This is a genomic window from Pseudomonas sp. AF32 (assembly GCF_022342325.2).
In the GTDB taxonomy this organism is placed as follows: Bacteria; Pseudomonadota; Gammaproteobacteria; order Pseudomonadales; family Pseudomonadaceae; genus Aquipseudomonas; species Aquipseudomonas uvaldensis.
In genome coordinates this window covers 1-57,337 of sequence record NZ_RQJK02000003.1, presented here as the reverse complement: position 1 = coordinate 57,337, position 57,337 = coordinate 1, and the positions used below count along the sequence as shown (strand labels likewise).

53 protein-coding genes (1 of these 53 cut by a window edge) are annotated in these 57,337 nt (G+C 60.7%); 25 read left to right on the top strand and 28 right to left on the bottom strand.

The features are described from left to right. Both EGM97_RS03925 and EGM97_RS03920 read right to left on the bottom strand, forming a co-directional pair. Positions 1-2,340, bottom strand: partial view of a TcfC E-set like domain-containing protein gene (locus tag EGM97_RS03925; protein ID WP_238961001.1) — the 5' portion only. 183 nt of this gene lie to the left of the window's left edge; only the first 2,340 of its 2,523 coding nucleotides appear in the window; the start codon lies at positions 2,338-2,340; its stop codon lies beyond the left edge, outside the window. A gap of 113 nt (positions 2,341-2,453) precedes the next feature. Then, positions 2,454-2,942: a CS1 type fimbrial major subunit gene (locus tag EGM97_RS03920; RefSeq protein ID WP_238961000.1), complete on the bottom strand. Its 489-nt coding sequence runs from the start codon at positions 2,940-2,942 to the stop codon at positions 2,454-2,456. A gap of 434 nt (positions 2,943-3,376) precedes the next feature. Here EGM97_RS03920 and EGM97_RS03915 point away from each other — a divergent pair, with 434 nt between their 5' ends. The 4 genes from EGM97_RS03915 (at position 3,377) to purT (ending at position 6,484) form a co-directional block, all read left to right on the top strand. Continuing rightward, positions 3,377-3,946 (top strand): PadR family transcriptional regulator, encoded by a 570-nt coding sequence (locus EGM97_RS03915; protein WP_238960999.1) that lies wholly within the window; start codon positions 3,377-3,379, stop codon positions 3,944-3,946. Beyond that, complete coding sequence (locus EGM97_RS03910; protein WP_238960998.1) at positions 3,943-4,728, top strand: siderophore-interacting protein; 786 nt, start codon at positions 3,943-3,945, stop codon at positions 4,726-4,728. The genes EGM97_RS03915 and EGM97_RS03910 overlap by 4 nt, the downstream gene beginning before the upstream one ends. Before the next feature lie 4 nt (positions 4,729-4,732). Then, complete coding sequence (locus EGM97_RS03905; RefSeq protein ID WP_238960997.1) at positions 4,733-5,200, top strand: preQ0 transporter; 468 nt, start codon at positions 4,733-4,735, stop codon at positions 5,198-5,200. A gap of 102 nt (positions 5,201-5,302) precedes the next feature. After that, positions 5,303-6,484, top strand: a complete 1,182-nt coding sequence (gene purT / locus EGM97_RS03900; protein WP_238960996.1) for a formate-dependent phosphoribosylglycinamide formyltransferase — start codon at positions 5,303-5,305, stop codon at positions 6,482-6,484. 231 nt (positions 6,485-6,715) lie between these two features. On the opposite strand, the gene EGM97_RS03895 is transcribed toward purT, so the two are convergent. Further along, positions 6,716-9,130, bottom strand: coding sequence for a glucose/quinate/shikimate family membrane-bound PQQ-dependent dehydrogenase (locus tag EGM97_RS03895; RefSeq protein ID WP_238960995.1), 2,415 nt, complete (start codon positions 9,128-9,130; stop codon positions 6,716-6,718). Between the two features lie 508 nt (positions 9,131-9,638). Here EGM97_RS03895 and EGM97_RS03890 point away from each other — a divergent pair. Both EGM97_RS03890 and EGM97_RS03885 read left to right on the top strand, forming a co-directional pair. After that, the gene (locus tag EGM97_RS03890) at positions 9,639-9,869 is read left to right on the top strand and encodes a VF530 family protein (RefSeq protein WP_238960994.1); all 231 of its coding nucleotides are present in this window, start codon (positions 9,639-9,641) and stop codon (positions 9,867-9,869) included. 3 nt (positions 9,870-9,872) lie between these two features. Then, positions 9,873-10,526, top strand: coding sequence for a Pr6Pr family membrane protein (locus tag EGM97_RS03885; protein ID WP_238960993.1), 654 nt, complete (start codon positions 9,873-9,875; stop codon positions 10,524-10,526). Positions 10,527-10,582: 56 nt separating this feature from the next. Here the strand turns inward: EGM97_RS03885 and EGM97_RS03880 are convergent, their stop codons facing one another. From EGM97_RS03880 to EGM97_RS03870, 3 genes are read right to left on the bottom strand one after another with little or no spacing between them, the layout of a single operon-like run. Further along, positions 10,583-10,792, bottom strand: a complete 210-nt coding sequence (locus tag EGM97_RS03880; RefSeq protein ID WP_238960992.1) for a DUF1289 domain-containing protein — start codon at positions 10,790-10,792, stop codon at positions 10,583-10,585. Continuing rightward, complete coding sequence (locus EGM97_RS03875) at positions 10,789-11,313, bottom strand: gamma carbonic anhydrase family protein (protein ID WP_238960991.1); 525 nt, start codon at positions 11,311-11,313, stop codon at positions 10,789-10,791. Before EGM97_RS03875 ends, EGM97_RS03880 begins: the two co-directional genes overlap by 4 nt. Positions 11,314-11,328: 15 nt before the next feature. Beyond that, positions 11,329-11,928 (bottom strand): CoA pyrophosphatase, encoded by a 600-nt coding sequence (locus EGM97_RS03870; protein WP_238960990.1) that lies wholly within the window; start codon positions 11,926-11,928, stop codon positions 11,329-11,331. Positions 11,929-12,073: 145 nt separating this feature from the next. On the opposite strand from EGM97_RS03870, the gene EGM97_RS03865 reads away from it, so the two are divergent. After that, positions 12,074-12,625, top strand: a complete 552-nt coding sequence (locus tag EGM97_RS03865) for an NUDIX hydrolase (protein WP_092205380.1) — start codon at positions 12,074-12,076, stop codon at positions 12,623-12,625. A 39-nt stretch (positions 12,626-12,664) separates the two neighbouring features. Beyond that, the gene (locus EGM97_RS03860) at positions 12,665-13,171 is read left to right on the top strand and encodes a L,D-transpeptidase family protein (protein WP_238960989.1); all 507 of its coding nucleotides are present in this window, start codon (positions 12,665-12,667) and stop codon (positions 13,169-13,171) included. Positions 13,172-13,203: 32 nt separating this feature from the next. On the opposite strand, the gene EGM97_RS03855 is transcribed toward EGM97_RS03860, so the two are convergent. Beyond that, the gene (locus EGM97_RS03855; protein ID WP_238960988.1) at positions 13,204-13,527 is read right to left on the bottom strand and encodes a hypothetical protein; all 324 of its coding nucleotides are present in this window, start codon (positions 13,525-13,527) and stop codon (positions 13,204-13,206) included. A gap of 449 nt (positions 13,528-13,976) precedes the next feature. On the opposite strand from EGM97_RS03855, the gene EGM97_RS03850 reads away from it, so the two are divergent. Next, entirely contained in the window at positions 13,977-15,062 is a 1,086-nt protein-coding gene (locus tag EGM97_RS03850; RefSeq protein WP_238960987.1) for a scabin-related ADP-ribosyltransferase, read from the top strand. A gap of 292 nt (positions 15,063-15,354) precedes the next feature. After that, complete coding sequence (locus tag EGM97_RS03845; protein WP_477788775.1) at positions 15,355-16,440, top strand: scabin-related ADP-ribosyltransferase; 1,086 nt, start codon at positions 15,355-15,357, stop codon at positions 16,438-16,440. Between the two features lie 107 nt (positions 16,441-16,547). On the opposite strand, the gene EGM97_RS03840 is transcribed toward EGM97_RS03845, so the two are convergent. The 3 genes from EGM97_RS03840 to purL form a co-directional block, all read right to left on the bottom strand. Further along, entirely contained in the window at positions 16,548-16,907 is a 360-nt protein-coding gene (locus EGM97_RS03840) for a DUF6124 family protein (protein ID WP_238960985.1), read from the bottom strand. A 1,018-nt stretch (positions 16,908-17,925) separates the two neighbouring features. Continuing rightward, on the bottom strand, positions 17,926-18,237 hold the full coding sequence (cutA, locus tag EGM97_RS03835; RefSeq protein WP_238960984.1) for a divalent cation tolerance protein CutA: 312 nt from the start codon (positions 18,235-18,237) through the stop codon (positions 17,926-17,928). 4 nt (positions 18,238-18,241) lie between these two features. After that, the gene (gene purL, locus EGM97_RS03830) at positions 18,242-22,138 is read right to left on the bottom strand and encodes a phosphoribosylformylglycinamidine synthase (protein WP_238960983.1); all 3,897 of its coding nucleotides are present in this window, start codon (positions 22,136-22,138) and stop codon (positions 18,242-18,244) included. A gap of 277 nt (positions 22,139-22,415) precedes the next feature. On the opposite strand from purL, the gene mltF reads away from it, so the two are divergent. After that, a complete protein-coding gene (gene mltF / locus EGM97_RS03825) occupies positions 22,416-23,876 on the top strand; it encodes a membrane-bound lytic murein transglycosylase MltF (protein WP_238960982.1) in 1,461 nt (486 codons plus the stop codon). 200 nt (positions 23,877-24,076) lie between these two features. On the opposite strand, the gene pdxJ is transcribed toward mltF, so the two are convergent. The 8 genes from pdxJ to lptF all read right to left on the bottom strand — a co-directional run bounded on the left by pdxJ (position 24,077) and on the right by lptF (position 32,541). Further along, positions 24,077-24,862: a pyridoxine 5'-phosphate synthase gene (pdxJ, locus tag EGM97_RS03820; protein ID WP_275300505.1), complete on the bottom strand. Its 786-nt coding sequence runs from the start codon at positions 24,860-24,862 to the stop codon at positions 24,077-24,079. A 9-nt stretch (positions 24,863-24,871) separates the two neighbouring features. Next, on the bottom strand, positions 24,872-25,561 hold the full coding sequence (recO, locus tag EGM97_RS03815; RefSeq protein ID WP_238960981.1) for a DNA repair protein RecO: 690 nt from the start codon (positions 25,559-25,561) through the stop codon (positions 24,872-24,874). Between the two features lie 166 nt (positions 25,562-25,727). Beyond that, entirely contained in the window at positions 25,728-26,630 is a 903-nt protein-coding gene (era, locus tag EGM97_RS03810; protein WP_238960980.1) for a GTPase Era, read from the bottom strand. Further along, positions 26,623-27,312 carry a ribonuclease III gene (gene rnc, locus EGM97_RS03805; RefSeq protein ID WP_053146749.1) on the bottom strand — a complete coding sequence of 230 codons (690 nt, stop codon included), beginning with the start codon at positions 27,310-27,312 and terminating at the stop codon, positions 26,623-26,625. Before rnc ends, era begins: the two co-directional genes overlap by 8 nt. 168 nt (positions 27,313-27,480) lie before the next feature. Then, complete coding sequence (gene lepB / locus EGM97_RS03800; protein ID WP_232776450.1) at positions 27,481-28,335, bottom strand: signal peptidase I; 855 nt, start codon at positions 28,333-28,335, stop codon at positions 27,481-27,483. Positions 28,336-28,340: 5 nt separating this feature from the next. Then, a complete protein-coding gene (gene lepA, locus EGM97_RS03795) occupies positions 28,341-30,140 on the bottom strand; it encodes a translation elongation factor 4 (RefSeq protein ID WP_053146744.1) in 1,800 nt (599 codons plus the stop codon). Positions 30,141-30,365: 225 nt separating this feature from the next. After that, positions 30,366-31,427 carry an LPS export ABC transporter permease LptG gene (lptG, locus tag EGM97_RS03790; RefSeq protein ID WP_238960979.1) on the bottom strand — a complete coding sequence of 354 codons (1,062 nt, stop codon included), beginning with the start codon at positions 31,425-31,427 and terminating at the stop codon, positions 30,366-30,368. Then, the gene (lptF, locus tag EGM97_RS03785) at positions 31,420-32,541 is read right to left on the bottom strand and encodes an LPS export ABC transporter permease LptF (RefSeq protein ID WP_238960978.1); all 1,122 of its coding nucleotides are present in this window, start codon (positions 32,539-32,541) and stop codon (positions 31,420-31,422) included. The genes lptG and lptF overlap by 8 nt, the downstream gene beginning before the upstream one ends. Positions 32,542-32,837: 296 nt before the next feature. Here lptF and EGM97_RS03780 point away from each other — a divergent pair, with 296 nt between their 5' ends. From EGM97_RS03780 to rlmF, 5 genes are all read left to right on the top strand, one after another. Continuing rightward, positions 32,838-34,328 carry a leucyl aminopeptidase gene (locus tag EGM97_RS03780; RefSeq protein ID WP_238960977.1) on the top strand — a complete coding sequence of 497 codons (1,491 nt, stop codon included), beginning with the start codon at positions 32,838-32,840 and terminating at the stop codon, positions 34,326-34,328. Between the two features lie 57 nt (positions 34,329-34,385). Next, positions 34,386-34,814, top strand: coding sequence for a DNA polymerase III subunit chi (locus EGM97_RS03775; RefSeq protein WP_238960976.1), 429 nt, complete (start codon positions 34,386-34,388; stop codon positions 34,812-34,814). A gap of 7 nt (positions 34,815-34,821) precedes the next feature. Continuing rightward, positions 34,822-35,199 (top strand): DNA polymerase III subunit chi, encoded by a 378-nt coding sequence (locus EGM97_RS03770; RefSeq protein ID WP_238960975.1) that lies wholly within the window; start codon positions 34,822-34,824, stop codon positions 35,197-35,199. A 142-nt stretch (positions 35,200-35,341) separates the two neighbouring features. Continuing rightward, positions 35,342-38,188 carry a valine--tRNA ligase gene (locus EGM97_RS03765; RefSeq protein ID WP_238960974.1) on the top strand — a complete coding sequence of 949 codons (2,847 nt, stop codon included), beginning with the start codon at positions 35,342-35,344 and terminating at the stop codon, positions 38,186-38,188. 254 nt (positions 38,189-38,442) lie between these two features. Next, a complete protein-coding gene (gene rlmF, locus EGM97_RS03760; RefSeq protein ID WP_238960973.1) occupies positions 38,443-39,456 on the top strand; it encodes a 23S rRNA (adenine(1618)-N(6))-methyltransferase RlmF in 1,014 nt (337 codons plus the stop codon). Between the two features lie 179 nt (positions 39,457-39,635). Here rlmF and EGM97_RS03755 read toward each other — a convergent pair whose 3' ends face one another. After that, entirely contained in the window at positions 39,636-39,917 is a 282-nt protein-coding gene (locus EGM97_RS03755; protein WP_053146727.1) for an HU family DNA-binding protein, read from the bottom strand. 395 nt (positions 39,918-40,312) lie between these two features. Between EGM97_RS03755 and yejK the strand changes: the two genes are divergently transcribed. Both yejK and EGM97_RS03745 read left to right on the top strand, forming a co-directional pair. Further along, positions 40,313-41,317, top strand: coding sequence for a nucleoid-associated protein YejK (gene yejK, locus EGM97_RS03750; protein WP_238960972.1), 1,005 nt, complete (start codon positions 40,313-40,315; stop codon positions 41,315-41,317). Between the two features lie 206 nt (positions 41,318-41,523). Beyond that, positions 41,524-41,790, top strand: a complete 267-nt coding sequence (locus EGM97_RS03745) for a hypothetical protein (RefSeq protein ID WP_238960971.1) — start codon at positions 41,524-41,526, stop codon at positions 41,788-41,790. Between the two features lie 94 nt (positions 41,791-41,884). On the opposite strand, the gene EGM97_RS03740 is transcribed toward EGM97_RS03745, so the two are convergent. The 4 genes from EGM97_RS03740 to EGM97_RS03725 form a co-directional block, all read right to left on the bottom strand. Then, the gene (locus EGM97_RS03740; RefSeq protein WP_238960970.1) at positions 41,885-42,820 is read right to left on the bottom strand and encodes a glutathione S-transferase family protein; all 936 of its coding nucleotides are present in this window, start codon (positions 42,818-42,820) and stop codon (positions 41,885-41,887) included. A gap of 80 nt (positions 42,821-42,900) precedes the next feature. Beyond that, complete coding sequence (locus tag EGM97_RS03735) at positions 42,901-43,182, bottom strand: GIY-YIG nuclease family protein (protein WP_238961170.1); 282 nt, start codon at positions 43,180-43,182, stop codon at positions 42,901-42,903. 83 nt (positions 43,183-43,265) lie between these two features. Next, positions 43,266-43,736, bottom strand: coding sequence for a nuclear transport factor 2 family protein (locus EGM97_RS03730; RefSeq protein WP_238960969.1), 471 nt, complete (start codon positions 43,734-43,736; stop codon positions 43,266-43,268). A gap of 87 nt (positions 43,737-43,823) precedes the next feature. Then, positions 43,824-45,125, bottom strand: coding sequence for a CynX/NimT family MFS transporter (locus EGM97_RS03725; protein ID WP_238960968.1), 1,302 nt, complete (start codon positions 45,123-45,125; stop codon positions 43,824-43,826). Between the two features lie 289 nt (positions 45,126-45,414). Between EGM97_RS03725 and EGM97_RS03720 the strand changes: the two genes are divergently transcribed. Then, a complete protein-coding gene (locus EGM97_RS03720) occupies positions 45,415-45,726 on the top strand; it encodes a type II toxin-antitoxin system MqsR family toxin (protein WP_238960967.1) in 312 nt (103 codons plus the stop codon). Next, complete coding sequence (locus EGM97_RS03715) at positions 45,723-46,211, top strand: type II toxin-antitoxin system MqsA family antitoxin (RefSeq protein ID WP_238960966.1); 489 nt, start codon at positions 45,723-45,725, stop codon at positions 46,209-46,211. Before EGM97_RS03720 ends, EGM97_RS03715 begins: the two co-directional genes overlap by 4 nt. A gap of 57 nt (positions 46,212-46,268) precedes the next feature. Here the strand turns inward: EGM97_RS03715 and EGM97_RS03710 are convergent, their stop codons facing one another. The 4 genes from EGM97_RS03710 to EGM97_RS03695 form a co-directional block, all read right to left on the bottom strand. Further along, complete coding sequence (locus EGM97_RS03710; protein ID WP_053146708.1) at positions 46,269-47,033, bottom strand: amino acid ABC transporter ATP-binding protein; 765 nt, start codon at positions 47,031-47,033, stop codon at positions 46,269-46,271. Positions 47,034-47,043: 10 nt separating this feature from the next. Beyond that, complete coding sequence (locus tag EGM97_RS03705) at positions 47,044-48,141, bottom strand: amino acid ABC transporter permease (RefSeq protein ID WP_238960965.1); 1,098 nt, start codon at positions 48,139-48,141, stop codon at positions 47,044-47,046. Between the two features lie 10 nt (positions 48,142-48,151). After that, entirely contained in the window at positions 48,152-49,333 is a 1,182-nt protein-coding gene (locus EGM97_RS03700) for an amino acid ABC transporter permease (RefSeq protein ID WP_238960964.1), read from the bottom strand. 65 nt (positions 49,334-49,398) lie between these two features. After that, positions 49,399-50,430 (bottom strand): amino acid ABC transporter substrate-binding protein, encoded by a 1,032-nt coding sequence (locus tag EGM97_RS03695; protein ID WP_238960963.1) that lies wholly within the window; start codon positions 50,428-50,430, stop codon positions 49,399-49,401. 472 nt (positions 50,431-50,902) lie between these two features. On the opposite strand from EGM97_RS03695, the gene EGM97_RS03690 reads away from it, so the two are divergent. The 5 genes from EGM97_RS03690 to EGM97_RS03670 all read left to right on the top strand — a co-directional run bounded on the left by EGM97_RS03690 (position 50,903) and on the right by EGM97_RS03670 (position 56,181). After that, on the top strand, positions 50,903-51,559 hold the full coding sequence (locus tag EGM97_RS03690; protein ID WP_238960962.1) for an alpha/beta hydrolase: 657 nt from the start codon (positions 50,903-50,905) through the stop codon (positions 51,557-51,559). A gap of 97 nt (positions 51,560-51,656) precedes the next feature. After that, entirely contained in the window at positions 51,657-53,114 is a 1,458-nt protein-coding gene (gene rhlB, locus EGM97_RS03685) for an ATP-dependent RNA helicase RhlB (RefSeq protein ID WP_238960961.1), read from the top strand. 126 nt (positions 53,115-53,240) lie between these two features. Then, positions 53,241-54,188, top strand: a complete 948-nt coding sequence (locus tag EGM97_RS03680) for an ornithine cyclodeaminase family protein (protein WP_238960960.1) — start codon at positions 53,241-53,243, stop codon at positions 54,186-54,188. Between the two features lie 150 nt (positions 54,189-54,338). After that, positions 54,339-55,466, top strand: a complete 1,128-nt coding sequence (locus EGM97_RS03675; protein WP_238960959.1) for an NAD(P)/FAD-dependent oxidoreductase — start codon at positions 54,339-54,341, stop codon at positions 55,464-55,466. 88 nt (positions 55,467-55,554) lie between these two features. Next, positions 55,555-56,181 (top strand): helix-turn-helix transcriptional regulator, encoded by a 627-nt coding sequence (locus tag EGM97_RS03670; protein ID WP_238960958.1) that lies wholly within the window; start codon positions 55,555-55,557, stop codon positions 56,179-56,181. Between the two features lie 127 nt (positions 56,182-56,308). Here EGM97_RS03670 and EGM97_RS03665 read toward each other — a convergent pair whose 3' ends face one another. Further along, positions 56,309-57,085, bottom strand: a complete 777-nt coding sequence (locus EGM97_RS03665) for an ABC transporter substrate-binding protein (protein ID WP_238960957.1) — start codon at positions 57,083-57,085, stop codon at positions 56,309-56,311. Positions 57,086-57,337 lie beyond the last annotated feature (252 nt).

Here is a 57,337-nt window from a genome sequence, read left to right as displayed (position 1 = left end):
GAAAAACCCGTCCACTTCGCTGACCCCGCGGCTGGCGTGATTGATGACGTGATGGCCCTTGAGCGGCTTCCCCTGTTCGTCCAACAGGCGCCCCAGGACAGTGACCGTTCTCATCACGCTCACCTTGCGGTAGTCCACACCGCCCTTGTTCAAGTGATAGCGAACGCGCGCCGGGGAGATACTGGCCGCCGGCGGATGGATACCGTCGAAGTCGAAGGTCACCATGCTGTTCTGGTAGGCGGTGGTGGCCACGAAGTTACGGCCAGGACGCAGGGTCGTGGTGCCGCCGGTCAAGTCATCGGCAAGCAAGACGATATCGTCCAGATCCGTCTCCACATCGACGATCATGCCCGCGCCGCCATTCTGGGGCAGGCCGGTGAAAGCGACTTTACGGCTGCCCACGGCCACCGTGCTGCTCAGGTTCAAGCCGCCGGTGAGGTTGTCGTTGTAGGAAGAACGCTGGATAAAGCCGTCGCCATACAACGAATCGGTTTCGAAACTGGCAAGGCCCGACAGGCCCATGCCGTAGGTATCGGCCAGGGCCGTGGCGGAAACGCTTTGCAGGACGTGATCCTCAAGGTCCCGGCGATAGGTCAGCGAGGCATTGTTATCCCTGTCGCCGTCGCGGGAGGTTCGTGTGCCGATGCTGCCGGTCCAATACTCGCCCGGCCCGCCCAACGCCACGTTGACGCTCAGGTCCAGGCCACGATTGCGTCGCTCGGCGGTACTGGACGTGCCCGGGCGGTCGAACACCGACAAGCGCCAGTTGGCATCGCTGCCGCCCAGCTTGCCACGCTGGTTCCATCCCAGGTCCAGGCCGGTGCCCTGGACATTGCCCTCGCTGTAGAACAGCCGCCCGTTGACGGATGTCTTGTTGCTCAACCGGTGGTTGACCGACAGCGAGGAATTGCTGGTATGGCCGACGAACACGTTGCGTTGGCGCACACGCGTGCCGTCGGGCAGGATTTCGTAAGTGTTGCGGGTATCCAGCCAACTGCGGTTATGACTGACGACCACACTCCCCAGGCCATAGCTGTAGAGGCCCTGCAGGTCCATGCCGGTGCCGTATTTTTCGGTCTGGTAGATGTTGGCGAACAGGCTGGCCCTGCTGGCCAATGTCCAGTCCACCGAGGTGCCATATTGGAGTTTGTCCTGCACCTGGCGTGTGGACAGTCCCAGCACCACCCGAGGGTGTGCCAGGTAATTGAGGCCGACCCCGGCAGTGGCGAAGCCGCTCGGTTGGTCGTCCCAGTTGCTCAGCAGTTTGCTTTCACGGCCGGCAAACACGTTATAGCGCCAGCGATCGTCGGCGCTGCGCCAATTGTTGGGTTTGTAGACCAGCTCCTGAGTGGTGGCCGTGGTCTGCCCGTCCTCGATCAGCCGTACCTCCACTTCATAGATGCCGCCGGGCAGCGGGCGGGTGTCCAGGCTCTGCAAACCGGCGGCAACGGCCTGGGTGTTGATCAACAGGCCGTTGCGGTAGATCTCCACCGCGGCCTGGCGGCTGGCGGTGACATAGATCGGGTACACGCTGGGCTTGGGATTGTTGATGACCAGGCTGTCGGAGCTGCCGTACATGACCCCCAGCGCGGTGTCCGGGTTGGCGCCGAACGAACGGATCTGCCGGTTCAAGCCATCGGAGCCCGGCATGAAGTAGCCCAGGCGAAAGAACGTATCTTCCATTTCCCGCTGGGTGAAGAGTTCATGGACGGCGTGATAAAGCTTGTCATCCGGCCCGCCCAGTCGGGAGAGTTGCAAGTCGAACGACTGGCTCCAGTTACCCAGGCTGGAACTGGCGTTGAGACCATAACGCCCACCCGTGTCCTGTTCCTGGCCACCGTTGAGGTTGAGTTGGTTGTTGAAGATAAGACCAAGACTGCCGTCTTGCGGCTGGTCGTAGTAACGCTTCTCTGCGCTACCACGTTCGACATTCCGGGTAAGAATGGACACCAGCGAATGTTCGAGACTGTAGTGCACCGCCAAAAGCCCCGAGGTACATTGGGTTTCACAAGCCCCCAAGGGACGCCCCGCCTTGAGCAGGTGTTCCCATTGCCCGCGGTCCGCGGCCGAGATCGGGCTGTCCTGGGTGTCAGTGAATTCGAGCAAAGTAATGCGATCGTCCCGGGTCAACACCACCATGGCTTCGCCGAGGTACTGTTGATCGAGTTCTATACGAACCGCCAGAGGCACATCGAAAAAGTGGGATTCAAACTCCTCCGGCAGCCCCTTGGCCTGGGACAACAGACTTCTCGGTGTCGTACCGGGGGCAGTCGGCGCAGCCAATGCACTCGCGCACAGCATCAGCGCGAGGGCACCCGCGATGGGTGTCTTCGGAAACATCAACGGATTCTCATATCGGCAAACTAACGGACGTTCCAGGTACAGGCCGGCCGGGTGGCCGACCTGCGTCTATGCCCGCGGGAAGAGAAGAGGCTCATCGGGCATCGAAGGGTTTACGGACGCGGCACCGCGTCGAAGATCACGGTGAAGTCGGCGGTGTATTGGCCTACCTGACTTTCCAGAGGCACGGTCGAGGCCAGGATAAGCATGTCGGCCTGGGTACCCGGAGTGGATGCGGCGTCGGTCACCACCTCTTGCGGAAACTCGGTCAGGGTGACGTTGTTGAACCGGGTCAGCAGAGGAATGGAATCGGTACCGTTGGTCAGCGAAGGCTGGCCACCGAGGATGTAGGCATGGACCGAACCATCGGTGTTCTTCACGTCGAAGGTCTGGCGCACGGAGCTCAGGGTGTTGGTCACAGGGTTGTAGTTCATGACCTCATCCTTACCGAAGTCCGGGTCGCGCGGCAGCACATGGAACTGCTTGGTAGGAATGGTCGCGCTGATATGGATGGATGAACGAGCATCGTCAAGGGCGAATGCTGGCGAAGCACCCAGGGCAGCGGCGACCAGAGCAGTACCGGATACGAATTGTTTGAGCATGTTGTTAACACCTGTTCTTGGCATAAAGAGAAAGGTTGAAGTTGCAGCCCGATAACAGCACGAGTGGCCTCTTCAACGCCGGGGCATGATCGACTCTCTTTAACTAAAAAAAAGCAGGCAAATTCGCACAATCGTGTAGTAAAACCAGCACACGAAAGAGCGAAAAATACTCGGGTTTATATAAAAAAGAAGTTTAGATGTCAGAAACAACCCACATTTACAGTCGCGCCGCGCCATTGCCAAATGTCAAGCAAAACCGACGCAAAATAGCGTTATCCGCCTATTTCAACTATTGGGGTAAGGTCGTGCCCAGGACAACTATCGCACGACGCCATTAGATATATCTTAGTTTCAAGACCTCGCCAAGCTCAAAGATATATCTCAGGAAAAAGATATATCTGACTTCTATCTTATGCAGCACGGAGAACAGGCATATGACAGACTCTTATTTTCAAGCCGAACGTGGACAAGACCGATTCGAACAACTTGCACCCGTTCGTGAGCGTGGCAACCGGGGGCCCCGGGTCTTTGCTTCCGGTGAGCTTAAGCTGCTGGTTCTGGCACTGATCGCCGAACAGCCCTGCCACGGCTATGACTTGATCCGCCGCGTCGAAAACATGTTCGATGGCGCCTACAGTCCCAGCCCCGGCGTGATCTACCCGACCCTGACGTTCCTTGAAGGGCGCGCGATGATCCACGGCGACACCGAGGGCGGAAAAAAAAGCTACAGCGTCACTGACGCCGGACGTCTATTGCTTGAAGAGCAGGCGAGCGCACTGGAAGCCGTGCGGGAGCGTATCGAGGTGAATAAGCGCACGTTGCGCGGCCATGACCGGCCCCCGGAGATTCACGAAGCGGTGTATAACTTGCGTCATGCGCTGCGCAAGCACCATGGCCGCTGGAGCCCGGAAGAAATCATGCGGGTGCGTGACCTGCTCAACGACACCGCCAAAGCCATCATCGACGGCCACGACCGTCTACCCCTTGCGGAACCTAGCCAATGACAGACATCGATCCAAACACCATTCACCGTGTCAGCCACGAAATCAAGCGTCGGCGCCTGCAAGTAGTGCGGGTGGTGGATCTGACCCCACGCATGCGCCGTATCACGGTCGGCGGGCCGGAACTGGCCGGGTTCGTCAGCCTGGGCACGGATGATCATGTAAAGGTGTTCTTCCCACAGAACGCCGAGGAACGAGCAGCCCTGGCCATCTACGACCCCAGCGCCGGAAAGGCCCAGGGCCCGCTGCCGCCCATGCGCGACTACACCCCGCGCCGTTACGATCCGGACACCCTGGAGCTGGACCTCGACTTCGTGCTCCACGGCGACGGCCCGGCCGCGACCTGGGCGGCCCAGGCGACACCCGGCCAATACCTGGATATCGGCGGGCCACGGGGCTCGATGATCGTGCCGGATATTTTCGAGAGCTACCTGCTCATCGGCGATGAAACCGCCCTGCCCGCCATCGCCCGGCGGCTCGAAGGCCTGTCGCCCAACCGGCGTGCGCTGGTGGTGGTGGAAGTGGAAAACGGCGCCGAACAGCAATTACTCCACAGCCAGGCACAGGTGCATGTGATCTGGGTGCTGCGCGAGGGCCGCCATGACAGCCTGCTGACCACCGTGCAACACCTGGACATGCCCGACGGCAAGCTATACGCCTGGGTCGCCACCGAAAGCAAAGTGTCGCGGCAGATCCGCCGGGTGCTGCTGGATGAAAAACGGCTGGACCCGGACTTCGTCAAGGCCGTGGGTTATTGGAAGGCGGATGACAGCGACGAGGACTGATTCCATGCTTTTCCTGCTCGCCTACATCAGCAGCGTCGTGCTGATCAACTACGCCTTTTCCGCCGCGCCACACCTGGACATCATCTGGTCGGCCTGGGGTGGGTTGGTGTTTATCCTGCGGGACATGGTCCAGACCCGCTTTGGCCATGGCGCTATTGTCGCAATGCTGGCGGCACTGGTGTTGTCCTATGTGACTTCGGACCCGACCATCGCCCTGGCCAGCGCCACGGCGTTCGCGGTGTCCGAGTGCATCGATTGGCTGGTCTTCACCATCACCAGGCGCCCGCTGCATGACCGGCTCTGGATCAGCTCGGCCCTGAGCATTCCCCTGGACACTTTTATATTCTTCGGCCTGATCGACGCCCTGACGCCTGCCGTGGTGATCACCGCCCTGGCCTCGAAATTCGCCGGGGTTACGGCTGTCTGGCTGATCATGGCCTGGCGCTTGCGTCGGCAAGTCATGGCCAATTGAAGCCAAACCCCGCGGTTCATGTAAAATGCCGCGTTTTCTCCCCACGGGAAGCTCGCCCGGCGCGCAACCCTCGATGATCCGCTCCTGTTTGAGGACCTTCAGATGACCCGTATCGGAACTCCATTGTCGCCCACCGCGACCCGCGTATTGCTGTGTGGCAGCGGTGAGCTGGGCAAGGAAGTGGTAATCGAACTGCAGCGCTTGGGCGTCGAGGTGATTGCCGTGGACCGCTACGCCAACGCGCCGGCCATGCAAGTGGCCCACCGCAGCCATGTGATCAACATGCTCGACGGCGCGGCACTGCGTGCCGTGATCGAAGCCGAGAAGCCGCACTTCATCGTGCCGGAAATCGAAGCCATCGCCACCGCGACATTGGTGGAATTGGAGGCCGAAGGCTTCACCGTGATCCCCACCGCCCGTGCCGCGCAACTGACCATGAACCGTGAAGGCATCCGTCGCCTGGCCGCCGAAGAACTGGGCCTGCCGACCTCGCCGTACTTCTTCGCCGATACTGTGGAAGATTACCGCAAGGCTGTGGAAACCCTGGGTTTCCCGTGTGTGGTCAAACCGGTCATGAGTTCGTCGGGCAAGGGCCAGAGCCTGCTGCGCAGCACCGACGACGTGCAGAAAGCCTGGGACTACGCCCAGGAAGGCGGTCGTGCCGGCAAGGGTCGGGTCATCATTGAAGGCTTCATCGACTTCGATTACGAAATCACCTTGCTCACCGTGCGCCATGTCGGCGGCACTACCTTCTGCGCACCGGTCGGCCATCGCCAGGAAAAAGGCGACTACCAGGAATCCTGGCAGCCACAGGCCATGAGCCCGGTGGCCCTGGCCGAGTCCGAGCGCGTCGCCAAGGCCGTGACCGAGGCCCTGGGCGGCCGCGGTCTGTTTGGTGTCGAGCTGTTCATCAAGGGCGATCAGGTGTGGTTCAGCGAAGTCTCGCCACGCCCGCATGACACTGGCCTGGTGACGCTGATCTCCCAGGACCTGTCGCAGTTCGCGTTGCACGCCCGCGCCATCCTCGGCCTGCCGATTCCGCTGATCCGTCAGTTCGGCCCGTCGGCTTCGGCGGTGCTGCTGGTGGAAGGCCAGTCGACCCAGACCGCGTTCGCCAACCTCGGCGCCGCCCTGAGCGAACCGGACACCGCCCTGCGCCTATTCGGCAAGCCGGAAGTCAACGGCCAGCGCCGCCTGGGCGTGGCCCTGGCTCGCGACGAATCCATCGAAGCCGCCCGCGCCAAGGCGACCCGCGCCTCCCAGGCGATCATGGTCGAGTTGTAAGGCTGCACACAAACCCTGTGGTGAGGGGATTTATCCCCGCTGGGCTGCGAAGCAGCCCCATCGCTATGGACTCAATCCCTCTGACACACCGTGTTGTCTGGCTTTAGGGCTGCTCTGCAGCCCAGCGGGGATAAATCCCCTCGCCACAGTGGATTTCTTGCCACAAGAGACACACTCAAAAAAAGGCGACACCCGCAAAGGTGTCGCCTTTTTCATGAGCGCCGGTCTGGCTTAATCCGGCAGTTTGTACGCAATCACGTAGTCACCCTGTTTCGTACCCAACGAACCATGCCCCCCTGCAACGACCAGCACGTATTGCTTGCCGTCCTTGCCGGTGTAGGTCATCGGTGTGGTCTGGGCGCCAGCGGGCAGGCGGCCTTCCCATAGCTGCTTGCCGTTTTTCACATCATAGGCACGCAGGTACTGGTCGAGGGTGCCGCTCAGGAACGCCACGCCACCGGCGGTGGTGAACGTGCCGCCCAGGCTCGGTACGCCCATGCTCAGCGGGATCGGTACCGGCGAGCTGTCACGCACGGTGCCGTTCTTGTGTTTCCACAGGGTCTTGTTGTTGGTCAGGTCCACCGCCGCCACGTAACCCCAGGCCGGTGCCTGGCACGGCAGGCCCATGGGCGACAGCAGAGCTTCGAGGATCACGCCGTACGGCGCGCCCTTGTTCGGCTGCACACCTTCGGTTTCGCTCTTGCGCCCCGGACCGCCAGCCACTTCCGCCGCCGGTACCAGTTTGGACTTGAACGCCATGTAGCTGGGGTTGACGAACGCGATCTGGCGCACCGGATCGACCGAGATACCGCCCCAGTCAAACACGCCGAAGTTACCTGGGTAAACGATCGAGCCTTGCAGCGACGGCGGCGTGAACATGCCTTCGTATCGCAGCGACTTGAACTCGATCCGGCAGAGCATCTGGTCGAACGGGGTCACGCCCCACATGTCGCGTTCCTTGAGAACCGGCGGCACGAAGTTCAGGTCCGACATCGGTTGGGTCGGCGAAGTGTGGTCGCCTTCCACCGCGCCTTGCGGCACCGGGATTTCCTTGATCGGAACGATCGGCTGGCCGTTGCTGCGGTCCAGCACGTAGATGCTGCCCTGCTTGGTCGACGCCAGTACGGCCGGCTTCACGCCGTCGGCGGTCTTCAGGTCCATCAGGGTCGGTTGGCCGCCGACATCCATGTCCCACAGGTCGTGGTGGGTGAACTGGAAGTACCAGCGCACCTTGCCGGTGGCGATGTCCAGCGCGGTCAGGCCGGCGGCGTATTTTTCCGACTCCGGCGTACGCATGCCACCGAACTGGTCGGGAGTCTGGTTGCCCATCGGCAGGTAGAGCATGCCAAGTTTTTCGTCGACGCTGAACATCGACCACATGTTCGGCGAGTTGCGGGTGTAGGTCTGGCCTTCGGCAATCGGCGTGGTTTCGTCCGGGTTGCCGCTGTCCCAGTTCCACACCAGCTTGCCGGTGTGCACGTCGTAAGCGCGGATCACGCCGCTGGGCTCGTCGGTGGAGACGTTATCGGTGACGTGGCCGCCAATGACCACCAGGTTCTGGGTAACTGCCGGTGGCGAAGTGGAGTAATAACCGCCGGCCGTGAAGCCACCAATGTTGGCGGTCAGATCGACCTGGCCCTTGTCACCGAAGTCTTCGCACATCTTGCCGGTGTCGGCGTTCAGAGCGATCAAGCGGGTGTCGGCGGTCGGCAGGAAAATCCGCCGAGGGCAAACGGTGCTGGCCGGTGTGTTGCTGGCAGTACCGGTCGGGCTTTGCTCGGCCGAGGCGTACACCGCGTCGTCGTGGTAGGTCACGCCACGGCAGGTCATGTGGGCCCAACCCTTGAAGTTTTCTGCCTTCTGGGTGGAAAGCTTCGGATCGAAACGCCAGATTTCCTTGCCGGTTTCCGGTTCCAGCGCAATCACCTGACTGTGGGGCGTGCACACGTAGAGCATGCCGTTGACCTTCAGCGGGGTGTTTTCCGCGGTGGTCTCGCCCGGGTCACCCGGCCCTGGCAGGTCGCCGGTGCGATAGCTCCAGGCCTGCTCCAGCTTGCTGACATTCTGCGGGGTGATCTGTGCCAGCGGCGAATAACGATCGCCATGGGCGCTGCGGCCGTAGGAATTCCAGTCGCCGTCGGGCATGGCCGGTGCGGTGTTGGTCATGCCCGGCACGCTGTCGCGGTCCAGTTGGCCCTTGATTTCACCGGGGTTGGTGAACTGGCTGGCCAGTGCGACAACACCGGCGATAACCACGGCGGCGCCCAATGCGCGGGTGCCCATCGGCGAGGCGTCGGTCGTCAGCAATGGGCGACGAAACCATGGCAGCAGCAGGACAATGCCCAAGGCAAACAACATCGCCAGGCGCGGCACCAGTTGCCACCAGTCCAGGCCCACTTCCCACAACGCCCACACGGTGCTGGCGAACAGCACCAGTGCGTACAAGCCCAGGGCAGCACGACGGGCCATGATCAGCAGTACGCCGGTCAAGACCAGGCCGATACCCGCCAGCAGGTAATACCACGAGCCGCCAAGCGTGCTCAGCTTGACCCCGCCAGCCAACAGGGCCAGGCCCATCAATAGAAGCAGAATGCCGAGCAGGCTCGGTAGCAGACGGCTTCGACTCAAAGCACCCTCAGTGCTCATAGTGTGATCTCCGTGAGGTTTTAAGGAGTCCCGCGCAAAGTGTCACTGTAGATGACGATCCTTTGGGGGCATGGTTCAGTTAAAAGCTGTTGAGTGACTGCAATTCCCTGTGGGAGCGAGCCTGCTCGCGATTGCGGTGGAACATTCAGACGCGATGTTGGCTGTTGCACTGCAATCGCGAGCAGGCTCGCTCCCACAAATCATCCCCATTCAGACAGCGCTATCTTGCGAGGGCTGAACCAGGGAATGGTCGGAAGTATTTCTTCGGTCATTAATCAGGATGAGCTGATCACCAAGGCTCTGGCACGCGACAAGAACCGTTTCAGCAAGCCGCGCAAGGATAATGTCCTGTTACACATAGAGAAAGCGCTTTTGTTGACATGGATCATTTCGCTTTCGGTAACAGTGGGCACGAGGCAAGCGCGTCGAGACGCAACTATGCTTCCACCTTGAGGGCACCTCGGCTAAGGTGCGCCGCTTTACCGTCTCATTCGCGCAAAGGCCCTCCATGAACGAACAAAACAACAACCCGCTGCACGGCGTGACGCTGGAGCAGATCCTCAATGCACTGGTTCAGCACTACGAATGGTCGGGCCTGGCCGAGCGCATCGACATCCGCTGCTTCAAGAGTGACCCGAGCATCAAGTCGAGCCTGACGTTCCTGCGCAAGACGCCGTGGGCGCGGGAGAAGGTCGAGCGGTTGTACGTCAAGTTGATGCGTACCAAACGGCCGGTCTGAGTCGTGGGCCTCGATCCGGGTTGCCAGCTCACGCTGCGCCAGCGCTTCGTGTCGGTGATCGCGCTGCTGGGCTGGGTGGGGTTGAGCATCCAGTTGTATCTGATCCTGCTGGGCCGATGGGAATTGGGCGCAAGCCTGCTGGGCGGGCTGGTGAACACCTTCAGCTTCTTCACGGTACTGACCAACATCCTGGTAGCGGTGGTGCTGACCTGGGAACTGACCGAGCGCCCCTCCGTCGTGCGGCGCTGGTTCCTGCTGCCGAGCGTGCGCAGCGGTATCGCCGCCAGCATCGCCCTGGTCGGCCTGGCCTACAACCTGCTGCTGCGCCATCTCTGGCAGCCCGACGGCTGGCAGTTCGTGGCCGACGAGTTGCTGCACGACGTGGTGCCACTGTTGTATGTCGTTTATTGGTGGTTGTGCGTGCCCAAGGGCACCCTGCGCCTGAGACATATCGGGTTATGGGTGGTTTATCCCGTGGTGTATTTCGCTTATCTGCTGCTGCGCGGTGATTGGCTTGCGACCTACCCCTACCCGTTCATCGACGTGGCGAGCCTGGGTTATCGACAGGTGTTCATCAATGCCGGGGGGATATTGGCGGGGTTTGTGGTGATTGCGCTGGGGGTGGTGGGGTTGGATCGGTGGATGGGGCGTCGCTGAACAGACCTTTCGGGACAAGGGGATTTATCCCCGTGCCACAGGAAGTTGTTTCAACCTCAAGACCGTGCAGGCAGTGTCCACACCATCCCACTGGCCTTCGCCCGCTCATGGCACAACGCGAGGACGCTGCGCCGCTCGTCATTGTTCATCCGACTCCAGCGGGTGATCTCCGCCACGGTCCGTTGGCAGCCGATACAGATATCATCATCGTCCAGCGAGCAGATGCTCACGCAGGGCGAAGGCACCGGGCGTTCGGGGGTGGTCATTCTTCCTGCTCCGCCAAGTCGCGGGCGTAGCGCTGGGCGTTGTGCACGTAATGGGCCGCGCTGGCTTCGAGCATTTTCTTCTGGGCATCGGTCAGTTCCCGCACGACCTTGCCGGGCGAGCCCATGACCAGCGAACCGTCAGGAATTTCCTTGTTTTCGCCGATCAGCGAATTGGCGCCGATGATGCAATTCTTGCCGATTTTCGCGCCATTGAGGATCACCGCATTGATGCCGATGAGGCTGTAATCCCCCACCGTGCAGCCGTGAAGCATGGCGTTGTGGCCGATGGTCACGCCGGTGCCGATGGTCAGCGGAAAACCCATGTCAGTGTGCATCACCGTGCCGTCCTGCACGTTGCTGTTCTTGCCGATCAGGATCAATTCGTTGTCGCCGCGCAGCACGGCGTTGAACCAGACATTGGCGCCCTCTTCGAGACGAACCTTGCCCACCAGTGTCGCGTTGGGCGCGATCCAGCTTTGTGGATGGGCTTCGACACGGGCATCGCCCAGACGGTATTTCATGACGATCCTCGGGCTTCAGGTATTGATGAAGGTTCTGGGCGGTTTGTGCAGGTCGATGCCCGCGTCGAACAGCAGGTTCACCAGTTCGACGATCATGATCGCCGTCAGGCCCCAGATCTTGTATTCGCCAAAACGATAACTGGGGACATACCAACTGCAGCCCTGGTAATCGATGCGATGGGTGTGCTCACGGGGGTCCTTGCGGAAAAAATCCAGCGGCACACTGAACACCGCAGCGATCTCGGCATCGTTGGCCTGGTACTCGACGTAATCCGGAATCACCCCGACATAAGGCGTGACCTTGATGCCATGGAGCGAAATCAACGGACTGAGGGGACCGATCACTTCTACCAGGCCGGGGGGCAGGCCGACTTCCTCTTCGGCTTCGCGCAAGGCCGTAAAGACCAGGTCCGGGTCCTCCGGATCACGTCGACCGCCGGGAAACGCCACCTCGCCGCCATGGGTCGAGAGCCCGCTGGCGCGCAGGGTCAGCAACAGCTCCGGTTCATCACTGCGGGTGATCGGTACCAGCACCGCAGCCTCAGGGAAACGTCGGTCCACCTCCAGTTGACGCGGGGTATGGTTGCTTACTCGATGCAGTAGCTCGTCCAGCATGAGACTTCTCGATTTGTTCGCTACCTTGCATGATGCACCAATCATTCAAGCGGCCCAACCCCCGCACCGCATCGTGTCGCGAAACGACAACTTGCCGCACCGGCCCGTGCAAGCCAAGATAGGCGCAGCATTCAGGAATCCAAGCATGAAATTCTGCAGCCAGTGCGGTAACCCGGTGACCCAGCGCATACCCGAAGGCGACTCGCGCCTGCGCTTCGTTTGCGACACCTGTCATACCATTCACTACCAGAACCCCAACATCGTGGCCGGCTGCGTACCGACCTGGGGCAGCAAGGTCCTGCTGTGCCGGCGTGCCATCGAGCCGCGACGCGGGTACTGGACGCTGCCGGCGGGCTTCATGGAGAACGGCGAAACCGTCGAACAGGCCGCCGTACGCGAAACCGCCGAGGAAGCCTGCGCCCGGGTACGCAATTTGAGCATCTATACGCTGATTGACGTACCGCACATCAGTCAGGTGCATGTATTCTTCCGCGCCGAACTGGTGGATGAAGATTTTGCTGCCGGGCCGGAAAGCCTTGAGGTGAAACTGTTCGAAGAAGCGGATATTCCCTGGGACGAACTGGCCTTCCGCACAGTGGGCCGCACCCTGGAATACTTCTATGCTGACCGGCGAGCCGAGGATTACCCGGTGCGATCCGAATCGATCCCGCCGCTGGCCCAACCTGCCAATACCTGAAAATAATTTAGCCGCGACACTTCTAGGGATATCGTTTCAATGCGTTGGTTGCTTGTGCTGTTCTGCTTGTCCTTCACCGCTGTGTCCCAGGCTTCTGCAGTGGGTACCTACGACGGCAAGGTCATCGAAAAAGTATTGGTGCTCAAGTCCGCTCATCAATTGCAATTGATCCACGACGGCAAGCCGCTCAAGACCTACCGTATTTCCCTCGGCAAGGGCGCCAAGAAAGGCCCCAAGCTGATCGAAGGCGATAAGCGCACCCCCGAAGGCTTCTACTGGATCGACTGGCGCAAGACCAGTGAACGCTACTACCTGTCGATGCACATCTCCTACCCCAACATCAGCGACGCCGCCCGCGCCCGGCGCGAAGGTGTGGAGCCTGGCGGCATGATCATGATCCATGGCACGCCGGATTCCGAGGAGAACCCTGAGCAGTTGTTTCACACCCTGGACTGGACCGACGGTTGCATTGCCATGCGCAACGTCGACATGCGCGAAGTCTGGAACCTGGTGCCCGACGGGACGATGATCGAGATTCGGCCGTAATCCAGTGGCCAGGGGTAGGGTACGATCAATGATCAGCGCTTTTGAGCAGCATCAGGAGCAAGCACTGTAAAAGACCATGGCCTCGAACTCTCACCATTGGCCACTGCTTTGAGCTTGTATTGCTTGATGGACGTTGCCATGTCCTCAAACTTCCATATCCCATGAACGTCCGTGAACGTTTTGGCAAATTCTTTGGGACCGTCCCCATCAAACAGCAAAACCTGGCTATCGTTGGGGGCATAACCTTGCACGAATACCTTTCGAGCAGTGGTTGTTCCGCCGTCAGGAATGTAAGGCAACTGATCGCGTGTTCCAACCCACACAATAGCCAGCAGCGGTAGCTTTTCTGTAGCCATGATGGTTCTCCTCGCCAGATAACATCGGAGTACGCATTGGGCCGCATGGCCGGCGCATTGACTACTGTCAGGGATGACAGGTCAGTGACATGCTCCGACCGCCGGTATCCGTCGATAAAGTCTTGGGCTGTGGTGCGGTCGCTCAGCTGCTTATTCGCGTTTCTCGTCATACCGCGTCTTCAGTTTCAGGGCCGCTTCGCAGCCCGGCGCGAGCAAGCTCCCTCGCCACAAGGATGGCGCCGATGCCGCTTCTTGTTACAAGTCCGGGGAGCGGAGCGCAACCGCCCCTGCATCCCTGATCTATCCTCAAAATCGATGCGGTGGCCCGAGGCTCGGCCCAGCAGGTCGCCTCCGCAGAACTCACAGTGAGACGTGTCACGTCGAAACATAGGCAGTCATGACGTATGTGATTCGGCAGGACTTCACAGTCCAGGACGAGACATCAAATCATGACCACTCATAATGGTTTTATACGGACTACAGCGATTGCGGCAGTGGCGTTGGCGGGTGTGTGGCAGTCGGCTACCGACGCCTGGGGGACCGGAGCGCCTGGCGATGGAAAAGACGAGCCTTGGTATCAAGCCTGGCTTCAGGTCACGGCGAATCCGAACGTAGACATTCACAAAACCACGCCATCATTGCGCTGGCGTACCGACATGGACACGCTCTATCGAGGAGATACGACAGATCAGGGGCTCGATGCCTTCCGGGATGGGCTGTTGCCCAAAGCGGCAGGTATCCCCGAAAGCGAATGGCTATATAACTGGTATAACCACACAGGCGGGTCCCAGCGGACGGTATTCAGCAGCACAACGCGCAGCCAGTCCATCGCCCAGATGCACGCCAGAGAATGGGTGTACGAGTTTATAGCTCCCCATGGAATCGATCAGGTGCAATCAGGGGGGCTTTATCCCCTGGAGGAAGAAATCAGCTTCCCGGGCGGGGTCAAGGGACAATTCATCAAGAAAGCCTGTAGGACACCGGACTTTACCAGGTGCACGACGAACCCCAACTACCATGAACCTACCGGCCACGAGACGATGCAGGAGGTTGCGGCGATTACCATCGACTGGAGCCGGTTGGAGCCTCCAGAAGGGTTGGCATGGGTAACGAACAAGCAACCTCTCTGGGCCGTCGGCTCTACGACGATCAACCCCGTGCAGGGAGCGGATGCGCTTACCCAGGGGTTACAGGCCTGGAACGCGCTGCCACCGAATTTGAGAATGGCCTCCCAGCCGGAGTCTCCTTCGGCTCAATCGGTCGTTGTAGCCTTTCGCGAATACAGCGATGCCAAGATCTGGGCAACCGAGGAAGCGTCAAACGGCGGCTGGGTCTATGAAGTCAGGCCCAACAGCGTGTCGGTGGACTTGTCAGGGCGTAGCACGGGCAATCGCGAAGGCGCTTTCGCATTTATTGGCGGCATCAAAGCAACACTATTGATGAACGCACGCCGCTTCGAGAAGGGCGTGAGCGAACCGGTTGAGTGTATTGGCATAGAAAAAGAAGCTTGCCAGCGCGAGAACCGCCACCCATAGCTATCACGACCATTCCAGCTGCCGAGCAGAGTCCCCTTGCCCTTGTGGCCAAGGGATTCACCCCCTGGCCACAAGGATGGCGCCGATGCCGCTTCTTGTTACAAGTCCGGGGAAGCGGAACGCAACCGCACCCTTTTCCTTAATCTATTCTCAAAGTCGATGCGACGGCCCGAGACTCGGCCCAGCAGGTTGCCTCCGCACAATTCATAGTGAGACGTGTCACGTCGAAGCATAGGCAGTCATGACGTATGTGATTCGACAGGGCTTCACCGTTCCAGATGGACATCAAATCATGACAACTCATAACGGTTTTATACGAACCACAGCGATTGCGGCAGTGGCGTTGGCAGGTGTGTGGCAATCGGGTGCCGACGCGTGGGGTGCCGAGGCACCTGGGGATGGAAAGGATGAGCCTTGGTATCAAGCCTGGCTTCAGGTCACGGCGGATTCGAGCGTGGATATTCACCAAATTACACCATTGTTGCGCTGGCGTACCGACATGGACACGCTCTATCGGGGAGATACGACGGGTCAGGGCCTCACGGCCTTCGAGAAGGGGCTGTTGCCCAAAGCCGTGGGCACTCCCGAGGAGCAATGGGGATACGACTGGATCACCCACGCGAGCGGAAGCGCGGGGACGGTGTTCAGCAGTACGACGCGCAGCCTGATCTGGGCCCAACACTATGCCATCGAGTGGGTGTACGAGTTCACCGCTCCCCACGGAATCGATCAGGTGCAATCGGGAGGGCCCTTTCCAAAAGAACAGGAAATCAGCTTCCCAGGCGGGGTCAAGGCGCACTTCATCAAGCAGGCCTGCCACAAAGACGATCTTTCCAAATGCAGGCCGAACCCAAACTACCGAGAACCCACCGGCCGCGAGTCGATACAGGACGTCGCCGCGATCTCCATCAACTGGAACCGGCTGACACCATCAGTGGAAGTGGCATGGGTAACGACCAAGCAATCCCTTTGGGCCGTCGGCTCTACGATGATCAACCCCGTGCAGGGAGCGGATGCGCTTACCCATGGTCTACGGGCCTGGGACTCTTCGCCACCCCGTTTGAGATCGGCGCGCAGGCCGGAGTCGCACCTGGCCGGATCGATCGTTGTAGCATTTGACGATTATAGCGAAGCCAAGCTCTGGGCAACCCAGGAAGCCGAAAACGGTGGCTGGGTCTATGAGGTCAGGCCCAACAGTGTGGCGGTGGATTTGTCTGCACGTAACGCTGGAAACCGTCCAGGCGCCTTCGCCTTCATCGGCGGAATCAAAGGCGGCTTATTGATGAACGCCCGTCGGTTCGAGAAAGGCGTGAGCCAACCGGCCGAGTGCATTGGCATCGAAAAAGAAGCTTGTCGGCTCGAGAACGTCCACCAATAGTTTCAGAGTGGTTAAGGCCTCGAGGTTTGTATGCCTCCCTCGCCATCTCCGTGGCGAGGGAGCTTATGCCAACCGGTGATCCGATGATGAGGCCGGCACTTATTGCATCAAACCCGAAGTTCTGCCCGGTCCAGGCATTTGTTCGCCAGCAACGTGCCTAGTTCGATCATCTGCGCCACGCCCAGTGCCACGTGGCGTCGTGAACCTTCCAGGTCGAACGCCAGGTCGCTGAGCATGGCGTTGGCCGAGGCCAGGGTTTCGCTGAGGTTGGCCAACATTACTTCGGGATTGACACCGTCGGTCACGGTGAAGAGCTGCGTCGAGGGGTTGGGCTCTGAGTCGCTGTCGTCGGGCTTGAGGTAATGGTCCATCGCTCGGTCGGCGGCTTCTTTCAGTTTTTCGGGGGCGTAGTCGCCGTAGGGGAAGGTGGATGCGGGTTTTGGAGGGTTGGGGGTTTCTTTGATCATGTGCAGCTCCTTGTGTTGATGGAGCCACCACCATTTCGCGGTCAAACAAAAAAGTGGCAGCTGTACGCGGGTTGACCGACCGATTCACAAGGAAACCGGCACGTCCAAAGACGTCCCACGCACAGCCGCCGCGACACGATACCTCAGACGAAAGAAAAACGCCTGAAATAGGTCCTGGTGCGCTGGTGCGCCTTGTGAGTTCGGACGGTCAAATCCGGTCGCTGGATTGGCAGCGACACCCAAAGGCTAGAGCCGTCGCTTCCGAGGGACAACCTTAAAAACTTGTCGGAAACTTCGGTGTGTCTGACAGATCAATTGGCTGGTTATGGATGTTTCATACAGTTTTTTTGGGGACATATCCGTTTCTTCGGTAACGGCGGCTGGCGGTTCCGCCCTTACGGCGGGTTACTTTTGGCAACCGCCCGGAATGCCGGCCCAGCCAAAAGTAACCAAAAGGTCTTGGCCCCACCACTCGGCACCTCGCTTGGGCGAGGTGTGCCCTCACTCCGGCATTGCTCCGTGGGCCCGCCGCGAAGGGCCATCCATGGCCCAGCGCGGCTATCCCGGCATCCATGCCGGGATGCCCACTGCGCAATGCCTGCGTTCGGCCAGCGTGGTTGATGGGGCGTTGAGATCAAAATCAAAAGCACAGCAACAGCAACATGTGCCTGCGCTTCTTTAACTGAACCACCGCTATTGGCACATGAGTCGTGGGGTGGCGCCCAAGATGCTGTTCCAGCACCCATTCCCTGTGGCGAGGGGATTTATCCCCGCTGGGCTGCGAAGCAGCCCTGAATCTGCCAGCTCGGTGTGTCAGATTGAACGCGTCGCGGCTGTTGGGGCTGCTCGCAGCCCAGCGGGGATAAATCCCCTCGCCACAGGGGTTGTGTACACAAAAATTGCGTCCAACAAAAAGCCCTGCAAGCGTAAACCTGCAGGGCTTCTCGGTCAGGCTGACCATCTCATTAAACCCGCTGATCCAAGAATCAGCGGGTTTTTCACTTCAGCAGACAGAGGATCAGAAATCCTCCAGCCGCCACACTTCATACGCCGGAGTCTCGTAGGGATGGCTCTGTTTCAGCGCCTCCACCACTTGGCGAATCAGCTCATCAGCGACAACCAGCTCGACCTTCCACTCTTCGACCTGCTCAACCTGCCCCGCCTCGCCGATGAACGGCTGGCTGCCGTCCAGCGGGCGAAACTGGCCCAGGCCCAGCACTTGCCAGGCACAGCAGTCATAGTCGCCGATTCGCCCGCCACCGGCGGAGAATACGGCGTTCTTGACCACGTCCACGTGGCTGGGCGGGACGAAGAAGCAGAGCTTATACACGCCTTTAGTTCACCCAGACGCGTGCGTTGCGGAACATGCGCATCCAAGGAGCGTCTTCGTTCCAGTCGTCCGAACGCCACGAGTTCTGCACCGCGCGGAATACACGCTCCGGGTGCGGCATCATGATCGTGACGCGGCCGTCGCGGCTGGTCAGGCCGGTGATCCCGCGCGGCGAGCCGTTCGGGTTGGCCGGGTAGGTTTCGGTGACCTTGCCGTGGTTGTCGACGAAACGCAGCGCCACGCAACCCGACAGATCGGCTTCGAGCAGGGCTTCCTCGCTTTCGAATTCCGCGTGGCCTTCGCCGTGGGCGATGGCGATCGGCATGCGCGAACCGGCCATGCCTTGCAGGAAGATCGAATTCGATTCCTGCACCTGGACCATCGCCACGCGAGCTTCGAACTGCTCGGAGCGGTTACGCACGAAGTGCGGCCAGAACTCGCTGCCCGGGATCAGTTCGTGCAGGTTGGACATCATCTGGCACCCGTTGCACACGCCGAGGGTGAAGCTGTCGGTGCGCTCGAAGAAGCCCTGGAACGCATCGCGGGCGCGGCTGTTGAACAGCGCCGACTTGGCCCAGCCTTCACCGGCACCCAGTACGTCGCCGTAGGAGAAGCCGCCGCAGGCGACCATGCCCTTGAAGTCGTTCAGGTCGACACGACCGGCGAGGATGTCGCTCATGTGCACGTCGATCGCGTTGAAACCGGCGCGGTCGAACGCCGCCGCCATTTCCACCTGACCGTTGACGCCCTGCTCACGCAGGACCGCCACTTGTGGGCGAACGCCTTTCTTAATGTAGGGCGCGGCCACGTCCAGGTTGACGTCGTAGCTGAGCTTGGCGCTCAGGCCGGGGTTGTCTTCTTCCAGCAGGGCGTCGAATTCCTGGTCGGCGCACTCGGCGTTGTCCCGCAGGCGCTGGATCTGGTAGCTGGTTTCAGCCCACTGGCGCTGCAACAGGCGGCGCTGGCCTTCGAAGACGGTATCGCCGTTGAAGGTAATGTTGATGTGGGCGTTGTTGATCGGCTGGCCGATCACCGAGACGCAATCGGCCAGGCCAGCGGCGCTGAACTGGGCGAGGATGTCCGGGGTGGCGTCCTGGCGAACCTGGATCACCGCACCCAGCTCTTCGTTGAACAGGATGGCTGGGATTTCGGCGGCGGACTCGGCCACGCTGTCCAGGGTCAGGCTCAGACCGCAGTGACCGGCGAAAGCCATTTCCACCACGGTGGTCAGCAAACCACCGTCGGAACGGTCGTGGTAGGCCAGCAGGTGGCCGTCGGCATTGAGGCCCTGGATCACGGCGAAGAAGGCCTTCAGGTCTTCCGCATCGTCGACATCCGGCGCCTGCTTGCCGAGCTTGCCATGCACCTGGGCCAGGATCGAAGCACCCATGCGGTTCTGGCCACGGCCCAGGTCGATCAGGATCAGGTCGGTGGTGCCCTTGTCCATGCGCAGTTGCGGGGTCAGGGTCTGACGGATGTCGGTGACCGGAGCGAAACCGGTGACAATCAACGACAGCGGCGAGGTTACGCTCTTGTCCTGCCCCTCGTCTTTCCAGCGCGTGGCCATGGACATGGAGTCCTTGCCCACCGGAATGGTGATGCCCAGTTCCGGGCACAGTTCCATGCCGACGGCCTTGACGGTGTCGTACAGGCGGGCGTCTTCACCGGGGTGACCGGCGGCGGACATCCAGTTGGCCGACAGTTTGATGTCGGAAATCTTGCCGATGCGCGAGGCCGCGAGGTTGGTCAGGGTCTCGCCGATCGCCATGCGGCCCGACGCCGGGGCGTCCAGCAGCGCCAGCGGCGTGCGCTCGCCCATGGCCATGGCTTCACCGGTGTAGACGTCGAAGCTGGTGGCGGTCACGGCGACGTCGGCCACCGGCACTTGCCATGGGCCAACCATCTGGTCGCGGGCCACGAGGCCGGTGATGGTGCGGTCGCCGATGGTGATGAGGAAGCTTTTGCTCGCCACGGCCGGGTGATGCAGCACGCGCTCGATGGAGTCGGCGATATCGAGGGTGGACGGATCGAAATCGTCGCCCAGCTCGGTTTCGCGTACGGCCGAACGGTGCATGCGCGGGGCCTTGCCCAGCAGCACTTCCAGCGGCATGTCCACCGGGCTGTTGCCGAAGTGGCTGTCGGTGACGGTCAGTTGCGGCTCGGCGGTGGCTTCGCCGACCACGGCGAACGGGCAACGCTCGCGCTCGCAGATGGCCTGGAAGCGCTCGAAGTCGGCCGGGCCGACCGCCAGGACGTAACGCTCCTGGGATTCGTTGCTCCAGATTTCGTGCGGGGCCATGCCCGGTTCGTCGTTCGGAATGTTGCGCAGTTCGAAGCGGCCACCACGGCCACCGTCGTTGACCAGTTCCGGGAAGGCGTTGGACAGGCCGCCCGCGCCGACGTCGTGGATGAAACTGATGGGGTTCTGGTCGCCCAACTGCCAGCAACGGTCGATGACTTCCTGGCAACGACGTTCCATTTCCGGGTTTTCCCGCTGGACCGAGGCAAAATCCAGGTCCGCCGAGCTGGTGCCGGTGGCCATGGAGGACGCAGCACCGCCACCGAGGCCGATCAGCATCGCCGGGCCGCCGAGGACGATCAGCTTGGAGCCGACCACGATCTCGCCTTTCTGCACGTGCTCGGCGCGGATGTTACCCATGCCGCCAGCGAGCATGATCGGCTTGTGGTAGCCACGAACTTCCTCACCGCGCGGGGTATTGATGGACTGTTCGAAGGTCCGGAAATAGCCGGTCAGGGCCGGACGGCCGAATTCATTGTTGAACGCCGCGCCACCCAGGGGGCCTTCGATCATGATGTCCAGGGCGTTGACGATGCGCTCAGGCTTGCCGTACGGCTTTTCCCATGGCTGTTCGAAGCCCGGGATCTGCAGGTTCGACACCGTGAAGCCGGTCAGGCCGGCCTTGGGCTTGGCACCGCGACCGGTGGCGCCTTCGTCGCGAATCTCACCACCGGAACCGGTGGACGCCCCCGGGAACGGGGCAATCGCGGTCGGGTGGTTGTGAGTCTCGACCTTCATCAGGATGTGCACCGGCTCCTGGACCGCACCGTACTGGCGGGTCTCGGGGTTCGGGAAGAACCGGCCGGCGACGTTGCCGACGATGACCGCGGCGTTGTCCTTATAGGCCGACAGCACGCCTTCGTTGTGCATCTGATAGGTGTTCTTGATCATGCCGAACAGGCTTTTTTCCTGGCTCTGGCCGTCAATGTCCCAACTGGCGTTGAAGATCTTGTGGCGGCAGTGCTCGGAGTTGGCCTGGGCGAACATCATCAGTTCGATGTCGTGGGGGTTGCGCTTGAGGCCCTGGAAGGCATTGACCAGGTAATCGATCTCGTCTTCGGCCAGGGCCAGGCCCAGCTCGACGTTGGCCTTTTCCAGCGCGGCGCGGCCGCCGCCCAGCACGTCGATGGCGGTCAGGGGCTTGGGTTCGGCGTGGCTGAACAGACCGGCGGCCTGTTCCAGGTTGCCCAGCACCACCTGGGTCATGCGGTCATGCAGGCCGTCGGCGATCAGTTGGGCCTCGGCCTCGCTGAATTCACCGGCGACATAAAAGGCAATGCCGCGCTCCAGGCGCTGGATTTTCGACAGGCCGCAGTTGCGGGCGATGTCGCTGGCCTTGCTCGACCATGGCGAAATGGTGCCGAAACGCGGCAGGACCAGGAACAGACGACCGGTCGGCTCCTGGACGGGAACACTGGGACCGTACTTCAGAAGGCGCGCGAGCACCTGCTGTTCGTCGCCGGTCAAACCGCCGGTGACTTCGGCGAAGTGAGCGAACTCAGCATACAAGCCACTGACAGCCGGGACCTTCTGGCTCAGTTGCTCAAGGAGTTTGCTGTGGCGAAAGGCAGAAAGGGCAGGAGCGCCGCGCAGGATCAACATCTTCGGGACAGCCTCGGGAAGGGGGTGTGCTTTGAGGCCGTGCATTCTAGCCTAAACCGCCGCCAACGGCACCCGAAACGGAATGCCCGATGCGCGCCGGATGTCGGTCTTTGCGCCGATGGGGCCATTGCCGGCGGCGCGCAGATATATTTTTTATCGCTCCGATCCCCTGCGCCCCCCGGCCGGCGTGAGTTGCAGACATGTTTTGCAATCGCTACCAGACTGGCCTGTCACTGTCGAGATATGGCGCCAAGGGCCGTTTGCGTATACTGCGCAGATGTTTTCCCCAACGGCTTTGCGTCCGCGGTACGCCAGATGGCTGATCGCAACCGGACTCTTCCTGGTGCTCAGTGGTTGTGTTGAGAAACCCAACACACTGGAGCGCGTAAAGGAGGATGGCGTGCTGCGGGTGATCACCCGAAACAGCCCTGCCACCTACTTCCAGGATCGCAATGGTGAAACCGGCTTCGAATACGAGCTGGTGAAGCGCTTCGCCGACGATTTGGGGGTGGAGCTGAAGATCGAGACCGCCGACAACCTCGATGACCTGTTCAGCCAGATCGGCAAGCCCAACGGCCCGGTCCTGGCCGCCGCCGGCCTGGTCAGCAGCGAGGCGCGCAAGAAACAGGTGCGGTTTTCCCACTCTTATCTGGAAGTGACGCCGCAGGTCATCTACCGCAACGGCCAGTCGCGTCCCACCGACGCCGCGGGCCTGGCGGGCAAGAAGATCATGGTGCTCAAGGGCAGCACCCACGCCGAACAGCTGGCGCAACTGAAACAGCAATACCCGGGCATCGAATACGAAGAGTCCGACGCGGTCGAGGTGGTCGACCTGCTGCGCATGGTCGATGAAGGCCAGATCGACCTGACCCTGGTGGACTCCAACGAAGTGGCGATGAACCAGGTGTACTTTCCCAACGTACGCGTGGCCTTCGATCTGGGCGACGCTCGCAGCCAGAGCTGGGCGGTGGCCCCCGGCGAAGACAATAGCCTGCTCAACGAAATCAACAGTTACCTGGACAAGGTGCAGAAGAATGGCACCTTGCAGCGCTTGAAGGATCGCTATTACGGCCACGTCGATGTCCTCGGCTACATGGGCGCCACTACCTTCGCCCAGCATTTGCAGCAACGGCTGCCCAAGTACGAACAACACTTCAAGACCTATGCCAAGCAGGAAAAGGTCGATTGGCGCCTGTTGGCCGCTATCGGCTACCAGGAATCGCTCTGGCAACCGGCGGTCACCTCCAAGACCGGGGTGCGTGGCCTGATGATGCTGACCCAGAACACTGCCCAGGCCATGGGCGTGTCCAACCGCCTGGATCCGAAGCAGAGCATCATGGGCGGCGCCAAATACCTGGCCTACATGAAGGACCAACTGGACGAAAGCATCCAGGAGCCGGACCGCACCTGGTTCGCCCTCGCCGCCTATAACGTCGGTAGCGGACACCTGGACGATGCCCGCAAGCTGGCGGCCAAGGAAGGGCTGAATCCCAACAAGTGGCTGGACGTGAAGAAGATCCTGCCGCGCCTGTCCCAGAAACAGTGGTACAGCAAGACCCGCTACGGCTACGCCCGGGGCGGCGAGCCGGTGCACTTCGTGGCGAACATCCGTCGCTACTACGACATCCTCACCTGGGTTACACAGCCGCAGCTTGAAGGCAACCAGGTGGCCGAGGGCAACCTGCACGTGCCGGGCGTCGACAAGAGCAAGCCGAACCAGGAAACGCCGCCGCTTTGATAGCAGCACACAATCCCTGATGCTGTGATGAATCTGTGGCGAGGGGATTCATCCCCGCTGGGCTGCACAGCAGCCCCAAAGTATTCAATCTAATCTACCTGACACACCGAGGCGCCAGGTTTTAGGGCTGCTTCGCAACCCAGCGGGGATAAATCCCCTCGCCACCATGGATCGCAGACATATCGGGTTTTGTGGTGATATCAGGTTCTGGCAGCCGCCAGGATCAGCGCCTTCATCTCTGCCACCGCCGACTTGAACCCAACGAACAACGCATGGGCCACCAGCGCATGGCCGATGTTGAGTTCGTTGATGCCTTTGATCGCGGCGACGGCCTCTACATTGTGATAATGCAAGCCGTGGCCGGCGTTGACGATCAGGCCCTGGGCCAGGCCGAAAGTGACGCCATCGGCCACGCGCTGCAGCTCATCGGCTACATCCGTGGGCGTCTCGGCATCGGCGTAGCGACCGGTGTGCAGTTCGATGGCCGGGGCACCGACACGCTTGGACGCTTCAATCTGGCGTTCGTCGGCGTCGATGAACAGCGACACCTCGGCACCGGTCTTCGACAGCCGCTCCACCGCGGCCCTGATCCGTGCCTCCTGCCCCGCCACATCCAGGCCACCTTCGGTGGTCAGCTCCTGACGCGTCTCCGGTACCAGGCAGATATGCGCCGGACGGATGCGTTCGGCAAACGCCATCATTTCCTCGGTCACGCCCATTTCGAAATTCATGCGGGTCTGCAGCACATCCTTGAGCAGCAACACGTCGCGCTCCTGGATGTGACGGCGATCCTCGCGCAAATGCACAGTGATGCCGTCGGCGCCCGCCTCCTCGGCGTCCAGTGCGGCCTTGACCGGGTCCGGGTAGCGGGTACCACGGGCCTGGCGCAGGGTGGCGACATGGTCAATGTTCACGCCGAGAAGAATGCGATTGCTGGTGCTCACGAAAAAGCGCTCCTGAATGGGCAGATAGTCGGCCCACAGCATACGGGTTGATCAGGGCTTGCGAAACAGCTCGCGACTGACCAGAGGCTTGCCCCCCAGGTGAACCGCCAGGGCCTGGCGCATCAGGCGCTTGGCCGCTGACAACGCGCCCGGCGCACTCCAGTCGGCCTGCGCCATGGCCAACAGCTCCGTGCCGTTGAACAGACCGGGTTGCAGCAAATGGACCTGCTCCAGGCCGGCGTCCACCTGCAAGCGATACAGGCCGTCCGCAACGATGGGCTCGCCATGCAGATCGGTGTCCAGAGCAAAGCCATAGCCCAGGTCATCCAACAAGCGCCATTCGAACGAGCGCAGCAAGGGTTCCAGCGGACGGCCTTCGGCCAGGGCAAGCAGCGTCGCGGTGTAGTGGTCGAACACCGTGGGATGGGGATCTTCGGGAGGCAGAAGGCGGATCAACAGTTCATTGAGGTACAGGCCGCTGAATAACGCTTCACCGTTGAGCCAGGCCGCGACGCCATTGCTCTCCATGCGCCCGACGGTTTTCAGTTCGCCCCGACCACGAAATTCCACTTCCAGCGGCACGAACGGTCGGGCCAGGGTTCCCGCCTTGCCCCGTGCCCCGCGCAACACCGCCCGCAGCCGCCCCTGGGGGGTGAGGAAATCCACCAGGGCACTGGTTTCGCGGTAGGCGCGTGAGTGCAGGACGTAGGCGGATTGGGCGGTGGGTTGGGTGGGGGACATGAGGTCGCAGTTCTCAATAAGGAAACGCAGGATTACCAACAACTAGAAACCACTGTGGGAGCGAGCCTGCTCGCGATGAGGGACTGATATTCAACACAGGTGTTGACTGACAGACCGCAATCGCGAGCAGGCTCGCTCCCACAATGGAACTCATGTATCCAGAGGATCAGAGGTCGCCGTAACCCAACGAACGCAACGCCCGCTCGTCATCGGACCAGCCGCCCTTCACCTTGACCCACAGGTTGAGCATGACCTTGGCGTCGAACAGCAGCTCCATGTCCTTGCGCGCTTCGGTGCCGATGCGCTTGATGCGCTCGCCTTTGTCGCCAATGATGATTTTCTTCTGGCCGTCACGTTCGACGAGGATCAGCGCATGGATGTGCAGGGTCTTGCCCTGTTGCTTGAACTCTTCGATTTCCACGGTGATCTGGTACGGCAGCTCGGCGCCCATCTGGCGCATGATTTTCTCGCGCACCAGCTCGGCGGCGAGGAAACGGCTGCTGCGGTCGGTAATCTGGTCTTCAGGGAAGAAGTGATCGTTTTCCGGCAGTTGTTCGGCGATGACCCGCTCCAGCGCGTCGAGGTTATGACCATGCTGGGCCGAAATCGGAATGATCTGGGCGTTCGGCAACTGCTCCTGCAACCAGGTCAGGTGCGGCATCAACTCAGCCTTGTCCTCGATGCGGTCGGTCTTGTTCAGCGCCACGATCAGCGGACCGGTCACGTACTGGACACGTTCGAGGACCATCTGGTCTTCTTCGGTCCATTTGGTGCGGTCGACCACGAAGATCACGACATCGACGTCTTTCAGCGCCGCCGAAGCGGTCTTGTTCATGTAGCGGTTCAGGGCCTTTTCGCCGCCCTTGTGCATGCCGGGGGTGTCGACGTAGATCGCCTGCACGTCGCCCTCGGTCTTGATGCCCAGCATGTTGTGGCGGGTGGTCTGAGGCTTGCGCGAGGTGATCGCCAGTTTCTGACCCAGGATGTGGTTCAGCAATGTGGATTTGCCCACGTTTGGCCGACCGACAATGGCGACATAGCCGCAACGGGTAACAGTTGTATCAGTCATTGCCATTCTCCACGCCCAGGGCGATCAGTGCTGCGGCGGCCGCTACCTGCTCGGCAATACGGCGGCTCACGCCCTGGCCCCGACTTTTTTCATTCAACAGGACAACCTCGCACTCGACGAAGAAGGTTCGGCAATGCGGTTCACCCTGGATATCCACGACTTCGTAACGGGGCAGTTCGCAACTGCGCGATTGCAGGAACTCCTGCAAACGGGTCTTCGGATCCTTGTTGGTGTCCACCAGCGTCAGGCTGTCGATCTCGGAGGTCAACCAGGCCAACACACGCTCACGGGCCGTTTCAATACCCGAATCCAGGTAGATGGCACCGATCAGGGCTTCAAGCGCGTCAGCCAGGATCGACTCGCGACGGAAACCGCCGCTCTTCAACTCACCGGAGCCCAGGCGCAGGTAATCACCCAGGTCGAAACCACGGGCCAGCACGGCCAGGGTCTCACCTTTTACCAAGCGTGCGCGCAAACGCGACAACTGGCCTTCGCGAGCCAGCGGGAAACGCTCGAACAGCGCTTCGCCGGCGACAAAGTTGAGGATGGCATCGCCGAGGAATTCCAGGCGCTCGTTGTTGCGCCCGGCAAAACTGCGGTGAGTGAGTGCCAGGAGCATCAGTTCCTGGTCCTTGAAGGTGTAACCGAGCTGACGCTCGAGGCGGCTTAGAGAAACGCTCACGGTTTACCCACGCTGAGTTCGTGGCTGGATTCCACCGCCATGGCGGCAAGGCACCGCTGGCTTGGGACAATTAACGCTGTGTTCAAAAATAACGTCCTGACGATCGTTGGCGCCTTATGCAGGCTCCAGAAATGCATTCGGCGCTGTGTTCAACAGCGCCGTGTGTGTTTACTTGATCAGCCCGACCCGCGAGAAATTCGGCAGGTGGCTGAGTTTGGGTTCCGGCCAGCTCATCCAGACCGCAAAGGCCTTGCCGACGATATTCCGGTCGGGGACCATGCCCAGCATGTCCTTGGGAATGTTCGGATCATCCCAGTAGCGACTGTCGTTCGAGTTGTCGCGGTTGTCGCCCATCATGAAATAGTGCCCGGCTGGCACGGTCCACGAATGGTCCGGGGTGGCACGGTAGCGGCTCATTTCCTTACGGATCAGGTGTTCGGCCTCGCCAAGCTTTTCCCGATAGAGCTCGGCGCTGCCCAGGGTGCCCGGCTCGGAACCAAGCAGTTGCTCGGCCACCAGCTCGCCGTTAACGAACAGACGCTTGTCGGCGGTGTAGCGGACCTTGTCACCCGGCAGGCCAACCACGCGCTTGATGTAGTTGACGTTCGGGTCACTCGGGAAGCGGAACACCATCACGTCGCCGCGTTTCGGGTCACCGACCTCGATAATCTTCTTGTCGATCACCGGCAGACGGATGCCGTACGAGAACTTGTTCACCAGGATGAAATCCCCCACGTCCAGGGTCGGCTTCATCGAGCCCGATGGGATCTGGAAGGGTTCCACCAGGAACGAGCGCAGCACCAGCACGATGAACAGCACCGGAAAAAACGACTTGCCGTATTCGACCAGCAGCGGCTCTTTGTTGAGCTTTTCGAGCACCACGCCATCAGGCTGGCTGACGCTGCCCTGATAGGAGGCGATGGCAGCCCGACGCCGAGGCGCCAGGAACAACAGATCGAGCAACGCCAACAAGCCGCAGACAAACACGGCAATAACCAGTAACAGCGGGAAATTTAGCGACATAGGACCTAACTATCCAACCTGAGCACCGCAAGGAAGGCTTCTTGTGGAATTTCCACGTTACCGACCTGCTTCATGCGTTTTTTACCGGCCTTCTGCTTTTCCAACAGCTTGCGCTTACGGCTGACGTCGCCACCGTAGCATTTGGCCAATACGTTCTTTCTGAGCGCCTTGACGGTTGTACGCGCCACAATCTGCCCACCAATGGCGGCCTGGATTGCCACGTCGAACATCTGCCGCGGAATCAGATCCTTCATCTTCTCGGTCAATGCACGACCTTTGTAATGCGCGTTGTCACGGTGCACGATCAATGCCAGGGCATCGACCTTGTCGCCGTTGATCAGCACATCCAGCTTCACCAGATTAGCCGATTGGTAACGATCGAAATGATAGTCCAGTGAAGCGTAACCGCGACTGGTGGATTTCAGGCGATCGAAGAAATCGAGTACCACTTCGTTCATCGGCAGGTCATAGGTCACCTGGACCTGCGTACCGAGGAACAGCATGTCGTGCTGAACGCCACGCTTCTCGATGCACAGCGTAATGACGTTGCCCAGGTGCTCTTGAGGCACAAGGATGTTGGCCCGCACGATCGGCTCGCGCATGTCTTCGATCGACGACAGGTCCGGCAGCTTGGACGGGTTATCGACGTAAATGGTTTCGCCGGTCTTGAGCAACAACTCGAAGATTACGGTCGGGGCCGTGGTGATCAGGTCCAGGTCGTACTCGCGCTCCAGGCGCTCCTGGATGATTTCCATGTGCAGCATGCCCAGGAACCCGCAACGGAAGCCGAAGCCCAGGGCGTCGGAGCTTTCCGGGGTGTACTGCAACGAGGAGTCGTTGAGGGTCAGTTTCTGCAGGGCTTCGCGGAAGTCCTCGAAGTCGTCGGAACTGACCGGGAACAGGCCGGCATAGACCTGGGGCTGGATCCGCTTGAAACCGGGCAGCACGTCGACATCGGGCGTGGAACTCAAGGTCAGGGTATCGCCCACCGGCGCCCCGTGGATGTCCTTGATGCCGGCGATGATGAAGCCCACTTCACCGGCCTTGAGGTCGGCGGTGGCGGTGTGTTTCGGGTTGAAGACACCGACGCTGTCCACCAGGTGGACCTTGCCGGTGGACTTGACCAGGATCTTGTCGCCCTTCTTCACGCGGCCATGGCGCACGCGAACCAGGGAAACAACGCCCAGGTAGTTGTCGAACCAGGAATCGATGATCAACGCCTGCAGCGGATCTTCGATGTTGCCGGTCGGCGCGGGAATGGTGCTCACCAGGCGCTCGAGCACTTCGTCCACGCCCAGGCCGGTCTTGGCGCTGCAAGTGACTGCGTCGGTGGCGTCGATCCCGATGATTTTCTCGATCTCTTCCTTGACACGCTCAGGCTCGGCCTGGGGCAGGTCGATCTTGTTCAGGACCGGCATGACTTCCAGGCCCTGTTCGATGGCGGTGTAACAGTTGGCAACCGACTGGGCCTCGACGCCCTGGCCGGCATCGACCACCAGCAGCGCACCTTCACAGGCCGCCAGCGACCGGCTGACTTCATAGGTGAAGTCGACGTGGCCGGGGGTATCAATGAAGTTCAGCTGATAGGTATTGCCGTCTTTGGCCTTGTAATAGAGGGTGACGCTGTGGGCCTTGATGGTAATCCCGCGCTCACGCTCAAGGTCCATGGAGTCCAGGACCTGGGCTTCCATTTCGCGCTCGGTCAGGCCGCCGCACATCTGGATGAAACGATCAGCCAGCGTCGACTTGCCATGGTCAATGTGGGCGATGATGGAGAAATTGCGGATATGACTCAAATCACTCACGGATCAACACTCAAAAAGGCTGCAGGCAGGGCCCGCCGAAAAATAGCCGGGAATTGTACCTGATACAGCCGCCATTGTGGCGAGGGGATTTATTACCGCTGGGCTGCGAAGCAGCCCTCGACCGATCAGCCATGGCGATGTGCCAGAGAGGAGGCTTGGGACCGCTGCGCAGTCCAACGGGGATAAATCCCCTCGCCACAAGCCTGCTCGCCACAGAAAAGGGGATCAACCCGCCCGGCGCAGCAACCACAGCCCCGCCAACGCACAGACACCGGCCGGCACCAGCACTGCCAACAGGGGCGGAAAACCGAACACCAGGCTCGATGGGCCCAACAGATCCTGGGCAATACGGAAGGTGAAACCCACCAGCACACCGGTGAACACCCGCTGTCCGAGGGTCACCGAACGCAGCGGGCCGAAGATGAACGAAATCGCCATCAGCACCAGGGCAGCAGTGACCAGCGGTTGCAACACCTTGACCCAAAACGCCAGCCAGTAGCGGCCATTGTTCAATCCCTGGTCGGCCAGGTAGTGGATGTACCCCCACAAACCGGTAATCGACAGGGACTCCGGCGCCATCACCACGGTGCTGAGCAACTGTGGACTGAGCGCCACATCCCAGCGTTCCTCGGGAACTGCGACCACCTCGGTACGCTTGTCATGGAACAAGGTGGTGGTGACACCGCTCAGTTGCCAGTGATCCTCGACGAAAGTGGCCCGCTTGGCGAAGCTCGACGACAGCATGTGTCGCTGATCGTCGAAGCGATAACGGGTGACACCGTACAGGATGCCGTTGGGCTGGACCGAGTTGATGTGGATGAATTCGTCGCCCTGGCGGTGCCAAAGACCGTGCTTGGCGCTCTGTGCATCGCCGCCACCCTGAGCCAGGGAACGGTTGGCCTGGGCAGTGTTCTCGGTAGCCGGAGCGATGTACTCGCCAATCAGGACCCCTACCAGCATCAGAATCAGCATCGGCTTCATGACCGCCCAGACGATCCGACCGATGGACACGCCAGCGGCGCGCATGATGGTCAGCTCGCTGTTGCTGGCCAGGCTGCCCAGACCGATCAGACAGCCGATCAACGCTGCCATCGGCAGCATGTCGTACAGACGCCGCGGGGCGGTCAGCAGCACATAACTGGCCACGTCAGCCAGGGTGTAGGTATCGCTGACATCGCTCATTTCATCGATGAAGGCAAACAAGGTCGCCAGCCCCAGGATAATCCCCAGCACGGCGAGGATCGCCATGAACACGCTGCTGCCGATATAGCGGTCGAGCTTAACCACGGGCCACCTCCAGCGCGCTGCGGCGACTGAGCAGCTTCAGGCGCAGTGGCTCCCAGTAGAGCAGCCCCAGGCCGATCACCAGGAAAATCGAATGCACCCACCACAGGCCCAGCGCCGGCGGGATCTTGCCTTTTTCCAGGGCGCTGCGGGCGGAAATCAAAATGGTCAGGTAAGCCATATAAAGAAGAATCGCCGGCAACAACTTGAGGAAACGGCCCTGGCGCGGGTTGACCCGAGCCAGCGGAACCGCCATGAGGGTCACGATAAACACCAGCAATGGCAGCGACAGGCGCCATTGCAGCTCGGTGCGGGCGCGGATGTCGTTGCTCCCCAGAAGGCTGGCGGTCGGCATGGCGTCACGGTCGGTGACCTCCTCGCTGACCTCGGGTTTGGGCAGCAGCACGCCATAGGTGTCGTACTGGATGGCCCGGTAATCGGCCTGCCCCGGCTTGCCATCGTAGCGGTAGCCGTTCTCCAGAATCAGGTAACGGTTGCCGTCGGGCCTGATTTCCTGGCGCCCCTTCTCGGCCACCAGTACGGAAATGCCGCGATCTTTCTTGGTGTCCGAAGACAGGTTCTTTTGTGTAATGAAGACGCCGGCCAGGTTGACCCGGTCATCGGAAAGCTGTTCGGTGTAGGTAACACGGGTACCGTCGCGCAGGGCCTGGAAACGCCCTGGCACCAGGGTATCGAACTCGGTCAGGGCGTCCTGTTGATTGATCAGCAACTGGAACTGGTTGGCCCCCTGGGGTGCCAGACTCAGGCTCAGCCAGGCCACCAGCAGCGCCACCAGCGCTGCCGGGAACAAAGTGATGCGAAACAGGCGTTGCTGGCTCATGCCCGTGGCCGACAGCACGGTCATTTCGCTGTCCAGGTACAGGCGACCGTAGGCCAGCAGGATCCCCAGGAAAAGCCCCAGCGGCAGGATCAATTGCAAAAAGCCCGGCAGGCGGAAGCCCATGATCAGGAACAGGGAACCTGGATCCAGGGCGCCGGAAGCGGCCTGGGCGAGATACTTGATGAAGCGCCCGCTCATGATGATGACCAGCAGCACGGCGCTGACCGCGCTCAGGGTCAGCAGGACTTCACGGGACAGATAACGGAAGACGATCAAACCAGACACTCCAGGGTTGTCAGGCTAGGGGCCAAACAAGCAAACCTATCGGCAAGCCGCCGAAAAAAGAGCCGCATTATCCTGTGATTGGAGGCGCCTGTCACTGCACACGCTTTAAACCGGCGCTCAAAGCCGTAAAGTCAGGGCCGACGAGGGTTGTCAGCCTCGGGCGTGGGGGTTCAAACTGCGGCGTTTGTCGCCGGCGAGTCCGGCGTCTTCCTATTAGAAGAAAAGCTCGCTCTGCGCGCCACTGTCTCGGCGCCGGGCATCTTGACCATTCACTCAGGGATCCGGACATGGAACTGGTTGTAAAAAGCGTCAGCCCAGAAACGTTGAAAACCGCCACGCTGGTAGTCGCCGTCGGTGAGGAGCGCAAGCTCGGTGCCGTTGCCACCCAGCTCGACGCCCTGTGTGGCGGCGCCATCAGTGCCGTGCTCAAGCGCGGCGACCTCGCGGGCAAGGTCGGCCAGAGCCTGTTGCTGCACAACCTGCCTAACCTCAAGGCCGAGCGTGTGCTGCTGGTGGGCGTAGGCAAGGAGGCGGAGCTGGGCGACCGGCCATTGCGCAAAATCATTGCCGGCGTGCTGGGTACCCTCAAGAGCCTGGGCGGTGGCGACGCCGCCCTGGCGCTGGATGAGCTGGTGGTCAAGGGTCGCGACAGCTATGGCAAGACCCGGCTGCTGGCCGAAACCCTGCTGGACGGCGAATACCAGTTCGACCGCTTCAAGAGCCAGAAAGCCGAACCCCGCGCCCTGAAGAAAATCACCCTGCTGACCATCAAGGCCGCACAGGCCGAAGTCCAGCGTGCAGTGACCCACGCCACCGCAATCGCCAATGGCATGGCATTCACCCGCGACCTGGGCAACCTGCCACCGAACATCTGCCATCCGACCTTCATGGGTGAGCAGGCCAAGGCCTTGGGCAAAACGTTCAAAAGCCTGAAAGTCGAAGTCTTCGACGAGAAGAAAATCAAGGACCTCGGCATGGGCTCGTTCTATGCCGTGGGCCAGGGCAGCGCCCAGCCGCCGCGCCTGATCGTCATGCAATACAACGGCGGCAAGAAATCCGAGAAGCCGTATGTGCTGGTCGGCAAGGGCATTACCTTCGACACCGGTGGCATCAGCCTCAAGCCCGGCGCCGGCATGGATGAAATGAAATACGACATGGGCGGCGCCGCCAGCGTGCTGGGTACCCTGCGTGCCGTGCTCGAACTGCAATTGCCGATCAACGTGGTGGGTATCCTGGCCTGCGCCGAGAACATGCCCAGCGGCACGGCTTCCCGCCCGGGCGACATTGTGACCACCATGAGCGGCCAGACCGTCGAGATCCTCAACACCGACGCCGAAGGCCGCCTGGTGCTGTGCGACGCCCTCACCTACTCCGAGCGTTTCAAGCCGCAAGCGGTGATCGACATCGCGACCTTGACCGGTGCCTGCGTGGTAGCCCTCGGTGCCCACACCTCCGGCCTGCTGGGCAACAACGACGAACTGATCGGCCAACTGCTCAGCGCCGGCCAGCAAGCCGATGACCGCGCCTGGCAATTGCCGCTGTTCGACGAGTACCAGGAACAGCTGGACAGCCCATTCGCCGACATCGCCAACATCGGTGGCCCGAAAGCCGGGACCATCACGGCTGCCTGCTTCCTGTCGCGCTTCACCAAGAACCTGAACTGGGCGCACCTGGACATCGCCGGTACGGCATGGACCAGTGGCGGCAAGGACAAGGGTGCCACCGGTCGTCCGGTCCCCCTGTTGACCCAGTACCTGCTGGACCGCGCCAAGGCCTGACACCAATGACCGCCGGCGTCGCCTTCGGGCGGCGTCCCCGGCGGCTCGGGAACCGCAATGACCAAAGTCGACTTCTATATCCTGCCCAGCGCCGACCCGGCGGCTCGGCTGGACTTTGCCTGCAAGCTCACCGAAAAGGCCTGGCGCATGGGCCATCGCATCTACTTGCACTGTAGCGATGCCACCCAGCGCGAGGCACTGGACGCACGTCTGTGGTCTTTCAAGGGCGAAAGCTTCGTTCCCCACGGGCTCGCTGAAGACGAACCCGGCGGGCTGATCGTGTTGGGGCTGGGAGACGACTGCGGCCAGCACCAGGACCTGCTGGTCAACCTTGACCTGAAAGTACCGGCCTTCGCTCAGCGCTTCGCCCGCGTGGCGGAAGTGGTGGTGGAAGACCCGACCATCCGCCAGGCCGCGCGGGAGAGTTTCCGTTTCTACCGCGAACAGGGCTATCCTCTGCAAGACCACCGTTTACAGCGACTCTGAGCCTACGATGGATACTCCAAAGACACCGCAAAAGCCTCCGCACCTGTTGGATGACCTAGAGTCGATCCGCCAACTGCTCGGTGACGACAACCTGCAGCCGCCGCTGCTGACCGAGACGGTGGAACAGCCGCCAGTGCATGAGGAACAGATTCCCCTGCTGTTCGAGCCGATCAACGGTCAGCCCGAACCCAAGCCCGCCCCCAGGGCCGAGCCCAAAGGCCCCGACGCCCTGCTGCACCTGGACCGCGAATTGCGCGCCGCCGCGCAGTTGATCATGCAAGACGTCATCGACGACTTCGCCCCGCATATCGAGACCGAAATCAAGCGTCGGCTGGATGCCAGGATGGAGCGGCTGCTCGCCGCAGCTACGAGCGGCAAGCTTTAAGCTGCAAGTAAAAGCAAAGTCAGCTTCCCCTCTTGCCGCTTGCCGCTTGCCGCTTGCCGCTTGCAGCTTATAGCTTGCCGCTGCCCGCAGGGCTATACTTCCCGGCTTTTCCTGAATAAATGCCAATAGGGTCCCGCCGCGCATGGATAAGACCTACCAGCCGCACGCCATTGAAACTTCCTGGTACAACACCTGGGAGTCCGAGAATTATTTCGCTCCGCAAGGCGCGGGCGATTCCTACACCATCATGATCCCGCCGCCGAATGTCACCGGCAGTCTGCACATGGGCCACGGCTTCAACAACGCGATCATGGACGCCCTGATCCGTTTCCGCCGCATGCAGGGCCGCGACACCCTGTGGCAGCCGGGCACCGACCATGCCGGTATCGCCACGCAGATGCTGGTGGAACGCCGCCTCGAAGCCCAGGGGCAGAATCGCCATGACCTGGGCCGCGAAAAATTCCTCGAAAAAGTCTGGGAATGGAAAGACGAGTCCGGCGGCAATATCAGCCGTCAGATCCGTCGCCTGGGCTCGTCCGTGGACTGGAGCCGCGAGCGCTTCACCATGGACGACGGCCTCTCGGAAGCGGTGAAGGAAGCTTTCGTGCGCCTGCACGAAGACGGGTTGATTTATCGCGGCAAGCGCCTGGTCAACTGGGACACCAAGCTGCACACCGCGATTTCCGACCTCGAAGTGGAGAACCACGACGAAAAAGGTTTCCTCTGGAACTTGAAGTACCCGCTGGCCGACGGCGCCAAGACCGCCGAAGGCAAGGATTACCTGATCGTTGCCACCACGCGTCCGGAAACCATGCTCGGCGACGCGGCCGTGGCGGTGAACCCGAACGACGAGCGCTACAAAGCCCTGATCGGCCAGTTCGTCGAACTGCCGCTGGTGGGTCGCCGTATCCCGATCATTGCCGACGATTACTGCGACCCTGAGTTCGGCACCGGCTGCGTAAAGATCACCCCGGCCCACGACTTCAACGATTACGAAGTCGGCAAGCGCCACAACCTGCCGCTGCTGAACATCTTCGACAAGAACGCCAACGTCCTGCCGGCCGCCCAGGTGTTCAATCTCGACGGCACCCTGAACGAAAGCATCGACGGCAAGATCCCGGCCGAATATGCCGGCCTGGACCGCTTCGAAGCACGCAAGCAGATCGTCGCCGCGTTCGACGCCGCCGGCTTGCTGGTCAGCGTGGACGACCACGGCCTGAAAGTCCCGAAAGGCGATCGCTCCGGCACCGTCATCGAGCCGTGGCTGACCGACCAATGGTACGTATCCACCAAGCCCTTGGCCGAGCCGGCAATTGCTGCAGTGGAAGATGGCCGCATCCAGTTCGTGCCCAAGCAATACGAAAACATGTACTTCTCGTGGATGCGCGACATCCAGGATTGGTGCATCAGCCGCCAGCTGTGGTGGGGCCACCGCATTCCGGCCTGGTACGACGAATCGGGCAAGGTCTATGTCGGCCGCGATGAAGCCGAGGTGCGCGCCAAGCACAACCTGGGCCCTGACATTGCACTGCAACAGGACAACGACGTACTCGACACCTGGTTCAGCTCGGGCCTGTGGACGTTCTCGACCCTGGGCTGGCCGCAGCAGACCGAGTTCCTGAAGAAATTCCACTCCACCGACGTGCTGGTCACCGGCTTCGACATCATTTTCTTCTGGGTCGCCCGGATGATCATGCTGACCATGCACCTGGTGAAAAACGAAGACGGCACGCCGCAGGTACCGTTCAAAACTGTCTACGTGCACGGTCTGGTGCGCGACGGCCAAGGCCAGAAGATGTCCAAGTCCAAGGGTAACGTCCTGGACCCGCTGGACATCATCGACGGCATCGACCTGGAAACCCTGGTGCAGAAGCGCACCTCCGGCCTGATGCAGCCAAAACTGGCGAAGAAGATCGAGAAGGCCACCCGCGAAGAATTCGCCGACGGCATCGCCAGCTACGGCACCGACGCCCTGCGTTTCACCTTCTGCTCGCTGGCGTCCACCGGTCGCGACATCAAGTTCGACATGGGCCGCGTCGAAGGCTACCGCAACTTCTGCAACAAGATCTGGAACGCCGCGCGCTACGTGCTGGACAAAGGCGAAGACTGCGGTCAGAACGGCGAAGCCTACGAACTGACCCTGGCGGATCGCTGGATCATCTCCCAGCTGCAACGCACCGAAGCCGAAGTGACCCGTCAGCTGGATCAGTTCCGCTTCGATCTGGCCGCGCAAGCCCTGTACGAGTTCATCTGGAACCAGTACTGCGACTGGTACCTGGAACTGTCCAAGCCCGTACTGTGGGACGAAAACGCACCGGTCGAGCGCCAGCGCGGCACCCGTCGCACCCTGGTCCGGGTCCTGGAAGTGGCCCTGCGCCTGGCGCATCCGTTCATGCCGTTCATCACCGAAGAAATCTGGCAGCGTGTCGCACCGCTGGCAGGTGTCCACGGCAAGACGATCATGCTGCAACCTTGGCCTGTGGCCAATGAAACCCGCATCGATCCGGCCGCCGAAGACGACATCGAATGGCTCAAGACCTTCATGCTGGGCCTGCGTAACATCCGCGCCGAAATGAACATCGGCCCGGGCAAGCCGCTGGCGTTGTTTCTCAAGAACGCCAACGCCGAAGACCTGCGTCGCCTGGAAGCAAACGAAGCACTGCTCAAGAAGCTCGCCAAGCTCGAGTCGGTGACGGTCCTGGCAGCGGGCGAGGAAGCCCCGCTGTCCGCCACGGCCCTGGTCGGCGAAATGGAAGTGCTGGTACCGATGGCCGGCCTGATCGACAAGACGGCGGAACTCGCCCGTCTGGACAAGGAAATCCTGCGCTTGAAGGGCGAAGTACAGCGTGTGGGCGGCAAGCTGTCCAACGCCGGCTTCGTCGATAAGGCGCCGGCTGAAGTCATCGAGAAGGAACGCGCCAAACTGGCCGAGGCCGAACAGGCCCTGGGCAAACTGGCTGAGCAGCATGCGCGGATCTCCAGTTTGTAAGGGCGGCTCGTCGTTGAAGGAAGGAGGCCCTGGTGGCCTCTTTTTTTCTGCCTGGCGCACTTTCTTATACTCATGTTGAGCCCCTGTGGGAGCGAGCTTGCTCGCGATAGCGCTGGGTCAGCTTGCATCAATGCTGGATGTGTCGCCGCCATCGCGAGCAAGCTCGCTCCCACATTTGAACTGCGGTCATCAAGACCGGGCCGGATATGGGACAATACCCGCCACTTTTTGAACCCTCCCGAATCGACCCGCCCATGACCGCCCCCCGCACACCCAAACCTGCACGCAAGAAGCCCGCTCCCGCCCCCGCAGCTGCGCGTGAAAAGGCCAGCCTGCACCCACGCAACCGCCACCAGGGTCGCTATGATTTCCCGGCACTGATCAAGAGCACGCCGGAACTGGCCAAGTTCGTGATCATCAACCCGTATGGCAAGGAAAGCATCGACTTCGCCAGCCCCGAGGCGGTGCGTGTGTTCAACCGAGCGCTACTCAAGTCCTTCTATGGCATCGCCCATTGGGACATTCCAACCGACTACCTGTGCCCTCCCGTACCTGGCCGCGCAGACTATGTGCATTTCCTTGCCGACCTGCTCGCCAGCCACAACGAGGGGGAGATTCCGCGGGGTGCGGCAGTGAAGGTGTTGGACATCGGCACCGGCGCCAACTGCGTATATCCGCTGATTGGCTACAGCGATTACCGCTGGCATTTTCTGGGTTCGGACATCGATCCGACAGCCATCGCCTCGGCCAAGGCGATCGTCCAATCAAATGGGTTGAACAAGGCTATCCAACTGCGCCAGCAGGCCGATCGCAAGCAAATCCTGTTGGGGCTGCTGGACGAAACCGAGCGGTTCGACCTGACGATGTGCAATCCACCCTTCCACGCGTCTCTGGAGGAAGCTACCAAGGGCAGCCAGCGTAAATGGCGCGCCTTGGGCAAGGCCGATCCGAAACGCAAGCTGCCGGTGCTGAACTTCGGCGGTCAGGCGGCCGAGCTGTGGTGCGAGGGCGGGGAAGCCCGCTTCGTGACGCAATTGATCGCCGAGAGCGCACAGGTCGCCCGACAGGTGCTGTGGTTCAGCACACTGGTGTCGAAGGCGTCGAACCTGCCGGCGATCCAGGCGGCCCTGAAAAAAGCCGGCGCGCAACACAGTCAGGTGGTGGAGATGTCCCAGGGGCAGAAGCAAAGCCGCTTCGTGGCCTGGACGTTCCACACCGAGGCGCAGCAGCAAGCCTGGCGGCAGGTGCGTTGGATCAGCAAGCAATGACGACCCTGATCTAAAACGATGCCCGCTGTGGGCCAGCCGGTATCAATGTTGAATGTACCGCCGTCATCGCGAGCAGGCTCGCTCCCACAGGGGGTCATGTCAGGCCGACCAGCTTTTGCAAGGCAATAAAAAACCGTGCTCGGATCGCTCCGCAGCACGGTTTTCTTTGAAACGAGGTCTTACTTGTTGATGCTGTCGTTCAGCGCTTTGGCTGGAACGAACTTGACCACTTTCTTGGCTGCGATTTCGATGGCAGCGCCAGTCGAAGGGTTGCGGCCGGTACGGGCAGGACGCTCGGTGACTTTCAGCTTGCCGATGCCTGGCAAGGTGATTTCACTGCCATTTTCCAGCTGATCAGCAACGATTTGGCTCAGCTGCTCCAGGGCGTTACGCGCAACGGCTTTCGATGCGCCGGAGCTTTCGGCGATATCATTGATCAGTTGGTCTTTAGTAAGAGCCATGTAGTGTTCCTTCCCTATCAAATTCATATGGATTGCAGTGTGCAATGTCAGCCATCGAGCCCGATTCCTCGGATCAGGCGCCCTCGGTCATCACCACGACGGGTCGGGGTAATAGATGCCAAAATCCGGGTTTGGTTCGACCTGACACATGCTGAATGCACGCTTTACGCTGTGCCTTCGCGTAAGACCGGGCAAAACTAGCACAACGCCTGTGAAATATCCGCCCTTAGCTACCCATTTGGTCAGCTTTATTGCGCTAAATCGGTAAAAAAATGCATATGGCGTGTCGGATGGGTCCGAAAGTCCCTTCGCGGCGCGCCAAAACCAGCGATTGCGGTACACTGCGGCTTTTTCGGGGAGCACGCCCTCCTCTCTTTTCAACAGCCGAGAAGCCCATGCCGATCCGCCATTGCATCGTCCACCTGATCGACAAAAAACCCGACGGCACCCCCGCAGTACTCCACGCCCGAGACTCCGAGCTGGCAGGGTCCACGGCCATCGAGAACATGCTTGCCGACCTCAACGAGAGCTACAACGCCAAGCAAGGCAAGGCCTGGGGTTTTTTCCATGCCGAGTCCGGGGCGCATCCGTTCAGCGGCTGGCTGAAGGAGTACCTGGACGGTGGCAAGGATTTCACGGCGTTCAGCCGCGTGGCGGTGGAACACCTGCAGAAGCTGATGGAAGAGTCCAACCTGTCAGTGGGCGGCCACGTGTTGTTCGCCCATTATCAACAGGGTATGACCGACTACCTGGCGATCGCCCTGCTGCACCACAGCGAAGGCGTGGCGGTGACCGATGAACTGGACGTCACCCCGTCCCGTCACCTGGACCTGGGCCAGTTGCACCTGGCGGCGCGGATCAACGTGTCGGAGTGGCAGAACAATAAGCAATCCAGGCAGTACATTTCCTTCATCAAGGGCAAGAACGGCAAGAAGGTTTCGGAGTACTTCCGCGACTTCATCGGCTGCCAGGAAGGCGTCGACGGCCCCGGCGAGACTCGCACGTTACTCAAGGCCTTCAGCGACTTCGTCGAAAGCGAAGACCTGCCTGAAGACGACGCCCGGGAAAAGACCAAGGCCCTGGTGGATTACGCCAGCAGCCAGGCCAAGCTCGGCGAGCCGGTGGGCCTGGAAGAACTCTCCGGGCTGATCGACGAAGACCGTCCGAAAGCGTTCTACGATCATATCCGCAACAAGGACTACGGCCTGTCGCCCGAGATCCCGGCGGATAAACGCACCCTCAACCAGTTCCGCCGCTTCACCGGTCGTGCCGAGGGCTTGTCCATCAGCTTCGAAGCGCACCTGCTGGGTTCCAAGATCGAATATGACGAAGAAGCCGGCACATTGATCATCAAGGGGCTGCCGACGTCGTTAACGGATCAGTTGAAACGGCGAAATTGATGAACCGGACGGCCTGATACCAGTCAACCAAGCCAAAAAAGGTGAAAGCAAGCTTTGCTCCCACCGTTTTTTGACCACCGGTCAGAACTGTCAACTTCGACAGTAGCGACCGCTATAGGAAATCCATTCCTCTATTGATAGCGCCTCGGCTGGAGCATTGCCGAGGCCGTCCTGTGCCAGACAGAACTCAGATGGAGCTTATGGACATGAACGCTGCATACCACTGCCCCACTTACCGGTTTATCAAAATCACCGGCCTAGGCTTGGTACTTTTATTCATTGGGACCTATGCCGGTTTCGCCTCTGCCGCGTCCTACACGTGTGACTACTATTCTTTGCCGAACAACGTTCGCATGAAAAGCATCACCGTCAACGCAACCAGCACCACCGACGCGCTGGCACAAGCCAAAGCCAGCTTCCAGAAAGAAAGTTTTTATAACGCCCAGCAAAACTTGATTCTTTGCAATCTTTAACGGACAGCTACCCTCGTTTAACCAGCGCCCGGGTTTGAATCGCCATTTCATGAGCGACATGAGATGGCGACGCGTTCAAGTAAAGCGCGCAGATCTATTCAACCGACAGTTTGAAACCCATCCGCGGAAAGTGCACATGCACCACTCCGCCGCGCTCATCTTCACGGCGCAAGATCAGCTCTTCGCGCCCGGCAAACAGCAACGCTCCCGACACCGGATCGACGCCATAGTCGGTCGCGGCGATGGTTACCTGCTGCCCCTTTGCAAACCCGTTCGACTCATCGAACGACTCATCCGGCAACACGGCCGGCGTAGCGTTGCGGGCCACTTCCAAGGCCTCTTCAGAACTCATCGCGCTCGACGCACCATGGCCGAAAGCCAACACCCGCGCCAGCCAGGCCGAGACGGCCGGATGCGCATCCACCAATGGTGAAGTCACCGGCGTGCCTTTGAGGAACCACAGCGGATGAGCCATGGCGAAGTCGGCAATCGATGGATCGCCCAGCAGGAAATCGCCCTCTTCGCGCTGCAACTGCTGCTCTAACCGCGCCATGATCGTCGGCCACTGATGCTTGGCCTGTTCGGCAGACAGGCGCGAGGCCGAGCCACCGCTGAATAGTCCAGCGCGGTCAGCGATGAACGCCTTGATTGCCTCGGGCGATAATTTGGCGAAACGCATGGCCATCGACTCGGGCTGGAACACCAGGCTCACCGCATGCTGGAATACCACCGAATCCGCCCACGCCGCAAAGGATGCCGCGATCATTTCCCGACCTTCGGGAAACAGCGCCGGCGTGGCCTTTTCCTGCTCCAGTCGTCGAGCGATCAGGGCCGTGTCGCAATAAATATCCGCGCCGATTTGCAAAACCGGCGTCTTGCGGTAGCCGCCGGTCAATGCCGTCAGATCGGGTTTTGGCATCATTGGCGGGATATTTACCGAACGCCAGGACAGGCCTTTGAAACCCAGTAACAAGCGGGCTTTTTCGGCGAACGGGGACGTCGGGTAATGGTGGAGAATCAGTTCTGACATGGGATTGGCCACTGCAAGAATGAGGTCCTGCAGCTTAGCGCGCCACCCATGGACAAGCCTACCCGCCTGATGAAGATGTATCAGCGCGGCTGATGAAGCAACGACGCACTCGCCACCAGGCATTCCTTGGCGCTTTTCTTGAGCTTCTTGATCAAGCGCTCCTGGCGCAGGGCCTCGCCCTTGTCGCGACAGGCTTCGGTGTACACCAGCGCCACCGCCGGGCTGGAAAGAAAGAAACGTGCGCCTTTGCCACTCTGGTGTTTGGCGAAACGCCGCACAGGATCATCGCTGATGCCGCAATACAGCGAGCCATTGGCAGCCCGTACCAGATAGACGAACCAGGGCTTGCCCGGCTCGGCCATGGCTTGCACAGGCTGCGCGGAGGATGAGTCGTCGGTCGTCACGAATGCTTCTACAGGCGCGAAGGAAACAAGCCGCGATCTTATCAGCGACTGGCCTGGAACGCCCGCAGCCCTTTGAGCGCCTGGGCCCGGACGGCATTGCGCACCAGCGGCGTCCAGCCCAGTAACAGGCCTTTGGTGCCCAATGCCTGGCGGGACCAGCGCCACAAATCGAAGCTGTCGTGGTGCTCGCAGATCTTGCCGTCACGGAACACGAAGCGTGCCTGGATATCATTGACCACGGTGTTGCCGGTCTGACTGAACAGGTAGGTCGCCACCCAATGGGCACCACCGGAACGCTCATCGCTGCGCACGTTATCGAAGGTCAGGGAGAAGTCCTTGGCGCGGGTGGTGAGCATGCGCCACATATCGCCCGCATCGCGCCCGCGCAGTTCGCCGAACGCCGGATCGCTGAACACCACGTCGTCGGTGTAGCAGGCACTCATGGCTTCGGCGTCCAGGCGCTGGAAGGCCTGGTAGAACCGGGTGATCAAGGCGTTATGGGCGTCACTCATGGACAGACTCCGAAAATGTTCCTGTAGACCCGGCACAATAATCTGCCGCCACGAGGAACACTACTGTCATTCGCCATGAAAATAACATCAGCGAAGGCCGGCAACTTTCTCGCTGCTGACCCCGACATACAACGCCCGGCCTGCGCCGATGCCGGCGATGATGGCACCCAGGCCGATCAGGCCGAAAATCCAGCCCAGGGCACTCCATCCACCGGTCCAGTCGTGCACCACGCCCACGGCGAACGGCCCCAGCGATGCCAGCGTGTAGCCAAAGCCCTGGGCCATGCTGGAAAGATTCGCAGCCACATGGGCGTCCCGTGAGCGCAGCACGATCAGCGTAAGCGCCAGGCTGAACGTCGCGCCCTGCCCCAGGCCGAGCAGGATCGCCCAACCCCACAAACCTTCGAGGGGTGCGTAGAGGCAGCCAAACAGCCCTCCGAGCACCATGAGCATGACCATGACAATGGCCAGCCGCTGGTCCTTGCCGCGGGTCGCCAGCCAGGGTGCGGCCAGCGAGCTGACCAACTGGACGATGACCGAGCCCGACAGCACCAGCCCGGCCTGGGTCGGGGTCAGGCCACGGCCGATGAGAATCGACGGCAGCCAACCGAACACGATATAGGCCAGGGACGATTGCAGCCCCATGTACAACGTCACTTGCCAGGCCAACGGATCACGCAACAGGCCGCGCACCCGATAGGCCGCCTGATGGGCGCCCTGCTTCTGGCCCACCTGGGGCAACCAGCACACTACCGCCAACAACGCCGGCACCATCCAGAACCCCAGGCCCAGGTTCCAACTGTGGTTCAACTGCTCGCTCATCGGCACCGTCGCCCCGGCAGCCATCGCGGCGCCCAGGCACAACGCCATGGTGTAGACGCCGGTCATGGTGCCAGCTTGCCGGGCGAAGTCGCGCTTGACGATGCCCGGCAACAGTACGCCGATCACGCCAATACTGGCGCCGGCCAGGATGCTGCCGGCGAACAGTCCCACCTGGCCGAACGAACTGCGCAGGGCGATCCCGCCAGCAAGCGTCAATAAAATTCCCAGCACCACACGCTCGGCACCGAAGCGCCGCGCCAGCACCGGGGCCAGCGGCGCGAACAGGCCGAGGCAAAGCACCGGCAGCGTCGTCAGCAAACCGGCCTGGGCGGCTGACAGGCCGAGGCTTTTCGAGACCTCGCTGAGCAACGGCGCCATGCTCGACAGCGCCGGACGCAGGTTCAGCGCCACCAGAATCAACCCGAGCAGCAACAACCAGGGCCGCTGCACCTGCGGATGCACCTGGACCTGCTCGTCATCGGCTTCGGCATCGATCAACAGTTCTTCGAGTTCGGCAGCGCGCTTGGGCGCCGTCGAGGCAGTGTGGTCATGCAAATCGCGGGACATGGAAAACTCTGGGGCTTGAAGGCAACCGCATGGCAATACCAAGCGGTGATGCACCGTTGCAGGCGTTGAACCGCTCCAGCAGCTGGCCGGCCAGCGCTGAGGAAGCGGAGAAGTATCAGACATGAGGCTCGTTCTTTCACCCGATCAAGGGATGAAATTTCTGACATGTTAGTCAGGTTCTTCTGAGCGAACAAGGGCCTAGGGTTGGAAGGCAGCAAAAGGAGCATCATTTTTAGATTGGCAAAACTACCCAATAAGGGTAATTTCTAAAACAAGGCATCGATTTCTTATGGAAAAGAACACACCCCATTACGACCTGGCGGTGGTCAAGGCAGAAGTGATCAGGTTAGGAAACAAGGCCTTCACGCTGAGCGCATGGGAAGGCGCCCGGAAAATGGGTTTGAACCTGACTCGGATGCTGCGAATCGTCGAAGGGCTGGCCCCCCGGATGCTTCACAAATCGATGACCACCTATGCCGATCACCGAATCTGGCAGGACGTTTACCACACGACATTTCAGGACCTGGAGATCTACATCAAGGTGACGTACCGCCCCGGCGGTGGACACCCTGTAGTCTCCTTCAAGGAGAAAAACCTATGAAAAAACAACAATGCGTCAGCTGCGGCACCCAGGATGCAATGCACCACTTCGAAGGCCGTAGCTTTACCGTCGACTACAAGCAGGTGGCGCGGCAGGTGCACGACATCTCCGGGTGGGAATGCCGGGCCTGCGGCGAGATCGAATTCGATCATGACACCGACAGCGCACAACGCTACGCCAAGGCCAGCGATCAATTGCTCGAAGACTGTGTCCAAGCCGTGGCCGCCGAGATCAAGCGTATCCGCCGCAAACTGCATCTCACACAGAAAGAGGCCGTCAAGCTGCTGTCCGGCGGTGGGCACAATGCCTTTTCCCGCTACGAGCGAGGGGAAGTGTCCCCACCCCAGCCGTTGCTCACGCTGATGCGCCTGCTGGATCGTCACCCCCATCTGCTGGCCGAGATCCAGGTGTTGAACGAAGGGGCCGACTTGCGTCAATTGCTGCTTGAACGTCACCCGGAACGGGAAACCGTGTTGGCGCCTTGAAGCGAAACATGAAAAAAAACCCGGACGAGTCCGGGTTTATTTTTCATGACCTGCCGATCAATGCAGGATCTGGCTCAGGAACAGCTTGGTCCGATCGCTCTGCGGGTTGTCGAAGAAGTCGTTCGGCGCGGCCTGCTCGACGATTTCGCCCTTGTCCATGAAAATCACGCGATTGGCCACGGTGCGGGCGAAGCCCATTTCGTGGGTCACGCACAACATGGTCATGCCGTCTTCGGCCAGGCCGATCATGGTGTCGAGTACTTCTTTCACCATTTCCGGGTCCAGCGCCGAAGTCGGCTCGTCGAACAGCATGATTTTCGGCTTCATGCACAGGGCACGGGCAATGGCCACGCGCTGTTGCTGACCACCGGAGAGCTGGCCCGGGTACTTGTGCGCCTGCTCTGGAATGCGTACGCGTTCCAGGTAATGCATGGCGATTTCCTCGGCCTTGCGCTTGGGCATCTTGCGTACCCACATCGGCGCCAGGGTGCAGTTCTGCAGAATGGTCAGATGCGGGAACAGGTTGAAGTGCTGGAACACCATGCCGACTTCGCGGCGGATCGCTTCGATCTGCTTGAGGTCGTTGGTCAGCTCCACACCATCGACCACGATGCGGCCCTGCTGGTGCTCTTCCAGACGGTTGAGGCAGCGAATGGTGGTGGACTTGCCCGAACCCGACGGACCGCACAGCACGATACGCTCGCCCTGGGTGACGTTCAGGTTGATGTCTTTCAACACGTGGAACTGGCCGTACCACTTGTTCACGCCCTGCATCTGAATAATGCCTTCAGGGCCCACAGGCTTTTTGATTGCTTCACTCATGAGTCAACTCCTAACGCTTGTGGCCTGTGTCGAGCTTGCGTTCCAGATGCATGGAATAGCGCGACATACCAAAACAGAAAATCCAGAACACCAGGGCGGCGAATACATAGCCTTCAGTGGCCATGCCCAGCCATTTGGGGTCGGCGGCAGCTTGCTTCACGCTGTTGAGCAGGTCGAACAGGCCGATGATGATCACCAGGCTGGTGTCCTTGAACAACGCAATGAAAGTGTTGACGATCCCCGGGATCACCAGCTTCAGGGCTTGCGGCAGAATCACCAGGCCCATACTGCGCCAGTAACCCAGGCCCATCGCCGCGGCCGCTTCGTATTGCCCTTTGGGAATGGCTTGCAGACCACCACGCACCACTTCGGCGATGTAGGCGGACTGGAACAGGATCACCCCGATCAGCGCCCGCAGCAGCTTGTCGAAGTTCATGCCCTCGGGCAGGAACAACGGCAGCATCACCGACGACATGAACAGCACCGTGATCAACGGCACGCCACGCCAGAACTCGATGAACGTCACGCAGACGACGCGGATCGCCGGCAGGTTCGAACGCCGGCCCAGGGCCAGGACGATGCCCAGCGGCAGGGCGCCAACGATACCGACCGTGGCAATCACCAGGGTCAGCATCAGGCCGCCCCACTGGCTGGTCGCCACGGTATCCAGGCCAAGCACGCCACCGTGCAACAGGCACCAGGCAATGATCGGGTACAGCACCAGAAAGCTCAGGCCGTAGATCGCCTTGCGCGGGAAGCGCGAGATGAACAACGGCGCCACGCCGATCACCGCCAGCCACACAGTCAGGTCCACGCGCCAGCGCAGTTCCGTCGGGTAGTAGCCGTACATGAACTGACCGAAACGCTGCTGGATGAACACCCAGCAGGCGCCTTCCTTGGTGCAGTCTGCGCGGGTGGTACCGACCCAGTTCGCATCCAGGATCGCCCAGTTCAGCAGCGGTGGGATAATCAGGTAGATCAGGTAGAACGCAAACAGGGTCAGCAGCGTGTTGATCCAGCTGGAGAACATGTTTGCGCGCATCCATGCCACCACGCCGATGCTACTGCTCGGTGGAGGCATGTCAGGTTTGAAAGTATGGGATGTCATGCGCGTTTCCTCACCGCTCGATCAGCGCAATGCGCTTGTTGTACCAGTTCATCAGCAAGGAAATGCTGATACTGATCGCCAGGTACACGCTCATGGTGATCGCGATCACCTCGATGGCCTGGCCGGTCTGGTTCAACACCGTGCCGGCGAACAACGACACCATTTCCGGGTAACCGATACCGGCTGCCAGGGAAGAGTTTTTCGCCAGGTTCAGGTATTGGCTGGTCAGCGGCGGGATGATCACCCGCAGGGCCTGCGGAATGATCACCTTGCGCAGCGTCGGACCGTTGCGCAGCCCCAGGGAGCGAGCCGCTTCGGTCTGACCATGGCTGACCGACTTGATGCCCGACCGCACGATCTCGGCGATGAACGCCGCGGTGTACACCGTCAGTGCCAGGGTCAAGGCCAGCAGTTCGGGAATCAGCACCCAGCCGCCAACAAAGTTGAAGCCCTTGAGCTGAGGAACTTCCCAGTGCACCGGGGCACCGAACAACAGCACGCACAGCGCCGGAATGGCCAGGAACAAGGCCAGGCCGACCCAGAACTTGTGAAACGGTTCGCCGGTTTCCTCAAAGCGCTTGGTGGCCCAACGGCTCATCAGCACGATGGCGACAATCGCCAGCACGATGCTGATCACGAACGGCCAGAACCCGTCGGTCACCAGTGCCGCCGGCATGTTCAGGCCCCGGCTGCTGACAAAGAAGGTGTCGCCGATATTGTGAGCGGCACGCGGTCCCGGCATGCTCAGGAAGACTGCAAAATACCAGAACAGGATTTGCAGCAGCGGCGGAATGTTACGGAAAACCTCGACATAAACGGTTGCCAGCTTGGAGATGATCCAGTTCTGCGACAAGCGGGCCACGCCGATGATGAACCCCAGGATGGTTGCCAGTATGACGCCGATGAACGTCACCAGCAGTGTGTTGAGCAACCCGATGACAAAGACGCGGGCATAACTGTCCGCCTCGGTGTAATCGATCAGGTGTTGAGCGATGCCGAACCCGGCACTGCGCTCCAGGAAGCCGAAACCGGAGGTAATGCCCCGGTGCTGAAGGTTGGTCTGTGTGTTATCGAACAGATACCAGCCCAGCGAAATAACCGCCACGACCGTGACGATCTGAAATACCCACGCACGCACTCGTGGATCGCTGAGGCTGAGCCTCTGCTTAGGTGCGCCGACTGAATTTTGCATGAAGTGCCCCGCAAGAAATGGAACAGAACATCACCCGGTGGTTGGCCCACCGGGTGATAGAACCATCAGCGCACTGGTGGTGCGTATTGGATGCCGCCAGCGTTCCACAGCGCGTTCAGGCCGCGATCGATTTCCAGCGGAGTGCTCTTGCCGAGGTTGCGCTCGAACATTTCACCGTAGTTGCCGACTTGCTTGACGATCTGAACGACCCAGTCTTTCGGCAGTTTCAGGTCCTTGCCGTATTCACCGTCGGCGCCCAGCATACGAGCGACGTCAGGGTTTTTGGTGGACTTGGCTTCAGCCTCGACGTTCTTCGACGTCACGCCAGCTTCTTCAGCGTTGAGCAGGGCGTAGCCGGTCCAGCGCACGATGGCCAGCCACTCGTCGTCGCCATTACGCACGACCGGGCCCAGGGGCTCCTTGGAAATGGTTTCCGGCAGCACCACGTAGTCCTTCGGCGAGGCCAGCTTGCTGCGCTGGGCGAACAGTTGGGACTTGTCGGAGGTCAGCACGTCGCAACGACCGGATTCCAGCGACTTGGCGCTTTCATCGGAAGTGTCGAAGGTGATCGGGGTGTACTTCAGACCATTGGCGCGGAAGTAGTCGGAAACGTTCAGCTCGGTGGTGGTACCGGCCTGGATGCAGATGGTCGCACCGTCCAGTTCCTTGGCGCTCTTGACGCCCAGCTTGCTGTTGGCCAGGAAACCGATGCCATCGTAATAAGTAATGAAGCCCGGGAATTTCAGGCCCATGCCCGCGTCACGGGAACTGGTCATGGTGGAGTTGCGCGAGAGCACGTCGATTTCGCCGGACTGCAGCGCGGTGAAGCGCTCCTTGGCGTTCAACTGGCTGAACTTGACCTTGGTCGCGTCGCCAAATACCGCGGCGGCCACGGCACGGCAGAAGTCAGCATCGATACCGACAATCTTGCCGCTGGAATCAGGCACCGAGAAACCCGGCAGGCCATCACTCACGCCGCAGCGCACTTCGCCTCGTTTCTTCACGGCGTCCAGGGTTGCACCCGCCTGTGCGAACCCGCTGACACCGAGCACTGCTGCTGCGGTCACGACAGCCAGGGTGGATTTCAGTAACTTCATTCAAACCTCCAGTTTTGCTCTTGTTGTGTCGGAGCTCGAGCCCTGTCGCACCCTTTTGGGGCATTGCCGACCCTTGTTGGCTTTTTCTAGGGTCAACCGACGTCTGGACCTTCGCTATGAGTCTATTGATGAGATGCCCGCAATCAGGCGGCCATGCTCATTTCTCACCAATCGGCCGAACGGGCTGTAGCCCTTCACGTTCGCGAAGCCCGTAGCGGCTATTGGCGAACATCCATCACCGGATTTCTGATATCCCATGCGTCGCGTCGAACTGATAGTGTTACCGCGTAGCGTAAGAATCATCACTCAGCTACCCCATAGCAAAGCCCGTACCAGAGCGCTGCGCTTGGCCCTTGTAAAAGTCGTCAAGACAAAAACTTTCAACTTTGCGACATCTAATTAACTGAGGCACCGGACTTGCACCGCAATCACGCACTGATTGGGCGCACCCGCACAGATTTGGAGCACGACCATGACCGACCCCTTGATTCTCGAGCCCAGCGGCACTGCCGATGCGTGTGTTATCTGGCTCCACGGCCTGGGTGCCGATCGTTTTGATTTCCTGCCGGTAGCCGAAATGCTGCAGCAAAGTCTGCTCACCACACGTTTCGTTCTACCCCAGGCACCGACCCAACCGGTAACGATCAACGGCGGCTATGCCATGCCCAGCTGGTACGACATCCGGGCGCTGAGCCCCGCGCGCGCTATTGACGAACAACAGTTGGAAGCGTCGGCGCAGCGGGTCATCGACCTGGTCGAAACCCAGCGAGCCAGCGGAATAGACGCCTCGCGGATTTTCCTGGCGGGCTTCTCCCAAGGCGGCGCGGTGGTCTATCACACGGCATTCCTGAAATGGCAGGGGCCATTGGGAGGCGTGATCGCACTGTCTACTTATGCACCGACGTTCAGCGAGCAGTTACAGTTGTCGGCCAGCCAGCAACGCATTCCTGTCCTGGCACTGCATGGACAGTACGACGAAGTGGTGCTCAACCCCATGGGGCGGACCGCGAAGGAGTATCTGAAACAGCATGGTGTCACCGTGACATGGCAGGAATACCCAATGGGACATGAAGTGTTACCCGAAGAGATTCGCGACATCGGCACCTGGCTGACGGAGCGATTGCGCTGAGGGGCAGTTCACCATGCCCGGCTGTTGATGACACACTACGCCGCGCCCGTTTCTTGCATTACACTGGCCGGCGTACATTCCTTAACCAATCGATGAGATGACCGTGCTCAAAGCACTCAAGAAGATGTTCGGTAAAAGCGAGGCCGAGCAGCTCGCACCCAGCGCTCCCGTCCCCGGCCCGAGCCGCACCGAGGCGCCACAGCAATCGCGTCGGCCCGCACCTGTTGCAGAGGCGAAAGAGCCCACAGCCCAGCCTGTCACCGCCAAGGCACCGCAAAAGCCACGCAGCGAATCCTCCAAGCCACGCCGTGAACGCGCGCCCAAGCCGCCGGCCGTCGCGTGGAAGCTCGAGGACTTTGTCGTAGAACCTCAGGAAGGCAAGACGCGTTTCCATGATTTCAAGCTCGCCCCGGAACTGATGCATGCCATCCAGGACCTCGGCTTCCCCTACTGCACGCCGATCCAGGCGCAGGTGCTGGGTTATACCCTGGCGGGCAAGGACGCGATCGGTCGTGCCCAGACCGGCACCGGCAAGACCGCCGCGTTCCTGATTTCCACCATCACCCAACTGCTGCAGACGCCTCCGCCCAAGGAGCGCTACATGGGTGAGCCGAGAGCCTTGATCATCGCCCCGACCCGTGAACTGGTAGTGCAGATCGCCAAGGACGCCGTCGACCTGACCAAGTACACCGGCCTCAATGTCATGACCTTCGTCGGCGGCATGGACTTCGACAAACAGCTCAAGCAGCTTGAAGCCCGTCACTGCGACATCCTGGTCGCGACGCCGGGCCGCCTGCTGGATTTCAACCAGCGCGGCGATGTGCACCTGGACATGGTCGAAGTGATGGTGCTGGACGAAGCCGACCGCATGCTCGACATGGGCTTCATCCCGCAGGTTCGCCAGATCATTCGCCAGACGCCACCGAAAAGCGAACGCCAGACATTGCTGTTCTCCGCCACCTTCACCGACGACGTGATGAACCTCGCCAAGCAATGGACCACCGACCCGGCCATCGTCGAAATCGAAGCCGAGAACGTCGCCAGTGAAAACGTCGAGCAACACATCTATGCAGTAGCCAGCGCCGACAAATACAAGCTGCTCTACAACCTGGTCAACGACAACGGTTGGGAGCGGGTGATGGTGTTTGCCAACCGCAAGGACGAGGTGCGACGCATCGAGGAGCGCCTGGTACGCGATGGCGTCAATGCGGCGCAACTGTCGGGCGACGTGCCACAGCACAAGCGCATCAAGACGCTGGAAGGCTTTCGCGAAGGCAAGATCCGCGTGCTGGTGGCGACCGATGTCGCCGGTCGCGGCATTCACATCGATGGCATCAGCCATGTGATCAACTTCACCCTGCCGGAAGTCCCGGACGACTACGTGCACCGCATCGGTCGTACCGGTCGCGCAGGCGCCGAAGGCGTGTCCATCAGCTTCGCCGGTGAGGACGACTCCTATCAGCTCCCGTCCATCGAGGCGTTGTTGGGTCGCAAAATCAGCTGCGAAATGCCGCCGACCCACCTGCTGCGACCGATTGAACGCAAGCGCCCCTGACGCTCGCCGCATGCCCCAAAAAAGCGCAGCCACGACGGCTGCGTTTTTTTTCGCCTGGAATGTTGCCCGATTAAACTAAAAGTCCATAATGGACAAATTAGTTTAACTAACACTCTGGAGTCCACGATGCCCAGCACACCCGTTGTGATGACCCACGCCCAGGCCCGAGAACTGCTTGTACACGTCGATGTACCGCAAATCCTGCGCAAGCTGTTCCGTGACCTCGCCGCCGGGCTGGCGGTCCAACCGCCCCAACAGTTGGTTGTGTTTCCCAAGGGCGCCGGGGATTTCATCAATTATCTGGGCGTGTTGTCAGAAGATCAGGTGTATGGGGTCAAGACCTCGCCCTATATCGTCGGCGAACAAGGTCCGTTGGTCACCGCCTGGACCTTGCTGATGTCGATGCAGACCGGGCAGCCGCTACTGCTGTGCGATGCCGCCGAGCTGACAACTGCCCGCACCGCCGCCACCACGGCCGTCGCGGTCGATGCCCTCGCCCCGAGGCAGGCTCGGCGCCTGGCTGTCATCGGCAGCGGCGCGGTGGCGCGGGCTCATGTGCGTTACGTTCAGGGACTGCGGGACTGGGAAGGCATACGCCTTTACTCGCCGGGCCTGAAAACGAAAACAGCGCAGGAGATGAGTTTGATCGCTGATTTGGACCCACGCCTGGAAATTGCCGACTCTCTGGAAGCGGCGGTGCGTGACGCCGATGTGGTGATGCTCTGCACCTCCTCGGCCAATGCGGTGCTCGATCCGAGGACTCTGGGAAAACCGGCACTGATCACCTCCATCAGCACCAACGCCCCGCGCGCCCATGAAGTGCCGCCGCAAAGCCTCAATGACATGGATGTGTTCTGCGACTATCGTCAGACCACGCCGGGTTCGGCCGGAGAAATGCTGATCGCCGGCGAGCAGCATGGCTGGGATGCATCGCACATCGTTGGCGACTTGCCGCAGCTGATCAGCGAACGGGCTGCGCGTCCGAACTATGAACGCCATGTGTTCTTCCGCTCCATCGGCCTGGGACTGGAGGATGTTGCGCTGGCGAATGCGCTTTACCGACTTCACAACTGAAACGCCACAGCCCCCCTGTGGGAGCGAGCCTGCTCGCGATAGCCGTGTGTCAGCCACCTGTTTTTATCTGACAGACCGCCATCGCGAGCAGGCTCGCTCCCACAAGGGGGTGGCGAAAACTCCCGGCAACGCGCTCCACAGGAGAGCTTCATGACCCCAGCAGATTTCATCATCATCGGTGGCGGTATCGCCGGTGCCTCCACCGGCTACTGGCTCGCGCCCCACGGCCGGGTCATCGTGCTCGAACGCGAATCCCACCCGGCCTATCACTCCACCGGACGCTCGGCGGCTCTGTATACCGCAGCCTATGGCACCCCTCAGGTACGGGCACTGACCCAGGCCAGCCGCGACTTCTTCGATGCGCCGCCGCCCGGGTTCTGCGAACACCCCTTGCTCACTCCGCGGGGCGAAATGACCGTGGACTTCACCGGCGATCCGGCCGAACTGAACAATCAGTACCTCAGTGCCAAGGCCACGGTGCCGCAGATACAACTGCTCAGCGCCGAAGAAGCCTGCGTGCGACTGCCGATCCTACGCCGGGAAAAAGTCCACGGTGCCATTTATGACTCGACCGCCGCCGACATCGACACCGATGCACTGCACCAGGGCTACCTGCGCGGTATACGCCGCAGCGGTGGTGAAGTGCACACCGACAGCGAGGTGCTGGACCTGTGTCGCGACGCCCAGGGGATGTGGCAGGTGCGAACCGCGAACCGGACCTTTACGACGCCCGTGCTGATCAACGCGGCCGGGGCCTGGGCCGACGAGATCGGACAGATGGCCGGCGCCCCCAAACTGGGCCTGCAACCCAAGCGCCGCGCGGCGTTCATCTTCGCCGGCCCCGAAGGCATGGACATTCATGATTGGCCGATGCTGGTGAGTCTGGACGAATCTTTTTACATGAAACCCGATGCCGGCATGTTCCTAGGCTCGCCGGCGAACGCCGACCCGGTGGAGCCCCACGATGTGCAGCCCGAAGAGCTGGACATCGCCATGGGTATCTACCAGATCGAAGAGGCCACCACGCTGACCATCCGCCGTCCGACTCGCACCTGGGCCGGATTGCGCAGTTTTGTGCACGATGGAGACCTGATCAGTGGTTTCGACCCGAAGGTGCCTGGCCTGTTCTGGGTCGCGGCCCAGGGCGGCTACGGCATCCAGACCTCCCCCGCCATGGGCCAGGCCAGCGCGGCCCTGGTACGCGGCGAACCGCTGCCGGAGGCCCTGGCCCGGTTCGGCCTCGACAGCGCGATGTTGTCACCCTCGCGCCTGGGATGATCCTCCTTGAGGTGACGCATCGCCACGATTGCGGCAAACTCCCAGCGCCCCTGTTTCACGGGGCGCTGACGCTGCCTGGAGCCCTGTCATGAACGCCCCGCAAACCGATCCGGCGCTGGATAACTTCCGCGTCATCGCCGACGCCATTGCCACGCTGTTCTACCCCCACGCCGAAGTCGTGCTGCATGACCTGCGCACGCAGAAGGTCGATTACATCGCCAATAACCTGTCCAAACGCGAGATTGGCGATGAGTCGGCCCTGGAGGACATGCTCAGCGAAGACGTCAGCGAACGTAACATCGGGCCGTACGAAAAGCTCAATTGGGACGGACAGAAGATCCGCAGCCTCAGCAGCGTCCTGCGCGACGCCGACGGACAGCCGCTGGCGGTGCTGTGCATCAACCTGAATATTTCGCTGTTCGAGAATGCCAAGGCCGCGTTGGACCTGTTTCTGTCGCCGGGCAAATTGATTCCCCAGCCGGACTCACTGTTTCGCGACGACTGGCAGGAACGGATCAACACCTTCCTGCACGCCTGGATGCGCGAGCGTCAATTGAGCCTGAACCTGCTGACCCGCGACCATAAGCGCGAGCTGGTCCTGGCGCTTCACGCCGAGGGCGCCTTCAAGGGCAAAAGCGCATCCAACTATGTGGCCAATGTACTGAACATGGGGCGGGCGACGGTTTACAAGCATTTGAAGGAGTTGAAGGGCTAGGTTTTGTGTTGCCTGACTTGACGCCATCGCGAGCAGGCTCGCTCCCACTAGGGATCTGCGTTGCACACAGGACATTGTGCTCCACGCGTTTCCTTGTGGGAGCGAGCCTGCTCGCGATAGCGGTTAGTCAGTCGCCGTAGATATCCGACTTGAAATACCTGGCCTGAATCTTCTGATACTCGCCACTGGCCCGAATCCCATCGATGGCCTTGTTCAAATCCGCCACCAGTTGGCTGTTACCCTTGCGCACCGCAATGCCGGCGCCTTCACCGACGTATTTCGGATCCTTGAGTTCCGGGCCGACAAAGGCATAACCCTTGCCACGAGGCATCGACAGGAAGTCCTCCAGCGGGATGGTGTCGGCGAATATCGCATCCAGGCGACCGGACGCCAGGTCCATGTAGATTTCCTCGTTGTTGCTGTAGCGCTTGATGATCACGCCCTTGGGTTCAAGCACCTCAGTGGCATAGCGATCCGTAGTGGTGGCCCGTTGTACGCCTACGGTCTTGCCTTTGAGACTGGCGTACTGGTCATCCACCACCGCGCCCTCCTTCATGACCAGCCGCGACGAGGTGAAATAGTACTTGTGGGTGAAATCCACCGATTTCTTGCGCTCTTGCGTGATAGTCATGGAGGACAGCGCCATGTCGATCTTTTTCACTTTCAACGACGGGATCAGACCGTCGAATTCTCCCTCGATCCATTCGCATTCAACCTTCATCTGCGCGCACAGTGCGTTGCCGATGTCATAGTCGAAACCCACGATTTTCCCTTCCGAGTTCTTCGAAGCAAACGGCGGATAAGCCGCTTCGATGCCGATGCGCAAGGTTTTCTCGGCGGCAAACAGGCTACTGGAGGCCAGCAGGCTCAGGGCGACGCCGGTGATGAGGGGGAGCTTCTTCATGATCGTTCTCTCGCGGGTTGTTGTTGGTTTGGCAGAGAAAAATGAGGGCGACAGCTTTATGTACTTGTAAATCCATACTGGACTTTTATGTACACATCGTCAATGAATCATACAGGGGAATTGGATGGGAGGCTGATGGCCTCATCGCGAGCAGGCTCGCTCCCACATCTATGGTCCTCTCAGTTTCTGCAATACTGAACTTGGGTGCGTGATTGGCTTGCCGCAATCTATTCGGCGTCGAAAAGTGAGATT

Coding starts and splice junctions, on each gene's coding strand:
- EGM97_RS03920 (WP_238961000.1), bottom strand. CDS start 2,942: ATGCTCAAACAATTCGTATCCGGTACTGCTCTGGTCGCCGCTGCCCTG.
- EGM97_RS03915 (WP_238960999.1), top strand. CDS start 3,377: ATGACAGACTCTTATTTTCAAGCCGAACGTGGACAAGACCGATTCGAA.
- EGM97_RS03910 (WP_238960998.1), top strand. CDS start 3,943: ATGACAGACATCGATCCAAACACCATTCACCGTGTCAGCCACGAAATC.
- EGM97_RS03905 (WP_238960997.1), top strand. CDS start 4,733: ATGCTTTTCCTGCTCGCCTACATCAGCAGCGTCGTGCTGATCAACTAC.
- purT (WP_238960996.1), top strand. CDS start 5,303: ATGACCCGTATCGGAACTCCATTGTCGCCCACCGCGACCCGCGTATTG.
- EGM97_RS03895 (WP_238960995.1), bottom strand. CDS start 9,130: ATGAGCACTGAGGGTGCTTTGAGTCGAAGCCGTCTGCTACCGAGCCTG.
- EGM97_RS03890 (WP_238960994.1), top strand. CDS start 9,639: ATGAACGAACAAAACAACAACCCGCTGCACGGCGTGACGCTGGAGCAG.
- EGM97_RS03880 (WP_238960992.1), bottom strand. CDS start 10,792: ATGACCACCCCCGAACGCCCGGTGCCTTCGCCCTGCGTGAGCATCTGC.
- EGM97_RS03875 (WP_238960991.1), bottom strand. CDS start 11,313: ATGAAATACCGTCTGGGCGATGCCCGTGTCGAAGCCCATCCACAAAGC.
- EGM97_RS03870 (WP_238960990.1), bottom strand. CDS start 11,928: ATGCTGGACGAGCTACTGCATCGAGTAAGCAACCATACCCCGCGTCAA.
- EGM97_RS03865 (WP_092205380.1), top strand. CDS start 12,074: ATGAAATTCTGCAGCCAGTGCGGTAACCCGGTGACCCAGCGCATACCC.
- EGM97_RS03860 (WP_238960989.1), top strand. CDS start 12,665: ATGCGTTGGTTGCTTGTGCTGTTCTGCTTGTCCTTCACCGCTGTGTCC.
- EGM97_RS03855 (WP_238960988.1), bottom strand. CDS start 13,527: ATGGCTACAGAAAAGCTACCGCTGCTGGCTATTGTGTGGGTTGGAACA.
- EGM97_RS03850 (WP_238960987.1), top strand. CDS start 13,977: ATGACCACTCATAATGGTTTTATACGGACTACAGCGATTGCGGCAGTG.
- EGM97_RS03845 (WP_477788775.1), top strand. CDS start 15,355: ATGACAACTCATAACGGTTTTATACGAACCACAGCGATTGCGGCAGTG.
- EGM97_RS03840 (WP_238960985.1), bottom strand. CDS start 16,907: ATGATCAAAGAAACCCCCAACCCTCCAAAACCCGCATCCACCTTCCCC.
- purL (WP_238960983.1), bottom strand. CDS start 22,138: ATGTTGATCCTGCGCGGCGCTCCTGCCCTTTCTGCCTTTCGCCACAGC.
- mltF (WP_238960982.1), top strand. CDS start 22,416: ATGTTTTCCCCAACGGCTTTGCGTCCGCGGTACGCCAGATGGCTGATC.
- pdxJ (WP_275300505.1), bottom strand. CDS start 24,862: ATGCTGTGGGCCGACTATCTGCCCATTCAGGAGCGCTTTTTCGTGAGC.
- recO (WP_238960981.1), bottom strand. CDS start 25,561: ATGTCCCCCACCCAACCCACCGCCCAATCCGCCTACGTCCTGCACTCA.
- era (WP_238960980.1), bottom strand. CDS start 26,630: ATGACTGATACAACTGTTACCCGTTGCGGCTATGTCGCCATTGTCGGT.
- lepB (WP_232776450.1), bottom strand. CDS start 28,335: ATGTCGCTAAATTTCCCGCTGTTACTGGTTATTGCCGTGTTTGTCTGC.
- EGM97_RS03780 (WP_238960977.1), top strand. CDS start 32,838: ATGGAACTGGTTGTAAAAAGCGTCAGCCCAGAAACGTTGAAAACCGCC.
- EGM97_RS03775 (WP_238960976.1), top strand. CDS start 34,386: ATGACCAAAGTCGACTTCTATATCCTGCCCAGCGCCGACCCGGCGGCT.
- EGM97_RS03770 (WP_238960975.1), top strand. CDS start 34,822: ATGGATACTCCAAAGACACCGCAAAAGCCTCCGCACCTGTTGGATGAC.
- EGM97_RS03765 (WP_238960974.1), top strand. CDS start 35,342: ATGGATAAGACCTACCAGCCGCACGCCATTGAAACTTCCTGGTACAAC.
- rlmF (WP_238960973.1), top strand. CDS start 38,443: ATGACCGCCCCCCGCACACCCAAACCTGCACGCAAGAAGCCCGCTCCC.
- EGM97_RS03755 (WP_053146727.1), bottom strand. CDS start 39,917: ATGGCTCTTACTAAAGACCAACTGATCAATGATATCGCCGAAAGCTCC.
- yejK (WP_238960972.1), top strand. CDS start 40,313: ATGCCGATCCGCCATTGCATCGTCCACCTGATCGACAAAAAACCCGAC.
- EGM97_RS03745 (WP_238960971.1), top strand. CDS start 41,524: ATGAACGCTGCATACCACTGCCCCACTTACCGGTTTATCAAAATCACC.
- EGM97_RS03740 (WP_238960970.1), bottom strand. CDS start 42,820: ATGTCAGAACTGATTCTCCACCATTACCCGACGTCCCCGTTCGCCGAA.
- EGM97_RS03735 (WP_238961170.1), bottom strand. CDS start 43,182: ATGGCCGAGCCGGGCAAGCCCTGGTTCGTCTATCTGGTACGGGCTGCC.
- EGM97_RS03730 (WP_238960969.1), bottom strand. CDS start 43,736: ATGAGTGACGCCCATAACGCCTTGATCACCCGGTTCTACCAGGCCTTC.
- EGM97_RS03725 (WP_238960968.1), bottom strand. CDS start 45,125: ATGTCCCGCGATTTGCATGACCACACTGCCTCGACGGCGCCCAAGCGC.
- EGM97_RS03720 (WP_238960967.1), top strand. CDS start 45,415: ATGGAAAAGAACACACCCCATTACGACCTGGCGGTGGTCAAGGCAGAA.
- EGM97_RS03715 (WP_238960966.1), top strand. CDS start 45,723: ATGAAAAAACAACAATGCGTCAGCTGCGGCACCCAGGATGCAATGCAC.
- EGM97_RS03710 (WP_053146708.1), bottom strand. CDS start 47,033: ATGAGTGAAGCAATCAAAAAGCCTGTGGGCCCTGAAGGCATTATTCAG.
- EGM97_RS03705 (WP_238960965.1), bottom strand. CDS start 48,141: ATGACATCCCATACTTTCAAACCTGACATGCCTCCACCGAGCAGTAGC.
- EGM97_RS03700 (WP_238960964.1), bottom strand. CDS start 49,333: ATGCAAAATTCAGTCGGCGCACCTAAGCAGAGGCTCAGCCTCAGCGAT.
- EGM97_RS03695 (WP_238960963.1), bottom strand. CDS start 50,430: ATGAAGTTACTGAAATCCACCCTGGCTGTCGTGACCGCAGCAGCAGTG.
- EGM97_RS03690 (WP_238960962.1), top strand. CDS start 50,903: ATGACCGACCCCTTGATTCTCGAGCCCAGCGGCACTGCCGATGCGTGT.
- rhlB (WP_238960961.1), top strand. CDS start 51,657: ATGACCGTGCTCAAAGCACTCAAGAAGATGTTCGGTAAAAGCGAGGCC.
- EGM97_RS03680 (WP_238960960.1), top strand. CDS start 53,241: ATGCCCAGCACACCCGTTGTGATGACCCACGCCCAGGCCCGAGAACTG.
- EGM97_RS03675 (WP_238960959.1), top strand. CDS start 54,339: ATGACCCCAGCAGATTTCATCATCATCGGTGGCGGTATCGCCGGTGCC.
- EGM97_RS03670 (WP_238960958.1), top strand. CDS start 55,555: ATGAACGCCCCGCAAACCGATCCGGCGCTGGATAACTTCCGCGTCATC.
- EGM97_RS03665 (WP_238960957.1), bottom strand. CDS start 57,085: ATGAAGAAGCTCCCCCTCATCACCGGCGTCGCCCTGAGCCTGCTGGCC.